64 protein-coding genes, 1 tRNA gene, 2 pseudogenes and 1 CRISPR repeat array (1 of these 68 running past the window's edge) are annotated in these 53,266 nt (G+C 53.4%); of the genes and pseudogenes, 37 read left to right on the top strand and 30 right to left on the bottom strand.

The genetic code is table 11. The annotated features are described in order from the left end of the window. Positions 1–1,251: direct repeats of the CRISPR family, unit length 33 nt; unit sequence ATTTCAATCCACACCCTCCACACGGAGGGTGAC. A 175-nt stretch (positions 1,252–1,426) separates the two neighbouring features. From cas2 to I2E77_RS06790, 8 genes are all read right to left on the bottom strand, one after another. After that, positions 1,427–1,717: a CRISPR-associated endonuclease Cas2 gene (gene cas2 / locus I2E77_RS06825; RefSeq protein WP_087229400.1), complete on the bottom strand. Its 291-nt coding sequence runs from the start codon at positions 1,715–1,717 to the stop codon at positions 1,427–1,429. A 9-nt stretch (positions 1,718–1,726) separates the two neighbouring features. Continuing rightward, on the bottom strand, positions 1,727–2,758 hold the full coding sequence (gene cas1c / locus I2E77_RS06820; protein ID WP_191448398.1) for a type I-C CRISPR-associated endonuclease Cas1c: 1,032 nt from the start codon (positions 2,756–2,758) through the stop codon (positions 1,727–1,729). Then, positions 2,755–3,423: a CRISPR-associated protein Cas4 gene (gene cas4 / locus I2E77_RS06815; RefSeq protein WP_191448399.1), complete on the bottom strand. Its 669-nt coding sequence runs from the start codon at positions 3,421–3,423 to the stop codon at positions 2,755–2,757. The genes cas1c and cas4 overlap by 4 nt, the downstream gene beginning before the upstream one ends. Then, positions 3,420–4,325: a type I-C CRISPR-associated protein Cas7/Csd2 gene (gene cas7c, locus I2E77_RS06810; RefSeq protein WP_191362585.1), complete on the bottom strand. Its 906-nt coding sequence runs from the start codon at positions 4,323–4,325 to the stop codon at positions 3,420–3,422. The genes cas4 and cas7c overlap by 4 nt, the downstream gene beginning before the upstream one ends. Positions 4,326–4,328: 3 nt before the next feature. Next, positions 4,329–6,131 carry a type I-C CRISPR-associated protein Cas8c/Csd1 gene (cas8c, locus tag I2E77_RS06805; RefSeq protein ID WP_195450905.1) on the bottom strand — a complete coding sequence of 601 codons (1,803 nt, stop codon included), beginning with the start codon at positions 6,129–6,131 and terminating at the stop codon, positions 4,329–4,331. Then, a complete protein-coding gene (gene cas5c / locus I2E77_RS06800) occupies positions 6,128–6,784 on the bottom strand; it encodes a type I-C CRISPR-associated protein Cas5c (protein ID WP_195450904.1) in 657 nt (218 codons plus the stop codon). Before cas5c ends, cas8c begins: the two co-directional genes overlap by 4 nt. Before the next feature lie 85 nt (positions 6,785–6,869). After that, positions 6,870–9,002 carry a CRISPR-associated helicase Cas3' gene (cas3, locus tag I2E77_RS06795; protein ID WP_195450903.1) on the bottom strand — a complete coding sequence of 711 codons (2,133 nt, stop codon included), beginning with the start codon at positions 9,000–9,002 and terminating at the stop codon, positions 6,870–6,872. 298 nt (positions 9,003–9,300) lie between these two features. Further along, a tRNA-Leu gene (locus tag I2E77_RS06790) sits at positions 9,301–9,388 on the bottom strand. A gap of 453 nt (positions 9,389–9,841) precedes the next feature. On the opposite strand from I2E77_RS06790, the gene I2E77_RS06785 reads away from it, so the two are divergent. The 4 genes from I2E77_RS06785 to rlmH all read left to right on the top strand — a co-directional run bounded on the left by I2E77_RS06785 (position 9,842) and on the right by rlmH (position 14,424). Further along, positions 9,842–11,338, top strand: coding sequence for a M23 family metallopeptidase (locus I2E77_RS06785; RefSeq protein ID WP_242969607.1), 1,497 nt, complete (start codon positions 9,842–9,844; stop codon positions 11,336–11,338). 451 nt (positions 11,339–11,789) lie between these two features. Further along, entirely contained in the window at positions 11,790–13,073 is a 1,284-nt protein-coding gene (locus I2E77_RS06780; protein WP_191405361.1) for a UDP-N-acetylglucosamine 1-carboxyvinyltransferase, read from the top strand. Positions 13,074–13,142: 69 nt separating this feature from the next. After that, the gene (locus I2E77_RS06775) at positions 13,143–13,937 is read left to right on the top strand and encodes an MBL fold metallo-hydrolase (RefSeq protein ID WP_087229433.1); all 795 of its coding nucleotides are present in this window, start codon (positions 13,143–13,145) and stop codon (positions 13,935–13,937) included. A gap of 7 nt (positions 13,938–13,944) precedes the next feature. Further along, on the top strand, positions 13,945–14,424 hold the full coding sequence (gene rlmH, locus I2E77_RS06770; protein WP_087229436.1) for a 23S rRNA (pseudouridine(1915)-N(3))-methyltransferase RlmH: 480 nt from the start codon (positions 13,945–13,947) through the stop codon (positions 14,422–14,424). Between the two features lie 171 nt (positions 14,425–14,595). On the opposite strand, the pseudogene I2E77_RS06765 reads toward rlmH, so the two are convergent. From I2E77_RS06765 to I2E77_RS06740, 6 genes and pseudogenes are all read right to left on the bottom strand, one after another. Further along, positions 14,596–15,333 (bottom strand): annotated as a pseudogene (locus I2E77_RS06765) (nucleoside recognition domain-containing protein); the annotation flags it as partial. A gap of 46 nt (positions 15,334–15,379) precedes the next feature. Then, entirely contained in the window at positions 15,380–17,026 is a 1,647-nt protein-coding gene (locus I2E77_RS06760; RefSeq protein WP_195450902.1) for a recombinase family protein, read from the bottom strand. Positions 17,027–17,300: 274 nt separating this feature from the next. Beyond that, the gene (locus tag I2E77_RS06755) at positions 17,301–18,473 is read right to left on the bottom strand and encodes an NAD(P)-dependent malic enzyme (protein ID WP_087229603.1); all 1,173 of its coding nucleotides are present in this window, start codon (positions 18,471–18,473) and stop codon (positions 17,301–17,303) included. 23 nt (positions 18,474–18,496) lie between these two features. Then, positions 18,497–19,450: an L-lactate dehydrogenase gene (locus I2E77_RS06750; RefSeq protein WP_087229444.1), complete on the bottom strand. Its 954-nt coding sequence runs from the start codon at positions 19,448–19,450 to the stop codon at positions 18,497–18,499. A 709-nt stretch (positions 19,451–20,159) separates the two neighbouring features. Further along, positions 20,160–21,578 (bottom strand): annotated as a pseudogene (gene feoB, locus I2E77_RS06745) (ferrous iron transport protein B); the annotation flags it as partial. Between the two features lie 81 nt (positions 21,579–21,659). Beyond that, positions 21,660–21,899 (bottom strand): FeoA family protein, encoded by a 240-nt coding sequence (locus I2E77_RS06740; protein ID WP_087229449.1) that lies wholly within the window; start codon positions 21,897–21,899, stop codon positions 21,660–21,662. 101 nt (positions 21,900–22,000) lie between these two features. On the opposite strand from I2E77_RS06740, the gene I2E77_RS06735 reads away from it, so the two are divergent. The 5 genes from I2E77_RS06735 (at position 22,001) to I2E77_RS06715 (ending at position 27,274) form a co-directional block, all read left to right on the top strand. Then, positions 22,001–22,420: a metal-dependent transcriptional regulator gene (locus I2E77_RS06735; RefSeq protein WP_191362579.1), complete on the top strand. Its 420-nt coding sequence runs from the start codon at positions 22,001–22,003 to the stop codon at positions 22,418–22,420. Positions 22,421–22,634: 214 nt separating this feature from the next. Beyond that, a complete protein-coding gene (locus tag I2E77_RS06730; protein ID WP_191362578.1) occupies positions 22,635–23,246 on the top strand; it encodes an HAD family hydrolase in 612 nt (203 codons plus the stop codon). Positions 23,247–23,547: 301 nt separating this feature from the next. Next, a complete protein-coding gene (locus I2E77_RS06725; protein WP_087229458.1) occupies positions 23,548–25,017 on the top strand; it encodes an MBOAT family O-acyltransferase in 1,470 nt (489 codons plus the stop codon). Positions 25,018–25,031: 14 nt separating this feature from the next. Further along, a complete protein-coding gene (locus tag I2E77_RS06720; RefSeq protein WP_195450901.1) occupies positions 25,032–26,390 on the top strand; it encodes a DHHW family protein in 1,359 nt (452 codons plus the stop codon). A gap of 152 nt (positions 26,391–26,542) precedes the next feature. Then, the gene (locus tag I2E77_RS06715) at positions 26,543–27,274 is read left to right on the top strand and encodes an SGNH/GDSL hydrolase family protein (RefSeq protein WP_172749495.1); all 732 of its coding nucleotides are present in this window, start codon (positions 26,543–26,545) and stop codon (positions 27,272–27,274) included. Positions 27,275–27,467: 193 nt separating this feature from the next. Here I2E77_RS06715 and purD read toward each other — a convergent pair whose 3' ends face one another. The 16 genes from purD to I2E77_RS06635 form a co-directional block, all read right to left on the bottom strand. Next, the gene (gene purD / locus I2E77_RS06710; protein ID WP_191362574.1) at positions 27,468–28,736 is read right to left on the bottom strand and encodes a phosphoribosylamine--glycine ligase; all 1,269 of its coding nucleotides are present in this window, start codon (positions 28,734–28,736) and stop codon (positions 27,468–27,470) included. Between the two features lie 18 nt (positions 28,737–28,754). Continuing rightward, positions 28,755–29,933, bottom strand: coding sequence for a phosphoribosylaminoimidazolecarboxamide formyltransferase (locus I2E77_RS06705; RefSeq protein WP_191362573.1), 1,179 nt, complete (start codon positions 29,931–29,933; stop codon positions 28,755–28,757). Between the two features lie 12 nt (positions 29,934–29,945). Then, the gene (locus tag I2E77_RS06700; RefSeq protein ID WP_191362572.1) at positions 29,946–30,656 is read right to left on the bottom strand and encodes an IMP cyclohydrolase; all 711 of its coding nucleotides are present in this window, start codon (positions 30,654–30,656) and stop codon (positions 29,946–29,948) included. A 19-nt stretch (positions 30,657–30,675) separates the two neighbouring features. Continuing rightward, complete coding sequence (purN, locus tag I2E77_RS06695) at positions 30,676–31,302, bottom strand: phosphoribosylglycinamide formyltransferase (protein ID WP_191395799.1); 627 nt, start codon at positions 31,300–31,302, stop codon at positions 30,676–30,678. Further along, positions 31,296–32,336: a phosphoribosylformylglycinamidine cyclo-ligase gene (gene purM / locus I2E77_RS06690; protein ID WP_195450900.1), complete on the bottom strand. Its 1,041-nt coding sequence runs from the start codon at positions 32,334–32,336 to the stop codon at positions 31,296–31,298. Before purM ends, purN begins: the two co-directional genes overlap by 7 nt. A gap of 36 nt (positions 32,337–32,372) precedes the next feature. Further along, positions 32,373–32,876, bottom strand: a complete 504-nt coding sequence (gene purE / locus I2E77_RS06685) for a 5-(carboxyamino)imidazole ribonucleotide mutase (RefSeq protein ID WP_087229483.1) — start codon at positions 32,874–32,876, stop codon at positions 32,373–32,375. A 366-nt stretch (positions 32,877–33,242) separates the two neighbouring features. Further along, entirely contained in the window at positions 33,243–34,145 is a 903-nt protein-coding gene (locus tag I2E77_RS06680) for an SPFH domain-containing protein (protein ID WP_087229486.1), read from the bottom strand. Between the two features lie 39 nt (positions 34,146–34,184). Further along, positions 34,185–34,637 (bottom strand): NfeD family protein, encoded by a 453-nt coding sequence (locus I2E77_RS06675; RefSeq protein ID WP_087229489.1) that lies wholly within the window; start codon positions 34,635–34,637, stop codon positions 34,185–34,187. A 799-nt stretch (positions 34,638–35,436) separates the two neighbouring features. Beyond that, a complete protein-coding gene (locus tag I2E77_RS06670; RefSeq protein ID WP_195450899.1) occupies positions 35,437–36,594 on the bottom strand; it encodes a tyrosine-type recombinase/integrase in 1,158 nt (385 codons plus the stop codon). Positions 36,595–36,667: 73 nt separating this feature from the next. Beyond that, the gene (locus tag I2E77_RS06665; RefSeq protein WP_087255132.1) at positions 36,668–36,871 is read right to left on the bottom strand and encodes an excisionase; all 204 of its coding nucleotides are present in this window, start codon (positions 36,869–36,871) and stop codon (positions 36,668–36,670) included. Positions 36,872–36,912: 41 nt separating this feature from the next. Next, positions 36,913–37,119 carry a helix-turn-helix domain-containing protein gene (locus I2E77_RS06660; protein ID WP_087255129.1) on the bottom strand — a complete coding sequence of 69 codons (207 nt, stop codon included), beginning with the start codon at positions 37,117–37,119 and terminating at the stop codon, positions 36,913–36,915. Beyond that, positions 37,116–37,556: a hypothetical protein gene (locus tag I2E77_RS06655; RefSeq protein WP_195450898.1), complete on the bottom strand. Its 441-nt coding sequence runs from the start codon at positions 37,554–37,556 to the stop codon at positions 37,116–37,118. The genes I2E77_RS06660 and I2E77_RS06655 overlap by 4 nt, the downstream gene beginning before the upstream one ends. Positions 37,557–37,653: 97 nt before the next feature. After that, on the bottom strand, positions 37,654–38,463 hold the full coding sequence (locus I2E77_RS06650; protein WP_195450897.1) for an ATP-binding protein: 810 nt from the start codon (positions 38,461–38,463) through the stop codon (positions 37,654–37,656). A 43-nt stretch (positions 38,464–38,506) separates the two neighbouring features. Continuing rightward, on the bottom strand, positions 38,507–39,577 hold the full coding sequence (locus tag I2E77_RS06645; RefSeq protein ID WP_195450896.1) for a phage replisome organizer N-terminal domain-containing protein: 1,071 nt from the start codon (positions 39,575–39,577) through the stop codon (positions 38,507–38,509). Then, a complete protein-coding gene (locus tag I2E77_RS06640; RefSeq protein ID WP_195450895.1) occupies positions 39,574–39,924 on the bottom strand; it encodes a phage replisome organizer N-terminal domain-containing protein in 351 nt (116 codons plus the stop codon). Before I2E77_RS06640 ends, I2E77_RS06645 begins: the two co-directional genes overlap by 4 nt. A 213-nt stretch (positions 39,925–40,137) precedes the next feature. After that, positions 40,138–40,686 carry a hypothetical protein gene (locus I2E77_RS06635; RefSeq protein ID WP_195450894.1) on the bottom strand — a complete coding sequence of 183 codons (549 nt, stop codon included), beginning with the start codon at positions 40,684–40,686 and terminating at the stop codon, positions 40,138–40,140. 146 nt (positions 40,687–40,832) lie between these two features. Between I2E77_RS06635 and I2E77_RS06630 the strand changes: the two genes are divergently transcribed. The 28 genes from I2E77_RS06630 to I2E77_RS06500 all read left to right on the top strand — a co-directional run. Then, the gene (locus I2E77_RS06630) at positions 40,833–41,963 is read left to right on the top strand and encodes a hypothetical protein (protein ID WP_195450893.1); all 1,131 of its coding nucleotides are present in this window, start codon (positions 40,833–40,835) and stop codon (positions 41,961–41,963) included. Positions 41,964–42,038: 75 nt separating this feature from the next. Then, a complete protein-coding gene (locus I2E77_RS06625; RefSeq protein ID WP_195450892.1) occupies positions 42,039–42,389 on the top strand; it encodes a helix-turn-helix domain-containing protein in 351 nt (116 codons plus the stop codon). Positions 42,390–42,668: 279 nt separating this feature from the next. Further along, entirely contained in the window at positions 42,669–42,878 is a 210-nt protein-coding gene (locus tag I2E77_RS06620; protein WP_195450891.1) for a hypothetical protein, read from the top strand. A gap of 66 nt (positions 42,879–42,944) precedes the next feature. After that, entirely contained in the window at positions 42,945–43,244 is a 300-nt protein-coding gene (locus I2E77_RS06615; RefSeq protein ID WP_195450890.1) for a hypothetical protein, read from the top strand. Between the two features lie 182 nt (positions 43,245–43,426). Further along, entirely contained in the window at positions 43,427–43,759 is a 333-nt protein-coding gene (locus I2E77_RS06610; RefSeq protein ID WP_195450889.1) for a hypothetical protein, read from the top strand. A gap of 56 nt (positions 43,760–43,815) precedes the next feature. Further along, positions 43,816–44,169 (top strand): hypothetical protein, encoded by a 354-nt coding sequence (locus I2E77_RS06605; RefSeq protein ID WP_087258713.1) that lies wholly within the window; start codon positions 43,816–43,818, stop codon positions 44,167–44,169. A 128-nt stretch (positions 44,170–44,297) separates the two neighbouring features. Then, positions 44,298–44,519: a type II toxin-antitoxin system Phd/YefM family antitoxin gene (locus tag I2E77_RS06600; RefSeq protein ID WP_195450888.1), complete on the top strand. Its 222-nt coding sequence runs from the start codon at positions 44,298–44,300 to the stop codon at positions 44,517–44,519. Continuing rightward, a complete protein-coding gene (locus I2E77_RS06595) occupies positions 44,516–44,923 on the top strand; it encodes a PIN domain-containing protein (RefSeq protein WP_195450887.1) in 408 nt (135 codons plus the stop codon). Before I2E77_RS06600 ends, I2E77_RS06595 begins: the two co-directional genes overlap by 4 nt. 194 nt (positions 44,924–45,117) lie before the next feature. Continuing rightward, on the top strand, positions 45,118–45,735 hold the full coding sequence (locus I2E77_RS06590) for a hypothetical protein (protein WP_195450886.1): 618 nt from the start codon (positions 45,118–45,120) through the stop codon (positions 45,733–45,735). A gap of 53 nt (positions 45,736–45,788) precedes the next feature. Next, positions 45,789–45,980 carry a hypothetical protein gene (locus I2E77_RS06585; protein WP_087258709.1) on the top strand — a complete coding sequence of 64 codons (192 nt, stop codon included), beginning with the start codon at positions 45,789–45,791 and terminating at the stop codon, positions 45,978–45,980. 92 nt (positions 45,981–46,072) lie between these two features. Then, on the top strand, positions 46,073–46,336 hold the full coding sequence (locus I2E77_RS06580; RefSeq protein WP_195450885.1) for a hypothetical protein: 264 nt from the start codon (positions 46,073–46,075) through the stop codon (positions 46,334–46,336). 123 nt (positions 46,337–46,459) lie between these two features. Beyond that, positions 46,460–46,843 (top strand): hypothetical protein, encoded by a 384-nt coding sequence (locus tag I2E77_RS06575; protein ID WP_195450884.1) that lies wholly within the window; start codon positions 46,460–46,462, stop codon positions 46,841–46,843. Beyond that, entirely contained in the window at positions 46,840–47,094 is a 255-nt protein-coding gene (locus I2E77_RS06570) for a hypothetical protein (RefSeq protein WP_195450883.1), read from the top strand. The genes I2E77_RS06575 and I2E77_RS06570 overlap by 4 nt, the downstream gene beginning before the upstream one ends. 92 nt (positions 47,095–47,186) lie before the next feature. Further along, positions 47,187–47,879, top strand: a complete 693-nt coding sequence (locus tag I2E77_RS06565) for a hypothetical protein (protein ID WP_195450882.1) — start codon at positions 47,187–47,189, stop codon at positions 47,877–47,879. 28 nt (positions 47,880–47,907) lie between these two features. Further along, positions 47,908–48,348 (top strand): single-stranded DNA-binding protein, encoded by a 441-nt coding sequence (locus tag I2E77_RS06560; protein ID WP_195450881.1) that lies wholly within the window; start codon positions 47,908–47,910, stop codon positions 48,346–48,348. Then, positions 48,342–48,542, top strand: coding sequence for a hypothetical protein (locus I2E77_RS06555; RefSeq protein ID WP_195450880.1), 201 nt, complete (start codon positions 48,342–48,344; stop codon positions 48,540–48,542). The genes I2E77_RS06560 and I2E77_RS06555 overlap by 7 nt, the downstream gene beginning before the upstream one ends. 5 nt (positions 48,543–48,547) lie before the next feature. Next, entirely contained in the window at positions 48,548–49,120 is a 573-nt protein-coding gene (locus I2E77_RS06550) for a nucleotide-binding protein (protein WP_195450879.1), read from the top strand. Beyond that, positions 49,113–49,319: a hypothetical protein gene (locus tag I2E77_RS06545; protein ID WP_087258974.1), complete on the top strand. Its 207-nt coding sequence runs from the start codon at positions 49,113–49,115 to the stop codon at positions 49,317–49,319. Before I2E77_RS06550 ends, I2E77_RS06545 begins: the two co-directional genes overlap by 8 nt. After that, positions 49,316–49,633, top strand: a complete 318-nt coding sequence (locus tag I2E77_RS06540; protein WP_143483006.1) for a hypothetical protein — start codon at positions 49,316–49,318, stop codon at positions 49,631–49,633. Before I2E77_RS06545 ends, I2E77_RS06540 begins: the two co-directional genes overlap by 4 nt. After that, positions 49,630–50,127, top strand: a complete 498-nt coding sequence (locus I2E77_RS06535) for a class I SAM-dependent methyltransferase (RefSeq protein WP_207738208.1) — start codon at positions 49,630–49,632, stop codon at positions 50,125–50,127. The genes I2E77_RS06540 and I2E77_RS06535 overlap by 4 nt, the downstream gene beginning before the upstream one ends. A gap of 25 nt (positions 50,128–50,152) precedes the next feature. Beyond that, positions 50,153–50,284 carry a hypothetical protein gene (locus tag I2E77_RS14085; RefSeq protein ID WP_279323483.1) on the top strand — a complete coding sequence of 44 codons (132 nt, stop codon included), beginning with the start codon at positions 50,153–50,155 and terminating at the stop codon, positions 50,282–50,284. 3 nt (positions 50,285–50,287) lie between these two features. Further along, a complete protein-coding gene (locus I2E77_RS06530) occupies positions 50,288–50,557 on the top strand; it encodes a hypothetical protein (RefSeq protein ID WP_195450878.1) in 270 nt (89 codons plus the stop codon). Next, complete coding sequence (locus tag I2E77_RS06525) at positions 50,557–51,078, top strand: hypothetical protein (protein WP_195450877.1); 522 nt, start codon at positions 50,557–50,559, stop codon at positions 51,076–51,078. Before I2E77_RS06530 ends, I2E77_RS06525 begins: the two co-directional genes overlap by 1 nt. Before the next feature lie 6 nt (positions 51,079–51,084). Then, positions 51,085–51,294 carry a hypothetical protein gene (locus I2E77_RS06520; protein ID WP_087258953.1) on the top strand — a complete coding sequence of 70 codons (210 nt, stop codon included), beginning with the start codon at positions 51,085–51,087 and terminating at the stop codon, positions 51,292–51,294. 19 nt (positions 51,295–51,313) lie between these two features. Then, positions 51,314–51,781, top strand: a complete 468-nt coding sequence (locus I2E77_RS06515; RefSeq protein WP_195450876.1) for a hypothetical protein — start codon at positions 51,314–51,316, stop codon at positions 51,779–51,781. A gap of 5 nt (positions 51,782–51,786) precedes the next feature. Further along, positions 51,787–51,930, top strand: coding sequence for a hypothetical protein (locus I2E77_RS06510; RefSeq protein WP_195450875.1), 144 nt, complete (start codon positions 51,787–51,789; stop codon positions 51,928–51,930). A gap of 514 nt (positions 51,931–52,444) precedes the next feature. Continuing rightward, positions 52,445–52,840: a plasmid mobilization protein gene (locus I2E77_RS06505; protein ID WP_195450874.1), complete on the top strand. Its 396-nt coding sequence runs from the start codon at positions 52,445–52,447 to the stop codon at positions 52,838–52,840. A 23-nt stretch (positions 52,841–52,863) separates the two neighbouring features. Continuing rightward, on the top strand, positions 52,864–53,266 hold the 5' portion of the coding sequence (locus I2E77_RS06500) for a relaxase/mobilization nuclease domain-containing protein (RefSeq protein ID WP_195450873.1). Its footprint extends 812 nt past the window's final position; 403 of the gene's 1,215 nt are visible here — the first part of the coding sequence; it begins with the start codon at positions 52,864–52,866; its stop codon lies off the right edge, out of view.

Below are 53,266 nucleotides of genomic sequence, written 5' to 3'. Positions count from 1 at the left end.
ATTTCAATCCACACCCTCCACACGGAGGGTGACGCTGCAAAGAGCGGCATCACAATTGGCCAGGATTATTTCAATCCACACCCTCCACACGGAGGGTGACGATCCCCTCGAGTACATATAAAGGAGGGGAAAATATTTCAATCCACACCCTCCACACGGAGGGTGACAAGTAATGCCCTAAAACAACTGGCCTTGGAGAAATTTCAATCCACACCCTCCACACGGAGGGTGACCGGACGAAACGCATTTTGTTTTTATCGCAGACCCATTTCAATCCACACCCTCCACACGGAGGGTGACGCTCGTTTTCTCCTCCATCAAACTCGCTGCAATCCTCATTTCAATCCACACCCTCCACACGGAGGGTGACTGGAAGTGTAAAAGTGAGAGACGACGCCGGGAATATTTCAATCCACACCCTCCACACGGAGGGTGACGATTAAATGCAAAACCGATGCTGTTCGAGCAATTATTTCAATCCACACCCTCCACACGGAGGGTGACATGGGATACCCTCCGCAAATTCGACCTCAGATACGTTATTTCAATCCACACCCTCCACACGGAGGGTGACGGATTTCGTGGGCGTTGCTTACAACGGATATTTCCATTTCAATCCACACCCTCCACACGGAGGGTGACGCTGCAAAGAGCGGCATCACAATTGGCCAGGATTATTTCAATCCACACCCTCCACACGGAGGGTGACTGATCCCCTCGAGTACATATAAAGGAGGGGAAAATATTTCAATCCACACCCTCCACACGGAGGGTGACGGCGGTTTCTAGGGATATATTTTTTATATCCCTAATTTCAATCCACACCCTCCACACGGAGGGTGACCAGGGAAGCTGACCTCTGGGGAGCCGACCTCAGGATTTCAATCCACACCCTCCACACGGAGGGTGACCTTGCGCCGCATACACCATGCAAACACAGGAAATTATTTCAATCCACACCCTCCACACGGAGGGTGACTTCTTTTCCCCTCCTAGAATCGCAATCTCCATTGATTTCAATCCACACCCTCCACACGGAGGGTGACCCGGGTTCGGAACGCCGCCTGTCACATAATCGACATTTCAATCCACACCCTCCACACGGAGGGTGACATAGAAGCGCTGCCTCAGTCCGTCAAAAGACATCCATTTCAATCCACACCCTCCACACGGAGGGTGACCATCGGGCCTTTGCGCCACGGTGTAACCCGAGCCTGGATTTCAATCCACACCCTCCACACGGAGGGTGACAGCAAATACAAACAATTATATCACATTTGTACATCTATCAATTGTACAATCTATCCTATAATCTAACACCGATCCATTCGATATAGAAATATCGCCTCCTCTGCTATAAGAAAATCATCTCAAATTCCGTGCGAACCCCCTTGGACTTGTCTGTGCGCTTCCGGTTCGCACTTTCCTAAACCATAAGAACACCTTCCGCTTCATACGTGGGTTTTGCTCCTATATGTTCCACTTTCGTTTTATAATTGTTTCCCAAGTAATAAAAGCGTAGACTGTCCTGTTTTGGATCGATGATCTGCTCTAAGATGTGCTTCACTTGGAAGCACTGTGCGGCATCCAAAATACATTCAAAAACCGAATTTTGAACCCGTTGGCCGTAGTTCACACACTGTTTTGCGACTTTTCGAAGCCGTTTCCTGCCTGCCGCTGTTTCTGTATTGACATCATAAGTGATTAAGACCAACATAGCATCTCCTCATTTCCACAAAAACGGTGGGTATTCATCCAAATCTCCACGCAAGCAACGATTGAGCAGCATTGCCTGCACATAGGGGACTAATCCCCATGGAATTTTTTCCTGCAAAAATGGATGCTGAATCTGTTCCTGCTTTTTTGTCTGCCATCCAGTGAGTACGGCTTTTCGCGTTTCATCATCCATTCGAACAGCTCCCGTCTCCTGTTGATAGAACCCTTTTTCTGTGACCACACGATTGTTAATCAGAGACAGCACAAAGCGATCTGCAAAAATGCTGCGCAGTTCTTCCATTAAGTCCAATGCCAAGGAGGTTCTGCCGGGCCTCTCCCGGTGCAAAAATCCAATGTATGGGTCCAATCCAACCGCTTCCAAGGCAGCGCAGCAATCATTGGCCAACAATGTGTATACAAACGAAAGCAGCGCATTGACATTGTCCAGCGGCGGGCGGCGGTTCCTTCCATGAAAATAGAAGGCCTTTTTGTTTTGTAAGATGCACTGATCGAATACACGGAAGTATTGTTCCGCCGCAGCCCCCTCGAATCCACGCAGTTGTTCATCGCTGGTGCATTCCCGTATGAAGGGCAATAAATCACTCATTTGTTTCGAAACTTGTTTTAGACCGGCAACATCCACGCGCATCGCGTGGTCACGCGTTGTACGTTCTAAAACCCAACGGCTATTAAACACTTTTCCAAAAACAAAGTTTCTCGCATAACGGGTCCGCGTGACCGGGTCGTCCGAAGCGCGCACCTGTTGGATGCGCAATAAAACATTTCCCTGAGCTTTTCCGCATGCCGCAGCTAAAAAGCGGCCATTGGGGGTTAGAAAGGCCAAACGGATTCCCCGATCAGTACATGCCCCCATCAACGCAGGGCTTGCTCCCTTATAGCCGAAATATAAGATCTGTTCTAGTGTATGCAAAGGAACGCGCAATACGGTTTCCTCTTCCCGGTAGACCACTACATTTTCTCCGTCGAGCGCCAAATAGGTGTCCGGTGAAGTCACAAACAGGGTGTTGAGCAGTTTTCTCATGGTTCTTCCCCCTGTAAATTGGATTCTATGTAGGTTTTTGCGGAACGCCTTCCACAAAGCTTGGGCAAGCAAAGTTCCTTCAGAGAGCATGCATTGCAGCTTTTCGACGTCTTAACTTTTGGAGTATAGCGGCGGCTATAATAGCTGTGCATTTCGAGAAGCATTTCCCGCACCTGATTTCGAAGGGCTTCCGTAAACAGTACCTCTTCCCTTCGGCGGGTTTCTCCATAAAAGAGGTATCCCTTGGGGACATCACAGGCCAGCATCTCTTCCAAACACATCCCTTGGCCGCACAGCTGCAAGCGGTCCGCATCTGTCTGTTTTGTGCTCCCCCGCTTATATTCTACCGGTGTAGGAAGCCACGTCCCTCTGTGATGGAACAACGGAACCCCTTCTGGGGACGCATGAAACTCGACGACATCGCAGACTCCGCTCACGCCGAGAGCGGCTGAATGGATTGCCAATCCACGCACCACTAAAAGATCTCCTCTCTTTTCAGAAAAGCGGTCATTATGGGCATGCTCGTGCAAAATCTCCCCTTCCACGGTCCGCAGGTTATCCGCCCATTGCTGTTCAATATGAATCAACGCCCATTGCCTGCGGCAAAAACAAAAATGTTGGATCCCAGAAAGCTGTAAATAATCGTCTTCCGCGTACGTGTTCATATCATTCTCATACAAGTCACGTGTTCCGGGATCGCCGCTTCATCTATATGGACCTCATAATCGGCGTAACAGCGGGCGGGGATATGCTCGTCTTGGGTTCCGTTTTGCTTGCGTGTCACGGTAACCGTATCGAACAATTTATAGGAGGGAGCATTTCCCAATTCGGAATCATGTTTAAAGACGATCAATTCCCGCACCGCCATCTTCCCGCGGCTGGCAGAGTGGTCGTGCTCAAACATATTGATGATCGCCTCCCAAAGCAGGGCGAGGTCCTCTTCGGAAAAGCCGGTCACTTTCCGGGCTAAATTGGCTGACACATATCCCTCTGCGCGATAGAGGCCATAGGGGATGATGTGCTTGCGTCCCATCTCGGTCCCTTTTTTCTCCGCATCCGCTTCCGTTGTAATCGCAACACGGGTGATGGTCACTTCCTGCGGGACGACCGGTTCCACGCTGCGCGCAAACCCCAGCTGCACAGGTCCGCGAACTTGGCCGCAATTTAAAGCGGCCTTCACGAAAGTCGTCATGACGGCGCCAAACGTCCGGATATCATAAAAATTCTGGCACATAAAATCCCGCACACGCTCGTCCAAGGTGCTGTCTTTTTTCTTGGCATCTTTGATGGTCTTTTCGTCCACGCCCAAATCCGCATACGCTTCCAAATCGCTTCGATTGAGCGGAACCCCATCCTTGATATAAATGCGGTAGCCCTTTTCGTTCTCCCGGACGGTTTCCACATAATTTCGGATCTTCCGTTTTAAACAGACGTCCGTAACCAACCCGTAACCCGTTTCCGGATCGACACGAGGCATATTCCCCGCATCCGGGTCGCCATTTGGATTCCCATTTTCCACATCAAACAAAATGACAAACTCATACCGGTTCTTGATAACTTCTGACATGCCTTATTCCTCCCCTATCGATTCTGCCTTTTTCTCGTACCGCTTTTGCGTCTGATGGTAATAGCCAAGCATAAACGCTCCTTGTTCATTCAAGTCCAAGTGCGCTGGAAATGTCTCTTGGATTTTTCCCATCAGATCGATCAGCTGCTTTTCTAAAGCAATGGCCAACCCGCGCCGGTCACGCAGGATGACTTTCATATGGCTTTGCTCCAAGCGAAGCAAGATGGGAAATGCAATGCCCGGCGTTGCGCAGGCAGACGTAAAATACCGGTCCTTGATAGTCGTATTCAAGTTTGGATTTGCCGTTTTCTGAATGTTTTCTAATACAGAGAATACCCGTCCAAGGACATAGGGTAGATAATCGGACTGTTCGTTCAGTTTCACCCAAGATTCCTCCTTATCCAGCGCTTCTCCCGGTTTCGGTTGAAACGCTTTGTCGTTGTTTTTAATGAGCACTGCTTTGATGATGGCCGCCTGTCCACGGCTGATATCGCTCTCTGCCCGAGTTCGCAGCACCACGTTTTGCAGCAGTGCCGCCGGATACGGGGTGTCGTTCAAAATGGCCCGCATCAACGCGCCGGATAGCAACGGCGAAATCGCTTTTGCTGTATCCTTTGCTTTTTTATTGATCGTCTCATACAGAAGGCCATAGGGGGATATCTGTTCCCTCTGATCTTTCAAGGGCCTCACGATTTCCAACCGGCGGTAATGGTTCTCTACATTCTGTAAAAAATCGCCAAAACGGTTGCGGTAGAAAAAGCGCACCGATAACCTCCCAGCGCTCGGGGATAATCCCAAGATATAAAAGGGCATGTCCGGGTCGAGCTCCACGTCTTCCAGGGAATAGGGCTGGCCCTTTGCCAGCAATGCCATCGCCCGTTTTAAGTCGTTATCGGAAAATTTTCGCTTTTGGGCATCGCTGGCGTCCATGAGTACAAAACTCTGGAAAAAGTCCTGATAGACCGGCTCCGCGTTTTGGGACCAATAGACGACCGTCGCATCACCGATCTGCTGTACATGTTCGCGGTCTGCCAACAGTGCATTCAGTGCGGTGGTATACGCAAAGGCTGCCGGTTCGCCCACCGGTGCGTTGTAGCTCTGGGTTTTTCCGTAGGATTCAAAGGCCGCTGCATTGAAGGAGACAAGCGAGGCCCCGCTGGACTGGGCGCCCTTCACCCCTTTGATGGCTGGATGCAGTCGTGCGATGGGAACCTCTTCGCCTGTGACGAGGCAGCGCCCTTTTTCTTGGCTGTCTTCTTCCTCTTGAGCAGCGTCCCAAACCCCGGCGATTTCCGGTTCTTCATGGACAAATTTTCCCTGATACCGAAAAATAAGGTTGCCACCTGCAAAGATTTCTTCCAGATAAGGCTGCAATGCGGGGTGTTCCCGCGCTGTTTCCGGCTTCCAGTTTTCAAAGTAGGCGCACACCGCACGGGCCGCCGGATGGTTGAGCGATTGCAACATTCTGCAATGCAGTTCCACGCTCGCCTGAAAACATTTTTGGGCGCGTTCGTCGTTTCCTTTTGCATCGATTCCTAAAAGGTAACTAGGTGAATCATAAAGAAAATTTGCCTTATACTGATTTCCCGGACGGATTACCGGCTTGGGCAGCTGCATAACCCTGGGAACCTCCACTTCCTTCTTTCCCCTCAGTTCCTTCTCCTTCAACCGGAGGACATCCAAAAGCGTCCCCTGCTCATCAATGAGCAGGGCAAAAGAGACCTTGGCGGGGCTCCATCCCCGCCGTGCCATCTTCCCCTGGGCAGCCATCGCGGTATAGTATTCATATAACGCCTGTAGGATCATCGAACCACCCCGCAATCCGTCAGATCCAGGACTCCGTAACGAAGCTCTGCCCGGAAAAACATGGGTTGGATGTCCTGCGGATCGCTGTAATCCATGTCGTACAGCATATACCCCAGATCATACTTTGGCTCGTTTTGATAATAGCTTACACAGCTTCCCTCTTCATATTGACGAAAGCGAACCGGGAACTCCCTACATCCAAAATAGGGTTGATGATAGCACTGCCCTGCGCTCAAGCGCCGTTTGACAATATCCTGGAATTTCCCGGGGTTATCCCCTGCGCTGGCGCGTTCGGTCATGGTAAAATGGGCCTCGATCACATAATGTACGTCCCGCAATACGGTTGCAGCCCGCTGTTGGATATCCTCCGCCGTATTGATATAGAGCGGTTTGTTCCCTCCCAGCATCACAGAACGGACATTCTGTGCAGAAATTTTCGATTTTACTTCGTTGCGCCGGATATTCGTAAACTGAATTGGATTGATCACATGGATGCGGTCAATATGCCAACGCAATCCCGGATGCCAATAAACAGCTTCCAAAATGCCGCGCGCCGCCGATGGAGTCATGACGTCATAGGACACCCGTTCCACCTTCATCTCCGGCCTGGAAAAGCAAGCGTACTTTCCCCAGACCTCCATTTGAATTGCCATGGACTTCACTCCTTTCCCCAAAATAGACAACCTTTTCTCTCTGAATAACGCCTCACCTCTCTCCCTGCGAAAATGGCTTTTAACGCTACACAAACAGGGCTTTTCCCGCATCCGCCTCTAAGGAGAGGCCGGTACCCTTTGTGTCATACAGTCGAAGATTTGTTAAAACCGCAAGGCCGTCCGCAACCACAACGAGATCGTTTGCCCGATAAAGCTCCTGAAAGTGCTGGTCATATACATTCACCATATAGCGGCCCGCTTTGCGCAGCAAACTCCGGGAGCACTCCCCTTGCTGCAAGCGCTGCGCCAGTCTTTTGGCCCTTTGCCCCAACGGGATAAAGACAGATTTTGTATTCTCTTCAATCAGGCGAAACTCCTTTGCAACCTGTGCAAATGGCAACATACATCCGTTTCTCCCCCGCTCAAAGGCGTCCACAATCTTTTTTCGGTCGAGCAGATCCCCTTTTAAGTTGTGAAGTGCGTCAAAATAAGCCTGTATCGCTTCTAAAGAAGCTACATCGGAAAAGCTTGGTTGAATCTCATTTTTAAATATACTGACATTTTGCTGCATCCGGGGCGGGATCCGTTCTTCGGTCCGAAAGATATAGACCGCGCTCTCATCCACCGGACGTTTCCCTTCCCGATTGCATCTTCCGGCCGCCTGGATGATGGAATCCAGGCCAGCCTCTGCCCGAAACACGGTTGGGAAATCCACATCGACTCCCGCCTCAATCAGCGAAGTGGCGACGACACGGCACACAAGCCCTTGCCGCAGTCTCCTGCGGATGTTGCGGAGCGTCCACCGGCGCATCAACGGCGTCATCAGGGTGGAAAGGTGAAACCGTCCCCCGGCGGGCAACGCTTGGTAGAGCTCCGCCGCCTGTTTACGCGTGTTCACAATGGCCAAAACCTGTGTTTGCATAGCCATCTGTCCGGCCAATTTTTCTATGGTTAGCGTTCCGATATGTTTCAATTGGGTGCGGCGGAAAAAGTGGAACATCTCCTGCGTATTGGGACAAAGTTCCTCTATTTTCGCCGTCTTCGGAAACAGTTTTCCCAAAGATGGCTGCGTTGCAGTGCACAACACCGCCGTTATGCCATACATCTCCACCAATTCCCAAATGGCCCGCACACAGGGCGTCAAATAGTCCACAGGCAACATCTGGGCTTCGTCAAAAATGACGACACTATTGGCAATATTGTGAAGCTTGCGGCATCGAGAGGTCCGGTTCGCGTAGAGCGATTCAAAAAATTGTACGCTGGTGGTAACAATGATCGGAGCATCCCAGTTTTCCGCGGAGAGACGCAGTTTCTCTGTCTTTCGGTCGTCGTCCCCCTGTTGGTCAAAGCTGACATTGGCATGATATTCCAACACATTTTCCGCTCCCACGATTGCGCGAAAGACCTTAGCGGTCTGTTCGATGATGCTGGTATAGGGGATAACATAGATCACACGGCTCAACCCATGCTGGACGGCATGCTGGAGCGCAAACGCCAAGGACGCGATCGTCTTTCCACCCCCTGTCGGAACCGTCAGGCTTTTCAGTCCACACTTCCCTTTGCCCGCCTCTAAGCAACATTTCAAAATCTCCGTGCGTTTCCGGTTGATGGGGTTGACGTCCCCCTGTGGATGCAGCCAAGGGTCTATGTATTGCTTTAGGGCATCAAACAGTGACAAAATCGATGCATATCCGCCTCGCTGCACAGCGCCAGACTGCATAAAGGCTTCCGTATCCAAAAAGTCGGCGTCCACCAGGGCAGAAAACAGCATGCGTGTGAAAAAAGCAATTCGGAACCCATTGGCCTCCGGTGGCCGGGATACCGCCTCCAAAGTGATTTCACGCCGATACGCTGCATAAGGATGCACTTGCTTTTTCAGACGCCCCTGCCAGGTGGGGAGCCCTGCCGGATCTCCTGGCCCGCCCCCGTCGGGAAGTCCCGCATGATGCCCGGCCGCACATAGCGACGCCGGTAACATCCGTAATCGAAACAATTCCTTCGCGCCCGCCGTGGAATGATCCCCGCCGGTTCCCTCGTTTAAAAGATAGTCCTGAAATTCCGCAGAATATTTTCCAATGTCGTGGGCCAAGCCGAGAACATAGGCATATTCTCCCGCTTCAAATACCTCTGAAAATCGTTTTGCGTATTCTGCTACATTGCGCAGATGCTCTTCCAGGGGTTGCAAACGTCCATCTGCGCTCTTGTGCGCAACAATCATAATACTCCCCTTTCCACACTTGAAGGATCTTATAGATTGTATTCTAACGCAAAATAATTCCCACAAATAGATTTTATAGAATATTTCTCTTTTTTGTTTTACTATTTGCACTATTTTTAGATAAAAACATCAATTATGTGCATACGATTCACTACACAAACAAAAAAGGTTTACAAATGGTACCACTCCATTCGTAAACCTCTTGATCATCTATACCAAGACCGCAACAAAACAATCTGTGTTGAACTCTTTTATAAAAGAAGAAGGTCTAAATGCTTATTGCATTCAGACCTTTTTGTGGTGCGAGGGGGGGGACTTGAACCCCCATGAGCTAAGCGCTCACTAGAACCTGAATCTAGCGCGTCTGCCAATTCCGCCACTCTCGCGTTTATCCTTGCGGTGTTTTTGACTGCTTGGCTAGTATAGCATATCAAAAAACAAGTTGTCAAGCATTCTTTGCAAAAATTTGAAAGTTTTTTGACACCTTTGGGATAATTCGAGAAAAGGGTTGCAAATTTGTAACTTTTCGTGTATGATAAACGCAATCACATTACAAACTTGTAACTAATTTATGAACACGAAAGGAAATGGCTATGCGATTCCCCTATCGATTTACTGGGAAAGGGTCCGCAGAGCAGCGCGTGGAGAAAAATCATGGGTTGACAAAACAACATATACAGTCTTTCGAGGCCTCGTGTTACGCTTTTCTTTATATTGTTGGCATACAATCCGTTCGTATTTTGAAGCGCTTGCGCCGCCGGACGCATCGTTTTTTCCTCCCAGCGACCAATTTGATAAAACGAGTCTATGCAAAAACCTTAGGGCGGCAGTTTGCCCGTTTGCGCAAGGAACTCCATTCGATTCGCGAAGGATTTACAATTGCGGGAAAACGCTTGCGCGACGCCAAACAGCAAAGCGTTGGGCAGGCTTTAAAGGAATCCGTCAAGGTTACCGGGAAAAGCTTTGTCCGGCATAAAAAATTCGTCTGCGGCATCTTAAACATCGCTGCCCCGCTTGGCGCCCTGGTACTGCTGATTTTCACCATTCAATATTGGAATAGTCTGAACTACGGGTTGGTTCTGACCTATGATGGCCAGGAAATCGCCACCATCCAAGATGAAAACATTTTTGAGCAGGCTACCGAAATGGTAAACCAGCGCATGATTCACGATGTGGAGGGTGAAGATACCCAAGTGGAGATCACTCCTTCGTTTAAGCTGTCTGTTGTAGACGAAAATCGCTATTCTGCAGCCAGCGCGGTCTGTGATCTGATTATTAAGCAATCTGATGGAATCATTGAAGAGGCAAGTGGCCTTTATGTTGACGGCGAGTTGATAGGGGCTGTAAAAAGCAGCGCGGACCTTCGGTATATTCTGCAAAACATTCTGAATGCCGCAAAAGAGGGCGATACGGACGCAGAGGCCGCCTTTGCGCAGAATGTGGAAACCGTCAGTGGCTTATTCCCCACCAACAGCATTATGACCACAGAAGAGATGGAGAGCCTTTTGACCGGTACGGAAAAGGACGCTGTCCTTTACACTGTAAAAGCGGGCGATACCGCCACCTCGATTGCGCAGGATCACAATTTGACCTTGACGGAACTGGCCAGCATCAATCAGTTCAGCGACATAGATGTTCTTCACGAAGGCGACCTTCTGAATATTGAAATGGCTGTCCCGAAGCTCAGCGTTAATATTATGAAAAATCAGGAATATGACGTCGACATTCCTTATAAAACCATCACACAGAAGGACGACAGCCAATATACGGATTATTCCAAGGTCATCACTGCAGGCGTCAACGGCCGGCAACACTGTGTGGACCAAGTCACTTATCTCAACGGCGTTGAAGTTAAACGTGAGAACCTGAGCACAACGGTGCTCGAAGAACCGGTGGATCAAGTGGTCGTCACTGGCACAAAGAAACGGCCCAAGACTGCGGAAGCGGGCGTCAGCACAGGCAGCATGATGTGGCCGGTACCCTCCCTGCATACGATTACCACAGGGTTTGAGTACCGCTGGGGCAGCTTCCACAGTGGGATCGATATTTCCGGCAGCAGCGCGTATGGAAAAACCATTGTTGCCGCGGATGGCGGAACGGTCACAGCGGCTGGATACTCCGGGAGCTATGGACTGCGGGTTCAAATTAACCATGGCAATGGTTTGCAAACCCTATATGGGCATTGCAGCAAGTTACTCGTTTCTCCGGGGCAGAAGGTCGCGAAAGGGCAGGCGATTGCTCTTGTGGGAAGTACGGGGAATTCCACAGGTCCACATTGCCACTTTGAAGTCTACAAAAATGGATCGCGTGTGAACCCATTCAATTATGTAAATTAAAAAAAGAGATGGCGTTCCTCCGAAAAAAGTCGGAGGGACGCCGTTTTTTTAGCTCTGGAAGGCTCTCAAAATGAATTCAGCCAAATAAATTATGTTAACCTCTGGATGCCTTCAATTTTTTGATACAACGAAAATCCGCTCTTTCTCCATTTTTTATTTACAATCACAAACTTTGCCAGAATCCCTGCCTTCCCTTGACTTTTATCGCTAGGTGTATTATGATCTTTAGAAGTAAAGGTGCTGTTCTTGCCCCTTTTGCTTTGTGATAATAGAAGAATTTTACTTTAAAAATTTATAAATATTAACAGCCTTCCTCAGCATTAATTCTGCTATTTCTGTAAAAGCTAGTGATGCTTTTCTTTTATATAGCGCTGGGAAAGGCGGCAAATGGGATCCATCTTCCTATGCCGTCAATAGACGTATGTCGACTATGAGATTGGAGCGTGCCGCATTGGATAAATTTGTTATTACTGGTGGCAATCGGCTTACCGGAGAGGTAACGATCAGCGGTGCAAAAAATGCCGCTATTGCAATTATTCCTGCTGCAATTCTTTCGGATGGAGTATGCCGAATTGAAAATATCCCGAACATCACGGATGTGAGTTCGATCACCCGCATTCTATATGATATGGGCGCACAAGTCCGTACAATTGATAAGTCTACCCTTGAAATCGACCCCCGTAAAATTCACACCTGCGTAGCGTCTTATGAGCTCGCCAAGCACATCCGTGGATCGTATTATCTGCTTGGTGCCCTTTTGGGACGCTTTTCTCACGCGGTCGTAACCATGCCTGGTGGGTGCGATTTCGGTGTCCGCCCGATTGACCAGCACCTCAAAGGTTTTGCTGCTTTGGGCGCTTCCTATAAACTCGACGGCGGTATGGTGGACGTCCGTGCAGAACAGCTGAAGGGCAGCCACGTTTATCTCGACGTGGTCTCCGTGGGCGCGACCGTCAATATCATTTTGGCGGCGGTGCGCGCGAAGGGCATGACAGTGATCGAAAACGCCGCCAAAGAGCCACACATTGTTGATTTAGCCAACTTTTTGAATTCGATGGGCGCGGACATCCGAGGCGCAGGTACGGATGTCATCAAAATCTATGGCGTAGAGCATTTGAATGGGACCACCTATTCCATCATTCCCGACCAAATCGAGGCGGGAACGTATATGGTTGCCGCAGCTGCAACGAGTGGGGATGTCTTAATTAAAAACGTCATCCCCAAGCATCTGGAATCCATCACGGCGAAGTTGGAAGAGATGGGCGTCGAGGTGACCGAATATGACGATTCTATCCGCGTGCGCCGGGAAGGCCCGCTCAATAAATGCAATATTAAGACCATGCCACACCCAGGCTTCCCTACCGATATGCAGCCACAAATCGCGGTTTTGCTCTCAATTGCCAATGGGACCAGCATCATCAACGAAAGCGTTTGGGATAACCGCTTCCGTTATATTGAAGAACTCAAGCGGATGGGCGCGCAAATTTCCGTTGATGGACGTTTGGCAGTGATCGAAGGGGTTGACCATCTTTCCGCCGCACCGGTAAAAGCGACCGATCTCCGCGCAGGCGCCGCCATGATCATTGCTGCATTGTGTGCCCAGGGGACTTCTGAAGTAGAGGATATCCAGCACATCGAGCGTGGTTATGAAAATATTGAGGAAAAATTCCGCAATCTCGGTGCGGATATCAATCGGGTGCATATAGCAGAACCGGTGATCGCACGGGCGATTTAAACAGAACCTGGAAGGCGGTCCGCAAACGCGGGCCGTCCATTTTGTGTTGAAAAAGGTGGGGTGCAACCCTTGGCGAGATTTTGTCCGCTTTTTAGCGGAAGCAGCGGAAATTCGTATTACATAGGGTCTTCTCACGCGGGGATTTTGATCGATGCAGGACGTTCTGCGAAGCAGATGGTACAAATGTTGGATACCTGCGGGCTGGAACCCAAGGCCGTCCAGGCCATCTTTATCACCCATGAGCATTCCGATCATATCAAAGGATTGCGTGTATTTGCATCCCGTTTTCATATTCCTGTATACGCTTCTGCTGGAACACTTTCGGCCCTGTTGCAGATGGGATGTCTGGAGGGGGATTTCCCTGTTGAGGAAATTTCTCCGGACGGCGTTATGTGCGCCGGTATGTTGATCCAGCCCTTCCGTACGCCGCACGACAGCGCAGAAAGCGTTGGATACCGGGTATTTACCGCAGATGGACGCAGCGCGGCCGTCTCGACGGATCTGGGCTATATGACGGATACCGTGCGGGCAGCGTTATGTGGAGCCGATTTGGTTGCCATTGAGTCGAACCACGATATTGGCATGCTGCAAAATGGACCTTATCCCTATCCTCTGAAACGGCGGATTTTGTCGCGAACCGGACATTTGAGCAACCTTGCCTGCGCTGATGAGTTGTATAGCCTTGCTGAACGCGGGACAACCCGTTTTGTTTTGGCACATTTAAGCGCAGAAAATAATACGCCGGAACTTGCTTATCAGACGTCCGTCTGTTCCCTCTCCCTCTGTGGGATGAAAGAAGGAACGGATTATACGCTCTATGTAGCGCCACGTGAAAATAGCACGGGGAAAACCATTCTTTTTTGAGGGATCTATGCTCAATATTCAACTGCTTTGTATCGGAAAATTGAAAGAATCCTATTGGCGGGAGGCTTGTGCAGAGTATGCAAAAAGGCTTTCCGCTTTTTGCCGTTTTTCCATTATCGAGTTGCCAGAAAGCCGCCTTCCAGAGACACCCTCCCCTGCGCAGGTCACAGCAGCCCTTCAAACCGAAGGGGAAAAAATTTTAGCCGCTGTGGGAAACGCCCCGCTTATCGCGCTTTGTATTGAAGGGAAGGCCCTTTCTTCGGAAGCGCTCTCCCTTAAAATCGATTCCATGGCTGTAAACGGAGCCAGTAAGCTCTGTTTTGTCATTGGAAGTTCGTTTGGGTTGAGCGATTCTGTAAAATGTGCGGCCAATTTGCGCTTATCTATGTCGCCCATGACCTTCCCGCATCAGTTGGCGCGTGTGATGCTCTGCGAACAGATTTATCGCGCTTTCCAGATTTTAAACCATGGGAAATACCATAAATAATTCCGGTTTGGCAGAAGTATGCTTTTGGGGAGGTTCTGGCCCGGCTCCATGTGATCTGCATCTTCACTTTCAGACGGTCTTTCCTGTGACGGCTATTTATAAAAGGAAGCCTTTGCCATTTCCTGCTTCTATTGGGGGAATGGGCAAAGGCTTTCTTTTTTAATTTTTCTATTATGCCAAGCCAAGCATGCGCGCAGTTGTCGCCACTAAGAAACAAATCAACATCCCAATACCTGCTGGGACGGCAAAGGAAATGGCCGTCCATTTTAGGCTTTTTGTCTCCTTTCCAATAGTCATACAGGTCGTAGAACAGGGCCAGTGCATCAGCGAGAACAAAATGGTGCACACTGCGGTTAACCACGTCCATCCATTGTCGACCAAAAGCGCGTGCAATTGCGTGAGGTCACTGATATCTATGAGGCTCCCTGTCGCCATGTATGTCATAATAATAATGGGTACAACAATTTCATTAGCTGGGAACCCAAGAATAAATGCGAACAGGATCACCCCATCCAGTCCCAGAAGCTGTGCAAAGGGATCTAGGAAGGCGGCACAATACGCCAACAAACTTGCATTGCCATATGGAATGTTTGCCAGTAACCAGATCAGCAACCCGGCGGGAGCTGCTACTACCGCCGCCCTGCCTAAGACAAACAAGGTCCGGTCGAAAATCGAGCGGACAATCACCTTCCCGATTTGCGGCCGGCGGTACGGCGGGAGTTCCAATGTAAACGAGGAAGGGATGCCTTTCAGAATAGTCGCAGATAGCAAGCGTGAAACCAAAAAGGTCATCCCGATTCCCAATACAATCACACCCATCAGGAGCAGGGTGGAAAGCACAGAACCACCTATTCCGGCTGTGCCAATAAAGAACATGGAGATGATTGCAATAATAGTAGGAAATGCACCGCCAGACAAACGGCAAACTTTCGCTAAACAACCTATGGAATGTGTTTTATAGGGATTCTGTCCCATTGGATGCAAGGTCTAAAAACACATGCAAGTTTTTGCCGTCCCACACAATCCTCTGCACTAGCAAATGAATCAAGCTGCGTTTTTCCTGCACAGACAGCGAACGCAACAGACCTTTCAGGTCGGACAGGCTGCCTGCCAATCGTTCGATCTCTAAATGTAAGCCCGTGATGGAGTTGCGCTTCATTTGTAGCTGCTCGCGTTCCTGCAATAAGCTGGACCGTTCTTGCTCCAAAGCCTCTATCCGGTTGTTGACATGCTGTATGAATGCGGCGCCAACACCATCTTGTGAAAGCGTATGTACCAGATGGCTAATTGCATCGTCACACCTGTGGAGCTTTGTTTCAATACAAGCTGGAGGGTCCTCCCGTGTTTGCTTTTGTAAGTCCCTTTTCAGAGCTTCCAGCAACTTATAAATTCCTGGGCTTTCCTCCGCGAGATTCACCAGATATGCAAATACCATAGCATCTGCCTGTGAGCCGCTGATGTTTTGACAATCGCACAAGCAGACGCCACCGCGCAACTTATTGCCGCATATATAATCGAATTCACCGCCGGCCGTCCCTGGGTGGGAGCGCCTTTTGGCAAACATCCGGCTGCCACACTTGCCGCAAATAATCCTCCCAGACAGCAGAGAAGATTCATTATGTATGTTTGCGGGCTTTTTCCCAGTTGGAATGCTGTCCTGTAGGATGCCCTGGACCGCGACCCACTTTTTCCCTGGAATTTCCCCTCTATGCCGCCCTATCGCGACGATCCATTGATCCATAGATTGGCGTGGCGCATGTTTCTTTTTGTAATCGCGCTTGTTATAGGCAAGCAACCCATATCTGCCCTTACAGTCTTTTTCTTCAAAACAGACATTTGCATGTTGTGCGGTAAAGTAGCTGAAAGCCTCTTTATCCGCAATGCAATAGACAGGATTGTGCAAGATTTCTTTGATTCCGGGGAGGGAATACCACGTCCCGTTGCGGGATTGGATTCCTTGCCGGATCAAGTATTTGCTCACGCCGGTTAGACTATGTAACTCCAAATACTTTTCAAAGATCGTTCCCACAACCTGCAACTCGTCAGGAGATTCTTTCAACCTACAAGAGATCTTGATCTTCCCATCTACAAGCATCTCCTGCTGTTTTTCAGAGCGGTAGCCTGTTGGAGGCGTCCCTCCCAACCAGCGCCCTGTGCGGGCCAACATGCACATATTATCCCGCACACGCTCTGCAATGGTCTCACGCTCCAACTGTGCAAACACAGAGGCAATATACATCATTGCTTTCCCCATTGGCTTTGATGTATCAAATTCCTCCTTGATGCAGATAAAGGAAATATTTCGATCGTTTAGTTCCTCTATAAGCGCAGAGAAATCGCTGACACTACGGCTAATCCGGTCGAGCCGGTAACAAACGATATAATCGGGTTTCCTTTCCCGAATATCCTGCAACATGCGTTGGAATTGCGGCCGAATGGTATCTTTCGCGGAAAAGCCCTCATCCTCATAGATTGTTATGGCATCTTCAACCACATCTGGAAATTTAGATCTAATATATTGTTTGCACATTTCAATTTGGTTTTCGACGCTTTCCCCTTTGCCTGTATAGACGGATTTGCGGCTATAGATGAAAAAACGCAAACACTCACCCCCACAAGCTTATCGGACAAAGGCACTTGCATATCGGTCCCTCTAAGCTCTCTTTCTCCCTCAATCCCCTCCCTATCCCTGTAATTTCTCCTTCCCTATTTATATCCGCCCCTTTCCAGCTTGATGCCTATTCATGGGGCCTTAACCCGTATAGAAACTGCACGTTCCAATGCAAACCGAAGGGCCTAATTAAGAAAAAACGCGCTTACAGGTTCAATACCTGTAAGCGCGTTTTTATGGATAAAACAATCTTTTTCTAATGCCATTAAATACGGGCTACGCCGGATGCACGAGCCGCTTCTGCGACTGCTTTTGCAACTGCTTTGCCAACATTCCGATCCAGCGCGCTGGGGATGATGTAATCCGGGGACAGCTTGTCGTCGGTTACAAAAGACGCGATTGCTTTCGCTGCAGCAATCTTCATCTCATCGTTAATGTCGCTCGCACGTACGTCCAAAGCGCCACGGAAAATGCCCGGGAAAGCCAAGACGTTGTTGATCTGGTTCGGGAAGTCGCTGCGTCCAGTACCCACCACAGCAGCGCCAGCCTCTTTTGCCAAATCGGGCATAATTTCGGGCACCGGGTTGGCCATCGGGAACAGGATGGGGTTGGGCGCCATAGACTTGACCATCTCCGGGGTCACGCAGCCAGGAGCGGATACACCGATAAACACATCGGCGCCTTTGAGGACTTCCGCCAAAGTCCCTTTGCGGCACTCTTTGTTGGTAATGGCAGCCATCTCTTCTTTTTCAGGATTCAGATTCTCGCGGCCCTGATAGATAGCGCCGTGGCGGTCACAGAGGACAACGTCCTTCAGGCCCATTGCAATGAGCAGGCGGATAATTGCGATACCCGCAGCACCCGCTCCACTGGTAACCACGCGGATTTCATCAATCTTTTTGCCAGTCAGCTTCAAAGCGTTGAGCATAGCGGCCAGTGTGACTACAGCTGTGCCATGCTGGTCATCGTGGAAAATCGGAATGTCGCAGCATTCCTTAAGTCTCCGCTCAATCTCAAAGCAGCGAGGTGCAGAAATATCCTCCAGGTTAATACCGCCAAAACTGCCAGCCAGCAGGCGGACTGTATTGACAATATCGTCAACTTCCTTGGAGCGGACGCACAGCGGAATGGCATCCACATCGCCAAAGGCCTTGAACAGCGCGCATTTACCTTCCATAACCGGCATGCCGGCTTCCGGGCCAATGTCGCCCAAGCCCAAAACAGCAGTACCATCGGTGACCACCGCTACCAGGTTCGAACGGCGGGTCAGCTCATAGCTCATGTTAACATCTTTCTGAATTTCCAGGCAAGGCTGGGCAACGCCCGGGGTATAAGCCAAGGAGAGATCGTCACGCGTTTCCAGGGGAGCACGGCAGATCACCTCAATCTTACCTTTCCATTCCTTATGCTTTTTGAGAGATTCAGCAGCGTAATCCATTGTTTTCCAATCCTTTCCAATCATTATATTTCCAACTGAGAAATAACTTGCTTCAATGCATCAGCACTCTTGTGCAGCAGATCTTCCTCATCTTTGGTCAGCGGAGGAACGACAGCACGGCGAATTCCCTGCGCCCCCACCACAAACGGAAGGCTCAGGCATACATCGTTAATGCCATACTGGTTGTGAATCATAGCGGAAACCGTCATCACCGAATCCGTATCCCGCAGGATGCACTCGCAAATGCGGCGAACCGAAAGGGCAATTGCATAGAATGTAGCGCCCTTCAAAGCAATGACCTGAGCGCCTGCTGTGCGGACATCCTCTTCAATTTCCTTCAGTTCGGTTTTCCCGCAGCGGTTGTTCTGATCACAAATATATGTACAATATTTGCTCATTTCCATGCCTGCGATTGTGGTCAGGGACCACGGGATCATAGAAGTATCACCGTGCTCGCCAAACACATAAGCATGAATATTCTTGGAATTAAGACCCACATGCTCTGCAAGGCGGGAACGGAGACGTGCCGAATCCAACATGGTTCCGGAACCAAACACCTGGTTTTCAGACAGGTTGGTGTTTTTCAGGATAGCATACGTGATAATGTCCACCGGGTTGCTAACCACTACATAAATCGCATCCGGAGCATAGCGGGTAATCTGCGGCATAACAGACTTGATGATGTTCACATTCGCTTGCGCCAGATCAATACGGGTTTGGCCGGGCTTCCGCGCCAAACCAACGGTGACAATAACCACATCGGAATCTACTGCTTCTTCATAGTCGCCCGCATGAATATTTACCGGTGCGCAGAAAGGCGTTCCCTGGAAGATATCCATAGCTTCGCCCTTGGCCTTTTTGTCGTTGATATCGATCAGCAAAATCTCAGAAGCCATGCCGTCAATAGCCAACGTATAGGCGATAGTAGCTCCCACGTTTCCTGTTCCCAATATGGTGATTTTCTTGCCTTTTTTCATACAGTTTTACTCCCTTGAATAGTGATGCATGGGACGGTTTTGATCTGCCATTTGCAAAAATTCGTCTTCTCCATAAAGAGCATCCTTTCGATTTTTCCATCCGGCAAAAAGCTTTAACCGTCATCTGGGAGAAAGCAAAATAGAAAGCCGCCTTCTCCCCCATGTTAATATATTAAAAATTATACACGACAATCTCGCCTTTGTAAAGAATTTTCCCGAATATTCCACCATATTCGAGAAAATTCTTTGGCCAGTGTACATTTCCGAACATAGGCTTCACCCCAAACCAAATGGGACTGCATAATGGCGCCAAGGGCCTGCACGCATACATACTAACCCACGCTACAGAAAGGAAGGAGTTTCATGCGAAAAAACCATGTACAGAGAATCATAGGAGCCCCTCTCAGTGGAGAGGCCATCCGCTGTCTAATCAACAAGGTTAATGGGTTCTACTTTGAGATAATCGAGCGGAAGTTGAACCAATCCCGCCTTTCTTCCCGTCAAAAGATTGCCATTATCGATCAAATTCTCGCTTCTCTAAAGGCACATGAAGGAAATAACGCAAGCAAGTGATGTTTCCCATACGCCTTTTCCTTTGTTCTCATTGCCTATTAATTTCCTAAACCTACGTCCCCAATGTGTTTGGCATGTCCTAGATGCGCTGCGTCCTACCTCTGAAAGGATTTGTTTCCCCTTTGTGTGGTGGCGCAAATCGACCGTTGCACGGTACAAAGGAATTGGTGATCATCGCGATCAACCGTTCTCTGGGAGAATCAATGATCCGGCAGCCGACAATGCCTGCTGCGTTACATCCGAATCCCATACACATCGTTAATGCCTGTTTTCCGCAGGCATGCGCCTTTTTGAAGTACTTATCCAAATTAAATGCCACACGGGGAAGGTAGCCCAGGTCCTCCAATAAAGTGAACAAAGGGAAAAAAATAGCCATCGGCGGAAGCATCACGGATACCACCCAAGCCAATACCCGGTAAACCCCTTCCACCAGCATGCTCCGCAACCAGGCCGGCACGCCTATGGCTATGAACCCATCCATCAGACGGTCTTGCAACCAAAACAAACCTTCAGAAAGGAGTTCCGATGGATAATTGGCACCTGTGATCGTCAGCCAGAAGATCACGCCCAACAGAAGGAGCATGACCGGGAACCCCGTCCATTTGCTTGTCAAAATGCGGTCGATTTTTTGGTCGCGCAGCTCGCGCTTTGTTTTTTCATGAACGACTACGCCGGTGCAGACTTTTTCCGCTGTGCGGACAATGCTGGATACAATCTGGTCACGGAGGTCCTCCTGGGAGATGCCCCGGCTGTGTAAACACTGTTTTGCCTCTTGTAATTTTCGCACAATCTCTTCTTTTTCCAACAAATCAAACCCTAGCGCATCATTGAGGGAACGAAGTAGGGAATCGTCATGATCCAATAGACGCAGAGAGAGCCAACGCGCGTTCAAGGACTCCCCGCAGATCGTTGCCACAGAGGGCTGCAACATGGCTATGGCATCTTCGATGGGGCGGATATACGAAACTTGGATGGAAGATGGTGCGTCTTTGCCATCCAGTTGACGGCATACGGCGTCCATCAAATCGTCCAGCCCTTTGTGGGACCGTGCGGCCGCTGGAACAACGGGAACCCCTAAGCGTTCCGACATCCGTTCCAGATCGAGGCGGATTCCCTTGCGTTCTGCTTCATCCATCAAATTCACGCAGACGACCACCCGGTTGGTAATCTCCAATGCCTGCAAGACTAAATTCATATTGCGCTCTAGGCAGGTGGCGTCGCACACAACCACTACGGCGTCCGGATGCCCAAAGCACAAGAAGTCCCTTGCCACCTCTTCCTCCGCAGAATGCGCCATTAGGGAATAGCACCCGGGAATGTCCACCAGGATAAAAGGACGCCCCCGGTATGTACATGTCCCTTGCGCGTTGGTCACCGTCTTGCCAGGCCAGTTTCCTGTATGTTGGTTCATTCCCGTCAATTCATTGAATACGGTACTTTTCCCTACATTCGGATTCCCAGCCAAGGCGATCACACGGTCCTCCCCGCTCTGCCTTTTTATCACCAATCCCATATCCACCGCTTTGATTCCTGTGGACCTGCTGGTCAGCCCCAATTTCATCACCCCATTTGTCATTTGGATATACAACGGGAGGCGGGAAGCCTCTCCCCGCCTCCCGGCAAGCAGGCAGCAAGCTCATCCATTGCTCGCTACCAAAATATTGGAAGAATCCTCCGACCGCAGCGCGATCAACGCGCCGCGAATCCGATAAGCCACAGGGTCTCCTGCAGGGCTTTTTTGAACGCACTCGACCTCAGTCCCTTCAATTAGGCCAATGTCCTGTAACCTTCTGCGCATACTTCCTCTGGACAGCAGCGATGCTACACGCGCACGCTCCCCCACCTGTAAATTGGCCAGGGAATCTATCTGAATCATAAGTGTATTCACCTCAAAATAAGTATTAGGATGTGGAAACTTTCTTTCCTGCTGCTAATATATGCGCTATGGAAGGATATGTTCCAGGGGGAGGTGTGGGCATGGATGTGCCGTCCAAATTCCATACGCAAAAGGGATACGAATTGGCCGAACAAAATAAGCTGACGGCCGCCATGGAAGATTATTTGGAGATGATTTGCCGGCTAAGCCGGGAAGAAGGATATACGCGCGTCCATCTTTTGGCCAAACATCTCAATGTCAAGCCGTCATCTGCATCCAAAATGGTGGATCATTTGAAAGAGTCCGGCCTTGTCCAGGCGGAGCGGTACGGATGTATCCGTCCAACGCCGGAGGGAATCGCTCTGGGAGACTATCTCCTATACCGGCACAACCTGCTAAACCAGTTCCTTTGCTATATCAATCATTCGGACAACGAACTGGAACAAGTAGAGCGTATCGAGCATTTTATCGATGAACGGACCATCCGTAACATTGCCATTTTTTTGGAAAGCGCCCTGTAAATCAGATCATTCTTCGTTTTTTAAGCGGTTCATTCTATAATAACTTCACCGGGAATGGTTTTGTCAATGGCTTGCTGTTCCCCTTCCTCGTCCGATGGGAGGGCATGGAACCATGGTCGATCGTTCAGGAGTCCTGTTTTGGATAAGGTTCTTTGGCCTTTGATATGTTATAATAGACTGGATGGGAAAATAAATTGCTAAGGAGGAAAGTGAAATGATTCGAAATATTGTTTTTGATATGGGAAATGTGTTGATTGACTACCAACCGATGGAATATACCCGGCGTTTTTTTCCGGACCCTTCTGAAGCTGCTCAAGTTTGTACGGAACTCTTTGGCGGCCCTGAATGGCCACTATTGGATCAAGGGACCATCGAACCGCAGGCTGCTCTCCGCCAGATCTGCGAACGGCTGCCAGCCTCCCTGCGTGCCCGTACAGAAGAGCTTTTTTGCCACTGGTTCGATCAACTGACCATCATCCCAGAGACCAACGCGCTCGGCAAACAAATGAAGGAAAACGGATACCGCCTATATATCCTCTCGAATGCCGCCTCCAGCTTTTATCAATACTGTTCCTGTATCCCAATCTTCCCGCTGTTGGACGGCTGTATCGTCTCCGCCGACGAAAAGTTGGTGAAACCTGACCCAGCCATTTTTCAACTTCTTTGTGAGCGCTATCATCTAATCCCAGAGGAATGTTTCTTCATTGACGACCGTCTCGAAAACATCGAAGCAGCAAGCAATTTGGGGATGGCGGTTCATCAATATCAAATGGATGCGGATGCTTTACAAAATGCGTTGCGCAAAGCTGGCGTATCTTTGAAATAGTCCATCGTTCCATGCGGCGGGGAAAATGAGCGGACCCGCCGCATTTTTGCTGCCTAAAAATCCCTCTTAAATGCACATACGAAAAAGTCCACAATTTCATAAATAGGATGCTGAAAAGATTTTATCGTCTGATTTTTGAAAATAGAGTTCTTGCTGCTGTTCTTCCGATGCAAACATGGTACAATAAGAAAAGGTTAAGAAGAGGCAGGGCTTATAAAAATTTTACGGGAAAAACTCGTCTTTTTCCCTTCCAAATCCATCTATACTATATCCCCCAATTTACATGAAAGAGTTGTGATTTATGGTCTTCTCCAATCTGTTTTTTTTATTTGTTTTTCTTCCCCTCAATTTGCTATTCTACTCCTTGGCAAAAACCATCCGCACGCGGAACATCATTATGCTCCTGTTTTCCCTATTCTTCTATGCATGGGGGGAACCCGTCTATGTATTCCTCTTAATTGGGATGGCCTTCGCCGATTGGTTCTTCGCCCGCTTAATCCAAATAGGTAGGGATCGAAGAAGTCCTGCTTTAGCCAGAGGCGCTTTGATCGGCTCCCTGGTGGTCAGCTTAGGGCTTCTCGGGGCCTTTAAATATACAGGCTTCCTTGCGGAAACACTCCATCAATTGACAGGGTTTCCCTCCGTCATCCCTCAAATTGCGTTGCCGATCGGCATATCATTCTACACATTCCAATTGATTTCCTATGTGGTCGACGTGTACCGCGGAGAAGTGAAAGCGCAAAAGAAATTTTGGCTGCTATTGATGTATGTCAGTTTGTTCCATCAATGTATTGCTGGGCCAATTGTCCGCTACCAGGATGTCAACCAGGAAATCCTCTCTCGAAGGGCGACAAAAGCGGAGATCAGCCGCGGAATCAGCCGGTTTTGCACCGGATTGGCAAAAAAAGCGCTCCTTGCCAATAGCTGCGGCGCCTTAGCCGATACCCTGATCCTCTCCGATGCAGTTGCCTCAAATGCTGCTTCTCTTGCGCAAAATCTGGCCACTATACAAGCGCGCCCTGTGCTCTCCCTCTGGCTGGGGGTCTTTGCCTTCATGCTTCAGATTTATCTCGATTTTTCCGCCTACTCCGACATGGCCATCGGCATGGGACTGATGATTGGATTCCATTATAAGGAAAACTTCGATTATCCATATCTCTCCCGTTCAGTCTCCGAATTCTGGCGCCGTTGGCATATCTCCCTTGGCTCCTTCTTCCGCGATTATGTCTACATCCCGCTGGGCGGCAACCGCCACGGTGTTCCCCGCACCATTGCCAACCTCTTTTTTGTCTGGTTCCTGACGGGATTGTGGCATGGCGCCAGCTGGAATTTTGTACTCTGGGGGCTTTATTTCTTCGTATTTATCGCAGCAGAACGTCTCTTCCTTGGGAGGATATTGGAACGTATCCCCGTCATATTTTCGCATCTTTACCTCTTGATTGTCGTGTTCTTTGGCTGGGCGATCTTCCGTTTCCGGCAACCGGTGTTACTGAACGCCGTATTGGGCGGCATGTTTGGCGCAAATGGGAACCCGCTGACCAATTTTGAATTCAACACCGTTTTCTTGAACTATGTATTCTTCCTGATTGCGGCGGTGATCGCCACCACCCCCTTGCTCAAGGCTTTGGGGGAGAGGTTCTCTTCCGGCGGCCTACGGACAGCTTATGCGTATAATGCACTGCAAATGTTTGTCCCTCCGCTTCTGCTTTTGCTCTCCACGGCCGCCTTAGTGGGCAACAGCTATAATCCATTCCTGTATTTCCAGTTTTAAGGGGAGGTATATTCATGAAAAAGAATCTTTCCTTCCACTCTAGGAAAATTTTGCTTTTTTTCCTATCCTTGGGCCTATTGACCGTGATCTCATGGATCATCCCCTTGCGCCCAACCTATTCGGAGTTCGAAAAGCGGGAACTGACCAAATTCCCCCCTTTTAGCCTCCAGGCGCTCTTCGACGGCAGCTACTTCGATCAAATCGACCTTTGGTTCTCCGATACTTTCCCTTTTCGCGATACATTCATCACCGGCAACAGCTATCTAAGACAGCTATACGGGCTTCATCCGGTACAGGTGAGCGGGGATGTGGAAGAGGGCGATGCCATTCCCTCCGCGCCTTCGCGGCCGTCTTCCTCCCCGGAATCCTCTTCCGCACCGGAAACGGCCGAGAGCACTTCTGCACCAGAGGAACCCTCTTCCGCACCGGATGTTTCTTCGGAAGCGCCGGCCCCAGAAAAAGATGTCACCGGGGAGGTCACGCAGAGCCTTGGAGCCGTGCTGATCGTTGGGGACAGCGGTTATGAATACTACAACTTTTCCAAAGATGTAGCCGATCAATATATCGGGATGCTCAACCATACCGCGCAAACCCTTGAGGGCACAGCACAAGTTTACGACATGGTCATCCCCACCAGCATGGACATCATGCTGCCGGATAGTTTCCGGCAGGGCCTCAATACCTCTTCACAAAAGGACGCCATTGCGTATATCAGCGGTTCCCTTACCCCTTCCATCCAGTCGGTACAGATCTACGATACGCTAAAGGCCCATTCGGATGAATATATCTATTTCCGCACAGACCATCACTGGACCGCGCTGGGGGCATATTACGCCTATCGGTCGTTTGCAGATGTAAAGGGAATCACACCGTTGGAGCTTTCTCAATGCGAGAAAAAGGAGTTTAGCGGGTTCCTGGGAGCGTTCTATTCCGATACCAATAAGAATCCCGCCTTGGCACAGAATCCGGATACCGTGGTGGCCTACGTCCCCCCGGGGAATATCAAGATGCAGTATACCGACCGAAACGGCAACACATACAATTGGCCGTTGATCTCGGATGTGACCGACTGGGCAACCTCCACCAAATACAGCACCTTCATCGGCGGGGACAATCCTTATACCATCATCCAGAATTCCGACCTGACAGACGGTTCCTCCTGCCTGGTGATTAAAGAATCGTTTGGAAATGCCTTTATCCCCTTCCTAGCAGCCAACTACCAAACGGTCCATGTGATTGATTACCGCTATTGGAACGGCAGCATCCAGGACTTTGTCAAAACAAACGGTGTGCAGGATGTCCTATTCTTGAACAACGTATCCGCTACCCGGAATTCTTCTCTGGTTGGAAAAATGGCCACCCTTACAAAATAATGGCCAGCATGTATATCCATTGATCGAGGAGTAAAAAATAAAAGCATCTCTAGAATTGCAAATAATATAAATAAGTTTATTTTCAATCACTTGACATTATCTAGATTATGATATATAGTATTAAAAACTAGATGATGTTTAGAGGTGCTTTTATGCCTAATAAGATCTGTGTATTTGGTGATTCGGTGGCAAAAGGTGTTGTCTTCGATCACGTCAAACAGAAATATAGCCTTCTTAAAAATGGTTTTGCCGATCAATTGGCTAATATCTTCTCGCTTTCTGTGACCAACTATGCAAAATTCGGATGTACGGTCACAAAGGGATTGGAACTTGTAAAGAAGCATCTGGACAAGATTCCGGACTATGACTATATCGTCTTAGAATTTGGCGGAAACGACTGTGATTTTGATTGGGCTGAGGTATCCAAAGCGCCAACTGCTCCCCAACGGAGCAAAACGCCATTGCACTCTTTCATTGGCACTTATCGCGAGATGATCCGGCTAATCCGTGAAAATGGCGGCGTACCTGTGTTGCTTTCCCTGCCCCCAATTGATGCGGAGCGGTATTTCCAGTGGATTACACAGGGGTTGGATTCTGACGCTATCCTGCGTTTTTTGGGCGATGAAGCGCATATTTACCGTTGGCACGAAATGTACAATATGGCGGTATATCGCGTTGCAAACGAAGAAAACGTCCCGCTGATCGACATCACCTCGGACTTTTTAGAGATGTGCCACTATCAATCCTGCTTCTGTGCGGATGGCATCCATCCTAACGAGAAAGGCCATGCCGCTATCACCAAGCAAATCGTCCAATTTGTGCAGGCATCCCCAGAAAAAGCGCTGGCACATTCCCCCTCCGCCCAGTCGTTGGCCTGTGGTTGACCCGATCTGGCCGAGGGGTAGGAATTTTCTATCTTGCTTTTTTCCTCCTACATTCTTAATAAATCGAAGCACTCCTAACAGGCGGTTACACAAACGGCCCGTTGGGAGTGCTTTATTTTCATAAGTTCTGTACTCTTATCCACAAAAGCGCCGCCTGTACAGATAAAAATCTGCACAGGCGGCGCTTGGTTCTTTATTTTACAATTTTTCCAATATCATGGCGATAATGTGCGCCATCAAAATGAATTTTCTCTACCGCAGCATAAGCTTTCTGGAGCGCTTCATCCAAGGTTGCTCCCCTTGCTGTGATGCCCAACACACGGCCGCCGTTTGTGTAAAATTTGCCATTTTCCAGCTTGGTGCCCGCATGATAGACCACCGCGCCATCGACCTGTCCATTCTCATCCAAACCGGTGATCTCCAACCCCTTCGGGTACGAGCCCGGGTATCCGCCCGAAGCCATCACCACGCAGGCTGCCGCCCCATCGTACCACTCGATGGGCTGCTCTTCCAAGCGCTCTTCGATGACCGCCTGCATCACATCCACCAGATCGGTCTTCATTCGCGGAAGCACCACCTGGGCCTCCGGGTCGCCAAAGCGGGAATTGTATTCGATCACCTTCGGGCCGTCTGGCGTCAGCATCAGGCCGAAATATAGGCACCCCTTGAAGGGACGGCCCTCCGCCTGCATCGCACGGATGGTCGGCAGGAAGATGGTCTCCATGCACGTCTGTGCCATCTCCTCCGTGTAGTGGGGGTTCGGGCTGATCGTTCCCATACCGCCTGTGTTCAGGCCCTGGTCGTTGTCTAAGGCACGCTTGTGGTCCTTGCTGGATACCATTGGCTTCACACATTTGCCGTCTGTAAACGCCAATACGGAGACCTCCGGGCCGGTGAGGAATTCTTCGACAACCACTTGGTTGCCGGATGCGCCGAACGCCTTGTCCTCCATGATCTTTTTGACAGCGTCCTTCGCCTCTTCCAGATTGGCTGCAATCAGTACCCCCTTGCCCAGTGCAAGGCCGTCCGCCTTGACGACGATCGGGAACTGGTTGTTCTTCTCAATGTAAGCGACCGCCTCCTTGGGATCGCTGAACACCTCATACCGTGCAGTGGGAATGTGGTATTTCTTCATCAAATTTTTCGAAAAGACCTTGCTGCTCTCGATCTGAGCTGCTGCGGCATTCGGGCCAAAGGCCGGGATGCCCGCCGCCTCAAAGCGGTCCACCATGCCCGCAGCAAGCGGATCATCCGGTGCGACAAAGACCAAATCGATCTGGTTGTCCTTTGCAAAGGCGACCGCTCCATCCAAATCCATTGCGGAGATGGCCACACATTCGGCGTCCTTGGAAATGCCGCCGTTGCCGGGCGCACAATAGAGCTTTTCCACCTTCGGGCTTTCCTTCAGCTTGCGGATAATCGCGTGCTCGCGCCCGCCTCCGCCAATGACCAAAATTTTCATCTTAACCCCTCCGATGCATCAATGGTGGAACAGACGCGCGCCGGTAAAGGCCATTGCAATGCCGTACTTATTGCAGGTCTCGATGACATTGTCGTCGCGGATCGAGCCACCCGGCTCTGCAATATACTGCACGCCCGTCTTATGGGCGCGTTCAATGTTATCTCCGAACGGGAAGAACGCATCGGACCCCAGGGAAACGCCGGTCAGCGTATCCAGCCAGGCGCGCTTCTCCTCGCGGGTCAGCGGCTCGGGCTTTTCTGCAAAGAGGTTCTCCCAAGTGCCGTCCGCCAGAACGTCCATGTATTCATCGGAGATATAGACGTCGATGGTGTTGTCGCGGTCCGGACGGCGGATGCCCTCTTTAAATTTCAGGCCGAGCACCTTCGGATGCTGGCGCAGGAACCAGATATCCGCCTTATTGCCCGCCAAACGGGTGCAATGGATGCGGGACTGCTGGCCAGCGCCCACGCCGATCACCTGGCCGCCCTTTGCGTAGCAGACGGAGTTGGACTGCGTGTATTTCAGCGCAATCAGGGAAATCAGCAGGTCGCGCTTTGCATCTTCAGGGATATTCTTGTTGTCCGTCACCACATTGGAGAGCATGGCTTCGTCGATTTTGACCTCATTGCGGCCCTGCTCAAACGTGACACCGTATACATCCTTGCACTCCACCGGAGCAGGCTTATAGTCCGGGTCGATCTTCACCACATTGTAGTTGCCCTTACGCTTCGTCTTGAGGATTTCCAGCGCTTCGTCGGTATAACCGGGGGCGATGATGCCGTCGGATACCTCGCGGGCCAACAGCGTCGCGGTTTCTTTGTCGCAGACGTCGGACAGCGCCGCCCAGTCGCCATAGGAGGACATGCGGTCCGCGCCGCGGGCGCGTGCATAAGCGCTCGCAATCGGGGACAGTTCCAGGTCGTCCACAAAATAGATCTTCTTTTCCACATCGCTCAGCGGCAGGCCAACCGCCGCCCCCGCCGGGCTGACATGCTTAAAGGAAGCCGCTGCCGGAAGGCCGGTGGCCTCTTTCAGTTCCTTGACCAACTGCCAGCTATTGAACGCATCCAGGAAATTGATATAGCCGGGTTTGCCGTTGAGGACCTCGATCGGCAATTCGCCGCCGTCCTTCATAAAAATGCGGGACGGCTTCTGATTCGGGTTGCACCCATATTTCAACAAGAGTTCGTTTGCCATTTTATACTCCTCCTATTCCTGATTCTTGTTCACGATCCGGGTTTCTGTCTCCCCTGTCGCTAAATCGATGTAACGGGTAAACAGGGATACTTTATTATCTGCATTCAAAGCATTCCATACCATCGCGGTAAAGGCGTCGATGTCGCCTTCCAGCTTGACCTGGGTCGGCTCGCCCTCAAAAGACGGCAGCGGGTTTCCATCCCCCTCATAGGTATGGATGAAATGGCCCTCGCCAGCGCGCGGCGCATCGTAGTCAAAGAAATAGCGGCGGGTCGAGGATTCATCCCCATCCGCGCTCTTCAAAATGGAGAGCTTGTAGCAATTCGTCTCCAGCTCCACCACGCCCGAAATGCGCGGGGTAAAGTTCGGGCCGTCCGGCTCAAACGTCCGCGTGCGCAGCGCGTCCTCAAAGCTCTTCCCCTGCTGCAAAAAGTCATAGATGGTGTCCGTCTGGTCGCCGTTCGTCACCACAGTCGTCTTTTCCAAAACGCGGACGGGCGAATAGATGATGAGGGACGGGTCCACCATTTTGCTTTCATCAAAGGCCTTTGTCTTAATCCCTGCTCCATCTTCCACAAAGACACGGTTGCGGCTGTTTTCGCTGCGGCCCATAATGAAATACGCGATCACTGCATGTTTGCCATCCGCGCTGCGGCCCAGCACAATGCCGCGCCCCGGATAGGAATTGGAGGACAGCTCCTCCGCCAAATTCTTCGTTACCATGTTCGTTCCGTCCTTTCCCTTAATCCAAGATCCTGGTCCTGCCGTTTTCCACAACAATCTTTCCTGCGCAGAACAGCTCGACCGCCCGCGGCAGGAGCTTCCACTCCGCCTGCTCCATGATCCGGCGTTGCAGCGTTTCCGGCGTATCGTCCGGAAGCACCTCCACCGCCTTCTGCAAGATGATCGGGCCGCCGTCGCACACTTCATTCACGAAATGCACCGTCGCGCCGCTCACCTTGACGCCCTTTTCCAGGGCCGCTTCATGGACATGCAGCCCGTAGAATCCCGGCCCGCAGAAAGATGGGATCAGGGCCGGATGTACATTGATGATTTGATTCTCATATTGCCGGATGACCGTCTCGCTGATAATGGTCATAAAGCCCGCCAACACAACCAGCTGAATTTGGAATTCCTTCAGCAGGGCAAGCAGAGCGGCGTCATAATCCGCCTGCTCTGCAAACCCTTTGCGCAGCAATACACGGGTGGGAATCCCCGCCTTCTTAGCGCGTTCCAGCGCAAAGGCGTCCGTTCGGCTGGAAATCACCAGCGAAATGGCACCATTTTGTATCTGCCCGGTCGCTTGGGCGTCAATCAGCGCCTGTAGGTTGGTGCCGCCCCCGGAAACCAGAACGGCGATGTTTAACATAGGACGACGCCCTCCTCACCGGGGACCACCTCGCCCATGACGAACGCATCGGTGCCAGCCTCTTTGAGGGCCGCCAACGCGGTATCCACCCGGTCCTTTGCCACGGCGATGCACATTCCCACTCCCATGTTGAAGGTGTTGTACATCTCGCGGGTGGGAATGGCGCCCGTCTTCTGCATCAGGTCAAAAATCGGGAGCTTCGGGATCGAAGCGGTATCGATCTTTGCCGTCAGGCCGTTTTTGAGCATGCGCGGGATGTTCTCAAAGAATCCGCCGCCGGTGATATGGGAAATCGCCTTGACCTCGCAGCGCTCCAGCAGCGCAAGCACCGGCTTCACATAGAGCTTCGTCGGGGTCAGCAGCGTCTCGCCGAGCGTCCCTCCCAGCTCCGGTACATAGAGCCGGACATTCTCTTCATCGATTGCAAAGAGCTTGCGCACAAGGGAAAAACCGTTGGAGTGCACGCCGGAGGAGGGAAGCCCGATCAAGGCATCGCCCGCCTCCAATTTCGATCCATCGACGATCTTTTCCCGGTCCACAATGCCCACGCAGAAGCCCGCCAGGTCGTATTCGTCCACCGGATAGAAGCCGGGCATTTCCGCGGTCTCGCCGCCGATCAACGCGCAGCCGGACTGCACGCAGCCCTCCGCCACGCCGGAGACGATCGCCGCCACCTTTTCCGGCACGTTCTTCCCCACAGCCACATAGTCCAGGAAAAACAGCGGCTTCGCGCCGCAGCAAACTACATCGTTCGCACACATGGCCACACAGTCGATGCCGACGGTGTCGTGCTTATCGAGCAGGAAGGCGATCTTGAGCTTCGTGCCCACGCCGTCCGTACCGCTCACGAGCACCGGCTCTTTCATTCCGCAGAGATTCGGCTGGAACAGCCCGCCAAAGCCGCCGATCCCGGAGACAACGCCGGGGATCTGCGTACGCGCCACATGGCTCTTCATCAATTCTACCGCTTTGTAGCCGGCGGTTACATCCACGCCCGCCTCTTTATACCGATCGCTATAGCTGTTTTTGTTCATACGTTACTCCTCTCCGGCAACGCCGGTCTCACAATATTAAAGTTCCGCCACTTTTTCCTGGATGGCGGCGTCTTTTTTCGCCACGCCGTCCGCCATCTGCTGCTTCATCTCCAGGAGCTTTGCCGCCAGCGTCTCATCCGAGAGGGCCAGCATCTGTGCAGCCAGAATCGCTGCATTGTCGGCGCCGTCGATTGCAACCGTCGCCACCGGGATTCCGCTGGGCATCTGTACGGTTGCCAAGAGTGCATCCAAACCGTCCAAGGTCGAGGACTTGATCGGGATGCCAATCACCGGAAGGGTGGTGTGGGCCGCCAGCACACCGCCCAGATGCGCCGCCTTGCCTGCTGCTGCGATAATCACACCAAAGCCGTTCTGCACCGCATTCTGTGCAAATTCCGCCGCCGCATGGGGCGTTCTGTGCGCGGACATCACGTGTACCTCCACCGGGATCTCCAGCGCTTTGAGGCGTTTGATTGCTGCGGAAACCGTGGGGAAGTCGCTGTCGCTGCCCATAATCACTGCCACTTTTTTGACTGCCATACTTTTACACGCTCCTGTTTCTTAAAAGTCTGAAGATTTCCATCCGCAGGAAGACATAAAAACAAGGCTGCGACGGCAAAACGACGCAGCCTATCTTTTTATGCAAAAATGGACATGGATACACCCATCCGGCGAATCACGAACGCCCCTTTGCGAACGGAAATCCTCTTCATTGCTATACCTCCGTCTCCTTTTCTGCCTCCGGCTTTTCCGGACGCCACGGCCGGCACGCAAAATTCTACATCTATTTTAGGATATTTTCCGTACAAAAGCAAGCTATTTCCAGGGAATTCGTGTTTTCGTCCAGTTCAGATGATGTTTCCAGCTTTTTCTCCTCCATTTTGTATATTCTGACGCAACGATGGGTTATTTTGCAAGGTTTGTATCATCCGACACAAACTCCTTGAGGGAGGTCGCCAAGCCCGCGAGCGATTGCAAATTGGATGGGATGATAATCTTGGTCGCCTTGCCGTCCGCCGCTTTCTCGAACGCCTCCAAGCTCTTGATCGCGATAACGCCCTCGCCCGGATTTGCCTCATTCAACATCTTAATGCTGTCAGCCAGGGCTTTCTGCACCGAGAGGATGGCCTCCGCCTCGCCCTGCGCCTCGCGGATCTTAGCCTCCTTCAACGCTTCCGCGTGCAGGATGGCAGACTCCTTTTCACCCTCTGCAATCAGGACTGCGCTGCGCTTTTGGCCTTCTGCTTCCAAGATCTTGGCGCGGCGCTCACGCTCGGCCTTCATCTGCTTTTCCATGGAATCCTGGATTTCCGCCGGCGGCAGGATATTCTTCAATTCCACGCGGTTGACTTTGATCCCCCAGGGATCGGTCGCCTCGTCCAATATCTGGCGAATCTGCGTATTGATGACATCGCGGGAGGTCAGCGTGTGGTCCAGCTCCAGATCGCCGATGATGTTGCGCAGGGTGGTCGCGCTCAGGTTTTCGATTGCGGAAATCGGGCTTTCCACACCGTATGCATAGAGCTTCGGGTCCGTGATCTGGAAATACACAACCGTATCAATCTGCATGGTCACGTTATCCTTGGTGATTACCGGCTGGGGCGGGAAATCGATCACCTGCTCCTTTAAAGAAACCTTTTTGGCAATCTTATCCAGGAACGGAATCTTGACATGCAGGCCGGTCTCCCAGGTCACATGGTACGCGCCCAGACGCTCCATGACATACGCATGGGCCTGCGGAACGATTTTGATATTGGCAATGATGATCACAATCAGCAGTAAAACAAGTATCGCAATTACATATGGCATAAACCATTCTCCTTTGTTCTTCTCTCGTTAAGTTCGTCGTTATTCGGTCTTCAGATAGTGATTCTCCGGTTCTACAATCAGTTTTACCCCTTCGATCGCTTTGATGACGACATTCTCTCCTTCCGGCAACACGGAGCCGTCGGCGGAACGCGCTGTCCAGACGCTGCCGAGCACGGTCACCTGGCCAATCCCTTCCGTGTTATCGATCCGCGCTGTGACAATGCCAGTTTTCCCTATGTAGCGTCCTGCATTTGTGTCCACCTTTTGAAAGTGCATCACCTTTTTGACCATGGGGCGGCTGATCAAGAGCGCCAAAGCCGTGACGCCGGCAAATACAGCCGTCTGTACCCAAAACGGCGCTCCGCACAGGCCAGCGATCAGCGCTCCTACACCGCCAATTGCCATCCAAACGGAAACCAACTGCACGGTACACGCCTCAACTACAACGGCGATGACGATGACCACAAGCCAAAAAATGGAACTTCCTCCCATTGTCGCACCTCCTTTCCGGTGATGTGCCTATCTTACCATACCCGGCCGGTTTCCTCAAACCGCGGAAAAAGACAGGGAAGGCGGATTTCGGCCTCTTTTGAAAAGCTACTCCTTTCTCCTAGCCGGGACGTTCTAAGGGCGATTCAGGCTTCTTCAATCGTGAAAAAGGTCCATTTTCGAGCAATGCTTACAAATCTGTAACAAGTCTATGGGAAAATTTGGACAAGGTCGTGACGATCACCAAATGGATGGTTGGTACAAGGCGTATAGAACCAAGTGATCTTCCATCACCTCAAGACGCTGCCTTTTCGTTTGTTCCACCCCATTTTTGCCACCAGAAAGCAAGAAGATTGGAAACAACAGTATGCACTTCGTCAATCCAATTCACATTTGTCCCCCTCTAAAATTTGATTTGTGTTTCATTGTCCCTATCTTATCACAGGTCCAAGAGCGTGGAAACATGCTCTTTCTAGCCGGACTTCCCACCGTTTGGATAAACGGCGCCGCGGTCATAAATTTACATCTAAAATAATAAAGAAGCCCTGGGTTCCGCAAAAGTGAAACCCAGGGTCCAAAACTTCTTATTGCAATTTGGATTAATACATGCCGCCCTTCAGGACCTCGTAATTTTCAGCATTTCAGAAAACGAACAGAAAAGTGAATTTTCGTAGAGTTTTCAAGGGTTTACGCCGCTTTTCCGCTGTCCAAAAATTGTTAGTACATTCTCCGAATGTTCACACAATTCTACGCAAATTCACGGCCTTTTGGCGTAAGTTGTGGCGTAAGTTTTACTCCCATATCAGAGGTTGGCCGCAACCTGTTCAAACGCCCTTTCGACAGACTCATAGTTGCTGTGGGTGTAGACATCCAAGGTGACGCTTGCGTTGGAGTGTCCCATGAGGTATTGCAGGCTTTTCACATCCAAACCGGCTTGCTGCGCGTTGGTGCAAAAGGTGTGCCGTAGAACATGGGGCGTTACTTTGGGGAGCGTGTTGCCAAACAGTTCGACATACTTTCTCTGCATTCCTCTCATGTAGTTCTGCAAGTGCATACCCACTTTGGGCTTTCCTTCTTTGTCCAGAAACACAAACCCGGTGTATCCATCAACCAGCATTTCCATCTTGGGGGACCCCCTGTCACGCAGTACCCGGCGAAAAGCCATATACACACTGTCCGTCATGGGAATACAGCGAATGCCACTCTTTGTCTTGGGTTCTGTGATGAAGTACGGTTTTTCGGCGGTTCGGCAAAGTTGGTGCCTGACATAGATACAGCGCCTATCAAAATCAATATCTGGACGAGTGAGGCCATACAATTCACTGACCCGTAGGCCAGTTCCCAGCAGAATCACAATATCGTCGTAGTAATTGTCGTTGCCGTACTCCCGGATGAACTGCAAATACTTTTTCTGCTGCTCTTTTGTCAGAGCGTCACGAACAAAAGCATCATTCGGAACAACTTCGGACAACTTAAATTTGAACGGGTTTTTGCGGATTATGTCATCATCCACAGCCATTTCAAAGGCTGGCCGGACAACGCTCTGCAACACACTGATGGTGTTCTGCTTGATCCCACTGTCATGCAGGTCCACGAACCAGCCTTTTGCGTCAGACAACTTCACTGTCCTGATCTTGAGCTGTCCAAATGGGGCGGCATGGACGCGGTTGACGGCGGAGCTATAAGCCCGCATGGAATTTTGTTTAAGTCCCCGTTTCAATTTGATGTAACGGTCCACTAATTCCGCAACTGTGATCTCTCCCGCTGCATAGTCCACACCGTCAGCCAAGTCCCGCTGAATGTCGCTCTCTTTCCGGCGCAACTCGGCCAATGTCTTTGCATAGATGCAACGCCGCTTTTTATGAATGTCTGTATATCTGTAATCATAGGTGCCGTTTTTCCGCTGGCTTTCGCCGTCTTTCAGAACACGGCCCTTATTGTCTCTGCGCTTTTCACTCAAGACCTATCTCTCCTTCCAAAAAAAGCGCAGATAGGGTATGGTTAATTATACCACACCGAACCTGCGCTTTCCACTATATTGAGTAGGCCGCCTCTAAAAATTTTTCAAAGGCTTTTCGCTTAATCATGCGCTTGCTGCCATTCCAAAGGACAAAGGGGCAGTTGTCCTCATTGGTCATTTCTCGCAGTTTGTTGATGCCAATTCCAAAATAGGCGGCGGCCTCCTCCATGCTTAAATTTGCCTTTTCCCAAATGGGAACAACATCAGAACGGGCCATGTAGTTACCCCCGCTATTGCTATCATACTGTTTTTCTGGGTTTATGGGGTGAAGTGGAGCATGGCGGCGAGGAGCCTGCCCTGCATCTCGGTCTTCATCTGCGTGTCCACGCCGTATTCGGTGTGCCCGCCCTCATCGACGAATGCGTGGGTGCACAGCCCGTCGATGGCGGAGTCGAAGTGTTCCAGCACCTCCTCGGCGGCAACGGGGTCCCCGTGGGTGGCGGCGACCACGGTTTCGTAGGTCATTGCCCGCACCTCCCTTCCAGCAGGCCGCGCAGGAGCCGCAGCGCGGCGTTCCGGCGGAACTGGACCGTGGACCGGGGGATGCCGAGATGGGTGCCGATCCTGCCGTCAGGCCATTCGGCGAAGTAATGGAGCAGGACGATGGCCTGTCCGTCCGCGTCCAAGGCCCGGATGGCGTCGGCCATGTCCGGATCGGCCACCGTCACGCCCACGCCGCCTACGTCGAACAGCGACTCGAAGCAGTGCCCGCAGGCGGGGCATGTGAGCCGGTTCAGCTCGCTCTCACGCATGTCGCAGAACAGGCGGACGCGCTTGGCCCGGCGCTCCTGCCTTCGGGCGATGTCCTTCCTCGCGTTGAGCAGGGACTTCCAGCAGTAGGTGCAGAACATCCGCACCGTGGCCTCCTGTTCCTCCTTGCTTTTTTCATAGTTTGCTATCATGGCAGTTTGCCTCCTTTCTATCTTTCATCGTAAGACACGAAAGGAAGGGTGCTGCCTGCCAAGAAACGAGGCGGTAAACGGCGGTTTAGCGCCGGATTCAGTCTTTTTCCCGGATGCCCAGCCGTTCCTCCATGGAGCGGCGCATGAGCGCGGCCTTGGAGCGACGGCGGGAGGCTCCGGTGAACTCGATGGGATAGCAGCGTTCGGTGATCCGGTCGAAGATGCGCTGCCATGGGCTTGAGGCGGATGGCTGGTAGATGTCCTTGAGGGGAATGTTGGTGGTGATGACCATGGGCTTGCCGGACCGGTAGCGCCCGTCGATGACGTTGTATACATAGCCCAGCATGTATTCGGTGCAGCGCTCCGCGCCAAGGTCCTCGATGAGCAGCAGGTCTCGATTCAGGATGCGGTCGAGGTTGGCGCGGCGGTCCGCGAAGGAGGATTCCATCAGCGTGGCGATGCCCGCGATGTCGGTCTGGTATGCGGAGAAGCCGAGGTCGATGACGGCGTTGGCGATGCAGGAGGCCATGAAGGTCTTGCCGGTGCCCACGCCGCCCCACAGGAGCAGACCGCCGGGGTCGGACGGGTCGAAGGTCTCCGCGTAGCGTTTGCACAGCTCCGACTGCCGTGGGGTGCGCCCGTCGTCCGTGGCGAAGGTGCAGTCCCGGAGGAAGGGGCTGCCGTGGAAGCAGGCGTCCCGGAGCCGCTTGGCGCGTTCCGCCGCCTTCCTGAGCCGTTCCTGCTCCTCCCGTTCCCGCTGCTCACGCATATCGCATTCGCACAGGACGCGCACGATGCGCTCCTTCCCGCCGAACAGGTCCATTGCGGGCAGTCTCCGCTCCTTGGGCTGGCCGCAGCGTCCACAGACCAGCAGGCCGGTTTCGTCCCGGTAGTCCTCCCTCGGCACCACACGCTGTTTCTCCTCCATGTGAATCCGCTCCTTTCCGTCGTCAGTAGAGGCCCGCGTCGAGCATGTCCTGCGCCACGCTGCGGTCCACCTTGTTGGCCTTCATGATCTGCTCCACCGTGGGCACCTTGCCTCCGGCATCCGCCGGGGAAGATGCGGGCGGCGCGGACATTTCGTGCTTTGCCCATGTTCGGGCCATGCGCCGCCAGTCGTCCAGCGGCTTGCCTGTCTTCGTGGCCCATCCGTGCCGCTCGAACCAGTCGAAGAACCGCTGCGGGTCGATGGGCAGGTGCTCCGCGTGGATGAAGGCCGTCACCTCCTCCAATGTGGGCCGTCCCGCCCGTTTCGATGGGTGCCCGTTTTTTTCGTCCCCAGCTGTAGATGTATTATCTATATCTATATCTAATTCTTCATCTTTACCGGAATTTTGGGCACCCTCCCGGAGGCCAGTGTTTTCAAGGGTTTCCGGGGTGCCCACAGGGGTGCCCGGTTGGGTGCCCATGGGCAGGGGTGGGCAGCCCATTTGGGCGCCCAAGTGGGCACCTTTTTGGGCAGGGGTGCCCACCCCTGCTTGGGCATCCCCTTGGGCGGGCAGCCCACGGTAGGTCTTGAGGTAGCGCTGGACCGAGCTGCGGGGCACGCCCGTCTCCTGTGCGATCTGCACCTGCGAGGCGTCCGGATGGGCGGCGAAGTATTCGTGGACCACCTGCTCCCGGCTTTTCTTCGGCTGGGCGGCTTCCAGCCGCTTGGCCTCCCTGCGGGCCTCAAGCCTGCGCAGACGCTCTTCGTCCACGATCCGATCCCAGTCCGATATGACGTAGACGCCATCCACCGCCTCGATCATGCCGAGCCGTTCGTAGGTGTGCAGGGCGAGGCGCACGGTGGTGAGGGATTCGTTCACGATGCCCGCGATGATCTCCTCGTTCAACGGCATCTCGGACTCCTTGCGTCCCGTGCGCAGCACGAACCTGCCGCCGGTGTTCTGCCCGCCCACAAGGGCGACCAGCTTGAACCAAATGGCGATCATGGTGTTGGACTCCGGCATGGTCTCGATGACCTTCACACGGGGGTCATCGAAGAAATCGAGATGGAATTTCACCCATGTGAGCTTCATCGTGCCGCCCCCTCCGTCTCCGAAGGGACCACGCCGAACCTGTCCAGCACCGACAGTGCGTAATGTGTGGCCTGCGGCGGGTTGTGGGTGATCCGGCACAGCTCCTCCTCGGTGAGCGTCCTGCCGTCCTCGCAGCGGAGGAGGTAGTCCCCATCCGCATTCATGTCCATCGCCCGGACGCGGAGAAAGAGGAAGCGTATCCACAGGCAAATGATCGTGTCCCCCGAGGGCATGGCCTCGATGACCTTCACGCGGGCGTCGTCGAAGAAGTCCAACGGGAACCGGACGCAGTACTCCTTGTCCTTCATGGTCCGCTCCTTTCCTGCCATCGCAACAGAATCCTGCATTGCTATTTTGCTATCATACTATATGGGGTGGATGGCAAGGCCCCGAAAACGACACGCCGGGTCCCCTGCCTCCTGCCAAAGGCAAGTGAAGCGCCGGGTAAGCCGTTGTATGATGGAGGCGTCCTTTCTTTTGGATTGGGTTACCAACTCAAAAAGGATCGAAGCCCACCGATGCCTTCGCGCCGGTGGGCTTCGTCCCCCTCGTATTCAAGCTCAGTTCCACCCCTGCTGGGGCTGCCATGACTCCCCCTTCGGGGACCACGGCGTGTCCTGAGTCTCATTGTCATTGCCGTCAGCCGTCACGGAATCCGTGGTGGGGATGTCCGAACCGCCATCATTCGTGGCGGAAACCTCCGCCTCCGTCGGCCCGGCGGCGGGCGCATCCTCCTGCGGGGCGTCAACCTCCGCCTGCTGCGTCTCCTGCTTCGCCTCCGCGGCCTGTCCGCGACGGAAGGCGATCAGCGCGTCATGCGCCTCCTCGGGGGTGCGGTCCGGGCCGACGAGCAGGGTCTGCATCTCCCCGGCGTGATCCAGCAGCCATTCCCGCAGCGCTTCGAGGTCGAGCCGGGTCCAGTCGCAGCCGGTCACCGTGAGCACGGTTTCGCCCAGCGTATGTGCGAGGTCGGTGCGCCATTCGCGGGCCTGCTTCTGCTCCCGCGCCAAAGCCTCCCTCTTGTCGAGCTTGGCCTGTTTGAGCTGTTCCTTCAGTTCGGCGATGTACTCTTCCAATTCGCCGCTGGACTTCATCTTCGTTGGCTTCATGGGCATGTCCTTTCGTGTAACGGTTATCGGTACCCATTTTGTCACAAGCCATGCACAGGCACCGCCAAACGGCGGTGTCCTTTGGATACCGGTGCCGGTAAAATGGAAACGGCGGAGTCACCGTTGCCACACGAAAGGAGACGGAAATGAGTGCATTCAACCCCGCAGGACTGGTAATAGAATACGGGCAACTGGATACTTTGCTGACGGACGGTCAGACGCCCGGCAGCCGTGCGGATGATCTGTTCCTCAACATGCTCGACCAGTACGATCCGGTGACCGGTCGTGACGGCTACTTCGACCATGATGGCATGGTCGGCGAGATGCTGGACGCCCTGAACCGGCGGCTGAACCCCATCGGACTGGAAGCAAGCCGCAGCGGCGTCGTGTACTGCAACGTGATGGGCGCTCCCGACCCGCACGAGGTGGTCGGCGCGGTGGAGGCGTTCATGGAGCAGGACTGGAACCACATCACCCAAAATCATGACGCCAGCAACCGCCCGGAACTTCAGGAACTGTGGTACGACTACGCACCGCTCGAAGGCATCGACCAAAACGGTGTTCGGCACATCATAAGCCACGATCAGGTCACGCTTGACGAAACCGGCGGTTTCACCGTGCATGAGGACGACGGCAACACCGTCACCTACGACAGGTACCGGTTCACCGTGGACGTATCCGATGATTTCAAGAATCCGGAGCATGTGCATTACGACTTCACACCCGAGGAGATGGCCGCGTTCGTCACTGGCGAGTTCGTGAATCCGGATCATGCAGCCCGTGAGGTCGCCGCCCGCAGCGTTCACCAGCATCCGGTTGATGTAGAGGTGTCCGCGTTTGTCACCGGAGAGTACGCATACCGCCTTTCCTATGACGAGGTGACGAACGGACTGTCCGAGGAGGAGAACCCCTACACGGGCCTGCCCGAGGCAGCTCCCACCGGTGAGGGGTTCCACACCATGGTCCGGCTTGAACGCTTCGATCCCGAATCATGGGAATGGGACGAGATCGACTCGGAAAGCGTGGACGGCCCGGATGCCGAGGCGTCCGCACCCTACGATGACGCCGAACGGCGCATCATCGCCCGCAACGGGCTTGAAGACCGGCGCATCGAGGTCGTAGCCCCATGGGGTTCCCACACCATCGAACCGGAGCCTTCTCCCGCCGTATCGGAGAAATCCGTGAGCCTCAACGCTGAGGCCAAGACCATGCGCGACGCCTCACAGGCCCTCGACGGCCATGACGCGGCAGCCAACGAACGACCGCTGGATCGATGAACGCTTCGGATTACGCCAACACCTCCGGCAGCTTCGGATGCCGGGGGTGCTTTGCAATCAAGGAAAGGAGTATGGATGACGCCTGCTGAGAACAAGGCCCTGCGGGAAAGCATGGGCCTGACCCTGAAATGGCTGGCGGAACGGTGGGGCGTGACGGTGCAGAGCGTGAAGCGCTGGGAGGGCAGCCGCACCCCGCCACCGCAGATCGCCAAGGACATGCTGGACCTCAAAAGGAAGTTCGACGCCGAGGTGCAGAGACTCGTGGAGAACGGTAGCGAGGTCGTGGAGGTGCCCCGGCGTGATCGGGACTGCACCGGCTCCGAGCAGTCCGCCGCATGGGCGCGGGCCGTGGCCCAGCGTGCCAAGGAACGGCGCGGCCTCACCATGGAGTTCCGGGATGCCAACGATACGGAAAAACAGCAATAAAGCAATCCACAAAAAAGGTAAAATGGTTTGATAGTATCGACCGGAACAGCCGGTTTACGTCGTGGCCGAGGTGTGGATCAAACCCGATGGGAAAGCCCTGCGCGCTTCGCGCTCCGGTCTGCTTTCCCTCGGGCCTAAACTGGGGCCGATCCTCCCGTGGTGTGAACGACAGGGGTGGTCAGGCAGGCGGACATACCGGAGGACACACTTAACTATCTACCCACATTCTTATCTTCCTATTATGATAGGATGATAGTAGACGGGAAAGGAGCGTGCACGGTGGTTTGGCTGCGGAAACTCGAATGCAGGATCAGGGATGCGCTTCAATCTCTCCGGGGGCGGATAGACCGGAGCCTGTTCGATGCCGCGCGGGGAATCTTCGCCAGCCAATACAGGATTCTGACCATGATCTCCTCGATACCGCCGGTGGCGATGTATCTGGCCCTCAGCGTATCCCTCGTGGCGTATCTGATTCTGGGATACGAATAAAGCAAAATGTCATTACATCTTGCTATCATGATAGCATTCCATAGATCGATAAGGAAAGTAACCAAGATGACGGACAAGAACGTGATCGGGGATACCGCCCCGGAGGGAGACATCCCCGAGGACAACGCCAAGGCTGCCGACGGTAGCGGCTGGAAGCAGTGGAGTCTGATAAAACGGTTCAGGTTCGTCTGGAACGGCAAATTCATCATGTCCGGCGCGGACGAGTGGAGGCACGCTGGCTGGCGGAGGCGGAGCTGGATTATCCTGAAGGCCACGGTGTATCTCGCGTTTCTCTATTTCACGATCGGGGCCATCGTGGATGCGGTGGCGGCGATGCTCCTGTCTCTCTGGATGCTGCTGGCCTGATCCCATGGGCCATGCGGATTGGCCCGCAGCGTGGTATCATGGAATTGCAGTGCTCCTGCATATGGTTGATGTGATGAAGGCCCCCGGTTCGTCCGGGGGCCTTTCCGTATCTGCGACACGCCACTTCCGCCGTCTCACTATTATGCTACAATGATAGTATCCAACAAGGAAAGGACGTGGCAATGGAAACCCTCTACTTCGACGGCAAGCCGGTCAGCATCACCCTCACCGGCCTTGAGAAAAAGCTGGCACGGACCATCCTCGATCTCTCGGCGGGCGAGGACGGCTTCGAGCTGTACAACAACGATGTGGCATTGTTCGAGCAGGACCCCGGTGAGCCGGTCTTCGGCTGCAACTTCGAGCGCGTCGAACACATCGAGTGGAAGGATCGCAGGCAGCTCGGCGCTCTGCTCACCTCCCTCGAAAAGAAGCACGTCCTCTACGTGGAGGAGGACCCCCACGACGGCAATGGCATCTGGTACTGCCACAAGGTCCTGAAGGCGCTGGCAGCCTGAATCATCAACCGCCCGGCCCGCAGGGCCGGGCCTCCGAACAGCGAAGGAGAACGGCAATGTCGGATTATCTGGTCAGGGTGGCAATCACCGGGATCGTGGAGCACATCGCCCCCGGCTGCTGGGCCACGTCCATCACCTTCACCAAGAGCATCATCGTGGAGCAGGAGCAGAGAAACAGCATCATCGGCCTGTGCGACATGCTCCGGCACATGAAGGAGAGCGCGTATCACACCGCAGTCAGTACGCTCACCAACGCGGACGGCTTTCTGTTCGAGTTCGCCTGCGCCGATCCCACCGTCATCGCCGACTGGTTCCGTCAGGCCGGGATCGACTGGCCCGGCGGCGAGTTCCCCTGCATCGCCGGGGACTCCGCCGTTCAAATCAGCATCGGACGCTACGGACGCTGCTGAAAAGTTCTTTCTATCCGCCTAAATATCGAACGGAGTATATCGCCCGATTTGTATTGACAATTTCGTTCGATTTGTGTATAATGAAGATAATAAAGAACATACTGTACATCATGAAGGAGGCGCATATTGTGATCGTAACCGCAACCGAGTTCAAGACCAACCTCGGCAAATATCTGGAAATGGCTATGAAGCAGGATATATTCATTACCAAGAATGGCAAGAACATTGCCCGGCTCACCAGCCCTACCGTCAATAAGCTGGCGGTTCTGGACAGCCTCGTGGGGATTGTCCCTGCGGACTTCGCCATGGATGAGAAAACCATACGAGAGGAGCGGCTTGCCAGACAATGAGAATCCTGATCGACACAAACGTAATCTTGGACATCCTGCAAAAGCGGGAGCCATTCTTCGCAGATTCCTACCGGGCGCTGCGAAAGGCCATTGAAGGCGATGCCGAGTGCCTGATCTCCGCATCCGCCGCCACCGACATTTTCTATATGCTGCGCAAGGCTCTCGGCTCTGCACAGCAGGCTAAGGAGCAGATCGAACAGCTCGCCCAGCTTGTGAGTTTCGCCGATGTGCAGGGTATGGACATACACACGGCCCTCATGCGGGCCATGCCGGATTTTGAAGATGCGGTGGTGGATGCTGTGGCCGAGCGGAACGGGGCCAGCTACATCCTTACCCGCAACATCAAGGACTTTGCCGGTTCGGTGGTGCCAGCCATCCTTCCCGCCGATTTCCTGAACAAGTAAACGTACCGCCACTCAGAACGGGTGGCGGTATTTTTTCGCAACAGTAATCTGCTTTCTGTGATGAAGGCCCTCGGCGTTCGCCGGGGGCCTTTCCGTATCCGCGACACGCCACCACATCTGTCTTACTATCATGCTACAATGATAGTATTCAACAAGGATAGGGCACCGCCCAACAACCCTGACAAGGAGCAGAAATGATTAAGGAACAGGCCATCGATGCCCTCACCCTCGGCAACGTCAGCGTCACCGAGACCGATTACTGCGGCGGCAAGGTCGCGGTCATGGCCTCGGACGGCATCGACCATTGGTGCGATCTTTGCGGAAAGGTCGAGTATGCCTGCACGCACGACCACCAGTACGCCTACGACACGGATGCACGGCTCTATGGCACCGACGCCGAGACCGGGAAACGCCGCCAGCTTACTCCGGAGGAAGCTTACTGGTACATCTACGACGGCCAGTCCGATAGGTTCGGGAATGTAGGCGAGAACGCCAGAGCGCCGGAGGTGCGAATTGAGGGTGTAGTCCGAGGCACCCGTCGAGGAAAGGAATTGGAATTGCCGAAGAGCATGAGCAAATACGCCGACCGCATCGAGCAGATTTGGTCGGAAGGAGAGGACGGGTATTGGGTGGACTACAAGCCCGGTTGGTGCAGCGGAGCGCTTGGCACGCCCGACCTAGGTCACAGTCCGGCTCGGTGCGTCCACACGGAGCATGAGTGGTCGAAACGGGAACTGTGGGAGGCGGTCAGCGCGTCCGAACCGTGTGATTGTGAGGAATGCAAGAACAGGAAACGTGAGGAGAAGCGCTAAGTGCCGACCGCCCGGCCCTGCGGGGTCGGGCACCCATTGAGGAAGGAGCAAAAATGAGTGGAATAGGAACCATGGTGGTCTCGGCGTTGGTGGAAAGCGCCGTTGCCGTCTCGCCCTTCGTCATCGGAGGGATGGTGGTGGTGGCCGCTGAGGCCGTCCGGCAAGCCCGCAGGTTCGGGACCCACGGCGCTTTGCACAGAGCGCTTTATGCCGTGTCGGACCCGGCGCAGGACCCACAATGGTAACGCATGGCGGAATGATCCATCTGTGTGGCGGGAATTGAGAACCGAATGCCCCGGTCTTCAGGCCGGGGCCATCCCTATGGAAGGAGGACATGATGGCGGTGATGGATGGCGAGGGCAGCGTGACGTGGATCACCGTGGCGTACGTAGGCGCGGAACGATGCTGGGAGGCCCACTGCGAGGGGCTGATGTTCCTGTACCCGGTGGACAGCTGCGCTTCCGCACCGACCGCCGCGCGGAAGGCGCTGCGGGAACGGTACCATTCCGAAGGGCTGCGCGTGAAGGTGGACCGGTTGGAATCCCATAAGCATCATGGGCGTGACCTGTGGGACTTCAAGGCGCGGTTCCATGTGCGCTGAGCTGTTGCTGGTGATTCTTTGACCCCGGCGGTTCGCCGGGGTCTTTCCGTATCCTCGACACGCGCCCGGCCCAGTCCTGCTACCTTGCTACAATGATAGTATTCCATAAAGAAAGGAACCAAGATGGACCGCTATCACGAATCGACCACCATAGTCTCCGAGGATGCCACCCAAAGGCTTGTGGACGAACACAAGGCCCGTGTGTGGAGGAATCCCCGCAACGGCGTCACCCGCTACTACCTCGGCCTCGACGCACTGAAGGACATCATCGGCCTCGACGTGAACTTCTACTACAGCGGCAACGTCCGCCGCTGCTCCTACATCGACGCCGAGGGCGAGATCGTGCGCGTCGCCAACTCCCGCGCCTACAACCGCTGGACCCAGACCTTCATCGAGAACGGCAGGGTCTACACAGAGTGGGCACCCTACGGCGGAGACATCGCAGAACTGATCGCCCGCAACATCGCCAAGACCGACACCGACGAACGGACGGAGGAAAACGAATGACTATCGCACTGATTAACCTTTTCTTAATCGGTTGCGCCATGATGTTCGCCGTACTGACGTATTTTACTATCCTCTGGTTGATGTGGAAAGGCGTCAGAGACGGCATGAAGAAGTGGAAAGAGATGACGGAGGAGGAACAGAACAACTTCGTCCGCTTGACCGGCTTCAAGGTGGTGGCGACGGTTCTTCTCTTGGAATTAAGCGGCATGGGCGTGTTCGCCCTTTTCAAGTTATGTCAAGAGGTCCTATAGCCCCAGCCTTGGCAGGATCGCCCCTCGTGGGCGTGCTGAGAATGGAGACACACATTCCTGTGTTGCTGTCTTGATAGCAAGATGTGAATGTGGTGTGCAGAACACGAAGAAGCCACTATTCTATCAAAATAGCTTGCTACACTGGTGGGTGTACGGCAAGGCGAAAGGAGTTCCCGATGGGTGTCGGTCATGAGCACGATGGCCTGTTCGGCATCATTGATATGTACGGCGAGGGCCTTGCCTTCTTCAAGGGCGGGGACGCCTACCCGTATGCGTCCGGCTTCTCCGATGCTGCGGAGGCGATGGGCTTTCGGATCGCGTGGAACCGCGAACAGGACAAGTCATTGCAAATCGAATCCGTCATCTGTGAGAAGCACGGGGTTGGTATGACAAAAGACGGCGATCTGATTCTCAGCGCCTTCCGTGCCCGGCTCGTCGATGTGGGAGGACGGTTTGGAAAAGGTCACTCCAATATATATGGTCTTGATGATTGCCGGATTCACGGCGGCCTTCTCCCCATCGTGGAGTTTTACGACATGGACGTGAACCGGGACCGTTATCCTGCCGGTGAGGTGGTGGCCGACTATTACGCGAATACACTCCTCCGGCCTGACGCAGGCGAAGGCGTCATTGACGTGGGCGGAGAACGCTCACGCGCTTGGACCGACGAGGAGTTCAGTCGTGTGGTCGAGTGGCTGACATACCGGCTGGACCGGCTAGGCTATGACTGGCGTCCGCACCCCATGTATAGGGGCAGGAATTTTCGGGAGCCGGAAGACCGGTGACCATATATATAAGGAACAGGAGCAGATCATGAGCATCAACAGGGTGAGCATCGCCGGATATTTGACGCGGGATGCGGAGCTGCGCACCGTGAACGGGAACCTTGCCGTCCTCGGTTTCACGGTGGCGATCAACGAGAAGCGCAAGGATCGGGGGAGCGGACAGTATGTGGACGCGCCCGTGTTCGTCCGCTGTGCAGTGTTCGGGCAGCGGGCCGAGCATCTTGCCCAGTACATGACCAAGGGCACGAAGGTGATGATCGACGGCAGGCTGCACTACTCCTCCTACATGAAGGACGATGAGCAGCGCTCCTCTCTGAGCGTCGTCGTGGATCAGTTGGAGTTCGGGAACGTGAAGCCACGGGAGGAGAACGCCATGTCGCAGGAGCAGACGGCGGCACCGGCCTCCCCTGCTACCACCGATTCGGACTTCTACGATGAGGACGTGTGGGAGCAGACCGGATTATGCTGAGCTTCATCCTTCTTATCGCGTTCACCGTCGTCTGGTATGCGCTGCTGGTCTTCATCGCTTGGGCGGCGGGCGGTATCGTGGCCGCGATCATCGTGGCGCTGCTCATCCCCATCGTCCTGATCTTCTGTGTGGCGATGGGCAGGGCCGCCGAACTGGGCGATCGTCTTCAAATGAAATTCAAGAAAGGACACTGATTATTATGTATACGATTCTGTTGCTGAATCAGAAAGGCGGGGTCGGCAAGACGACCATCGCCGACGAGCTGGCGTTCGCGTTCGAGCGGCGCGGCATGACCGTGGCGTTCGTGTCCACCGATCCGCAGGGCGGCAACGTGCATGAGGTGTGCGACGACCCGGACTATGCGGAATCCTGCGATTTCCAGATCGTGGACACGGCGGGCGTGCTGAAGAACGGCATGGATGACTGGTGCCGCGCGGCGGACATGATCCTCGTGCCCATGCTGCCCAGCACCCGTGATGTGGAGCCGACCATGCGCACGTTGGAGATCGCCGCCGCGTCGAAGACGCAGGCGAAGACCTTCATCATCCTGAACTGTTTCTATGCGTTTGGTCGTTTGGACCGTGACCTTGTGGAGTATCTTGGCAGCGAGAACATTCCGGTGATGGCGAAGATTCCCCGCGCGGTCGCGTTGGCGCAGGCCGCTGCGGAGGGCAAGTCGGTTGCGGAGTACGCGCCGCGCAGCCATGCGGTCCCCGCATTTGAACTGTTGGCAGATGACATTCTGGCTGAAAAGGAGAAGCACAATGACTAACGCATTCATGGCGTCCGCGAACAAGGCGAAGCGGGAGCAGCAGGACATCCAGACGCCTCGCGCGGACAGCGATGATCTGAAGGTCATCAACATCCGCATTCCGGCTGACCTTCATTACAAGGCGAACCTGCACAGGGTGCAGACCGGTGAGAGCGTCACCGCGCTCGTCCAGCGACTCCTGCGCGAGGAACTGGGATGATGGACGCCGGGTTCTGGCTCGGCGTCGCCACACCGTTCGCCGTGCTGATCCTGTTCGGCGTCACCCGCCTGCTGCTTCGCGCGATCTCGGCGCTGATGCGCCTGCTGAACCGGAAGGTCCACGACCGGTTCATGCGCAGGTACGTGTTCCATGAGGAGATCGATGCGGGCGGGAACGTGAACCATGAGCGGAACGCCCGTGAGCTGGCGGAGGTGTTCGCCGCCGCTCCGGGTTTCCGCAAGTTCGTGATTGGCCCATGGCAGATCGCCGTCTGCCGCGACTACCGGAGCGACAGGAAAAGGAGAACGCAATGAGCGTGAACGCTTACCAGCCGGTGCTGGACCCGGCGTCATCCGGGCGCATGTTCTGGTTCGACAAGCATGATACCCGCGTCCTGTTCGGGGACATCCGCGACGAGAGCTGGGAGCTGTGCGACGGACGCCGGTTCGACGTGAAGCCGGACATGGAGATGGACTACCGGGACCTGCCGTTCCCCGATGGCACGTTCCGCATGGTCGTCCTCGATCCTCCCCACCTTCGTCACGTCGGGGAGAACGCCTACATGGCGAAGAAATACGGTGCCTTGGACCCGGAGATGTGGCAGGAGGATTTGCGCCTCATGTTCCGTGAATGCTTCCGCGTGCTGAAACCATACGGGGTGCTGATCTTCAAATTGAACGAGGTGCAGATTCCGCTGTCCAAGATTCTGAAACTGTGCGATGAGAAACCGCTGTTTGGGAACAAGCAACCCATTCTCGAACTATGTGAACGAGGCATACGGATTCGAGTCCAGCAGCCTGCCCGATAGCAAACCTGAAGACGGAAGCCTGTCGATGGTGTGGGAGAAGGACGGAGAAATCCACTCCGGCACACTCAACCTGCTCGACAACAAGGTCAGCATTAAGGAAACCGGCGGCGACTACTTGAAAGTTACAGAACAAGCATCGCAAAAGAATGGAGAATGAATTATGGGCATCGCACAGCAGGAAGCGAATCAGCTCTATCCCGATGAGATTTTAAGCACGTCCTGCATGATCGTGGATGACAAGAGCGGCGACCGCGACATCTACATCGCGGGCCGCACCGCCGAACCGTGCAAGGAGGAGGTGCAGGCGGCTGCCGATACACTCAATACTTTCTTCTGTACTTGTGGGCCGTTGGATTCGATTCCGACCCATCATGAGCTGAAACATTTGGCGGCACTTGTTCTGGACGCCGCGCGAAATGCGGTGATGTGATGGAGAGCCGGAAGGAAGTGACCCGCCGTCTTTCCGAATTGGTGGAGAAGCGGATCACAGGACGGAACATGGTTTGGAGCCGGGAGGTCCCCTTCGACAAGGGTACGTCCTCCGAAAGGCGCGTGGACTATGTGGCGTTCCGGCCTTTCATACCGGAGCAGCGTGTGGAACCGTCGAGTCTGGAACTGGGGACGTTCGAGTTCTATGAGATAAAATCCTGCATTGCTGATTTCGAGAGCGGACATGGTTTGACCTTCGAGGGTGATGAAAACTATCTGGTCACTGTGCCCGATCTGGCCGAACGGCTCCGCGTCGAACATCGAATCCCCGATGACTGCACGGCGGTGCTCGTTCCCACGTCGGACTGGTCTCGTCTGCGCCGGGCCTTCGGGAAAGATTCGGACATGCATTACCGGAGCATCCATCGAAGGCGCACGGCTGGTGAATTGCTGCTCAGCATCGTCAAGGGACCGTACCCGCATGTTGGTTCCACACTGCTTCCCCATGATGATGTAAGGTGATCCGGCATGGGGATGACCGTGTTCCTGCTTGTCGCAATCATCGGAACCCTGTTCGGTGTCCCCATGGCCGTCGGCTGGATGATCGGCCCATGCGTAAGGCTGTGCATAAAAACCCACACGGTATGGGCTGGTTTCGCGGTGCTGGCTGTCTGGTGCCTGTTGGTGCTTGCGGCATGGTGCCTGTTTCTGGTCTGGTTCTGCAATACGATCTTCTGATACGAATGGAGTGTGTGGAATGGGCGTAACCATACATTCAAGCACGTCCCCGTGCGGCAATGATCCGGAAAAACTGCGGGAGCGGCTTGACGAGATTCAGTTTTGCAAAACATTCAATGCTGAATTTTCCTCCGGCATCGAAAGCCAGAGACGCACGCGGCTTTTGGAAAGACTGCGCACCGCGCTTCCCGCGATGCGGGATTGCCTGCTCGATCTGAAGGCAGTGGTGCAGGGCGAACGCTCCCGTTACGAGCAGGCCGTCGAACGGATGTTGGCGCAGCATCCCGAACTGACTCCCATCACCGACGACGTGTGGGATCAGATCGACCCGGCCACCGCCGGTGTGTGGGACTGCTGCGACGCGCTCACCTGTGAAGGCTCCCGCGAATGCGAATGCTGTGGGCACCGGAGCATCCGCACCTCCTCCCTTGAGGACGTGACGGGAATCATGGAAGAACTTATCCACCTTCTGGAATCGGAGGAGTGACGGATATGGACTGGGTTCTCCCCATCACCGGCATCATCGCCATGCTGTTTCTCATCGCCTCCATGTTCATGGACGACCATCATGACTTCATCCCTCTACTCATCACGGCTGTGATTCTGATTTCATGCGGCATCCTCACTGTGGGTTGACGCCGGAATCGGAGGCCGGATGCCGAAGCATCCGGCCCCATCGTTTTCGTATTCTGCTTTGCACGATGATGTGCGGTGCCGTTGAAGAAATCTGACCTATGTGGTCTTTGTTCAATGACTTTATTATGGCTCTGTGAAATGAGTCTGTCCGGGGCGGCGGCACCCCGGACAGACGGCCTCCCTGCGCTGGCGCTCCGGGAGGCCCCGCGCCAAAGGCACGAATGGAGGGTGGCGGCACCCTCTATTCGCACCTTCGGCGCTCTCGCAAAACCTACAGCTTTGCTCACTTGCAAGATGTACGAAGCGTACGTACAATTGCGGTATGACCGCAATTGATACTTCGCTTCGATCTTGCTTCCGTTCGGCCTTAGTGGCCTGCCGGAAGGGTTCGGAACCCGAGCCGGGGTTCCTCATTTTGGAAAAGCGGCGGCGCTTTTCCGGGTGGTTCGACGGTGGCGGCACCGTCATGCTCCCTTCTGGCTTTTGTCCATCGGAAAGGAGGGCGTGACAGAAAATGGACAGCAGGACCAAGCGTTTCGAGCTGCGTCTGAACGCGCATGAGAAGGAAGTGCTCAAGGAGAGGGCCGCGAAGGCCGGGGTGTCCGTCTCCGATCTGGTGCGGCTGGCCCTCGTCTATTCTGACCGACTGACGATCCAAACCATCGACATCTCACCGCTGCGCGACCTGTGCTATGAACTTACCAAGCAGGGCACGAACCTCAACCAGTTCATGAAATTCCTGAACACCTACGGCGGGGATGCGTACAACCGGCTCGCCGCGAAGCAGCTCATTGAGAAGATCGGCGGCATGATTTTGCGCATCGGGGACGCCATGGCCGCGTTCGAGCGAGAGGCGGAACGCGGCGGCATCCTCATCATCCACCCGCCGGAGGATGAAGACAATCTCTGATTTTTGAAAGGTGGTGCTGCGGAATGACGGTCATCAAACAGCAGAGTGTGACAGAGAGCAGTCACCAGAAGCATCTACGCGACTACATCAACAATGATAAAAAAGTTCTTCTCCGTGACGAGCAGAACATGACCGGATGCCATGATCTGAAACAGTGGGCGTCCTTCATGTCGCGTACCCGCGACCGGTACGGCCACAACAAGTCCGCGCGGAAAAGCCGTGACAAGGAGACCGGTGAGGTCATCGAGGCGAAGAACACGATCCTCTACCATCAGGTGCTGGCTTTCCTTCCCGACGAGTGCGATGTGAACGGTGGCAAGCTCAAGCCCGAGGACTGCATGAGGTTCGCTAAGGAGTACGCCAGCCGGTATTACCCGAACCAGCAGATCGTGTTCGCCCTGCACAAGGAGCACTGCAAGGAAGACC

The sequence above is a fragment of the Anaeromassilibacillus sp. 1001302B_160321_C8 genome (assembly GCF_015554745.1).
Classification (GTDB): Bacteria; Bacillota; Clostridia; order Oscillospirales; family Acutalibacteraceae; genus Anaeromassilibacillus; species Anaeromassilibacillus stercoravium.
The sequence above is the reverse complement of the archived record's forward strand: the minus strand, read 5'-3'. Positions and strand labels throughout refer to the sequence as shown.

Coding starts and splice junctions, on each gene's coding strand:
- cas2 (WP_087229400.1), bottom strand. CDS start 1,717: ATGTTGGTCTTAATCACTTATGATGTCAATACAGAAACAGCGGCAGGC.
- cas1c (WP_191448398.1), bottom strand. CDS start 2,758: ATGAGAAAACTGCTCAACACCCTGTTTGTGACTTCACCGGACACCTAT.
- cas4 (WP_191448399.1), bottom strand. CDS start 3,423: ATGAACACGTACGCGGAAGACGATTATTTACAGCTTTCTGGGATCCAA.
- cas7c (WP_191362585.1), bottom strand. CDS start 4,325: ATGTCAGAAGTTATCAAGAACCGGTATGAGTTTGTCATTTTGTTTGAT.
- cas8c (WP_195450905.1), bottom strand. CDS start 6,131: ATGATCCTACAGGCGTTATATGAATACTATACCGCGATGGCTGCCCAG.
- cas5c (WP_195450904.1), bottom strand. CDS start 6,784: ATGGCAATTCAAATGGAGGTCTGGGGAAAGTACGCTTGCTTTTCCAGG.
- cas3 (WP_195450903.1), bottom strand. CDS start 9,002: ATGATTGTTGCGCACAAGAGCGCAGATGGACGTTTGCAACCCCTGGAA.
- rlmH (WP_087229436.1), top strand. CDS start 13,945: ATGCTCAATATTCAACTGCTTTGTATCGGAAAATTGAAAGAATCCTAT.
- I2E77_RS06755 (WP_087229603.1), bottom strand. CDS start 18,473: ATGGATTACGCTGCTGAATCTCTCAAAAAGCATAAGGAATGGAAAGGT.
- I2E77_RS06750 (WP_087229444.1), bottom strand. CDS start 19,450: ATGAAAAAAGGCAAGAAAATCACCATATTGGGAACAGGAAACGTGGGA.
- I2E77_RS06740 (WP_087229449.1), bottom strand. CDS start 21,899: ATGATTCAGATAGATTCCCTGGCCAATTTACAGGTGGGGGAGCGTGCG.
- I2E77_RS06735 (WP_191362579.1), top strand. CDS start 22,001: ATGGATGTGCCGTCCAAATTCCATACGCAAAAGGGATACGAATTGGCC.
- I2E77_RS06730 (WP_191362578.1), top strand. CDS start 22,635: ATGATTCGAAATATTGTTTTTGATATGGGAAATGTGTTGATTGACTAC.
- I2E77_RS06725 (WP_087229458.1), top strand. CDS start 23,548: ATGGTCTTCTCCAATCTGTTTTTTTTATTTGTTTTTCTTCCCCTCAAT.
- I2E77_RS06720 (WP_195450901.1), top strand. CDS start 25,032: ATGAAAAAGAATCTTTCCTTCCACTCTAGGAAAATTTTGCTTTTTTTC.
- I2E77_RS06715 (WP_172749495.1), top strand. CDS start 26,543: ATGCCTAATAAGATCTGTGTATTTGGTGATTCGGTGGCAAAAGGTGTT.
- purD (WP_191362574.1), bottom strand. CDS start 28,736: ATGAAAATTTTGGTCATTGGCGGAGGCGGGCGCGAGCACGCGATTATC.
- I2E77_RS06705 (WP_191362573.1), bottom strand. CDS start 29,933: ATGGCAAACGAACTCTTGTTGAAATATGGGTGCAACCCGAATCAGAAG.
- I2E77_RS06700 (WP_191362572.1), bottom strand. CDS start 30,656: ATGGTAACGAAGAATTTGGCGGAGGAGCTGTCCTCCAATTCCTATCCG.
- purN (WP_191395799.1), bottom strand. CDS start 31,302: ATGTTAAACATCGCCGTTCTGGTTTCCGGGGGCGGCACCAACCTACAG.
- purM (WP_195450900.1), bottom strand. CDS start 32,336: ATGAACAAAAACAGCTATAGCGATCGGTATAAAGAGGCGGGCGTGGAT.
- purE (WP_087229483.1), bottom strand. CDS start 32,876: ATGGCAGTCAAAAAAGTGGCAGTGATTATGGGCAGCGACAGCGACTTC.
- I2E77_RS06680 (WP_087229486.1), bottom strand. CDS start 34,145: ATGCCATATGTAATTGCGATACTTGTTTTACTGCTGATTGTGATCATC.
- I2E77_RS06675 (WP_087229489.1), bottom strand. CDS start 34,637: ATGGGAGGAAGTTCCATTTTTTGGCTTGTGGTCATCGTCATCGCCGTT.
- I2E77_RS06665 (WP_087255132.1), bottom strand. CDS start 36,871: ATGGCCCGTTCTGATGTTGTTCCCATTTGGGAAAAGGCAAATTTAAGC.
- I2E77_RS06660 (WP_087255129.1), bottom strand. CDS start 37,119: ATGACCTACGAAACCGTGGTCGCCGCCACCCACGGGGACCCCGTTGCC.
- I2E77_RS06655 (WP_195450898.1), bottom strand. CDS start 37,556: ATGATAGCAAACTATGAAAAAAGCAAGGAGGAACAGGAGGCCACGGTG.
- I2E77_RS06645 (WP_195450896.1), bottom strand. CDS start 39,577: ATGAAGCTCACATGGGTGAAATTCCATCTCGATTTCTTCGATGACCCC.
- I2E77_RS06640 (WP_195450895.1), bottom strand. CDS start 39,924: ATGCAGGATTCTGTTGCGATGGCAGGAAAGGAGCGGACCATGAAGGAC.
- I2E77_RS06635 (WP_195450894.1), bottom strand. CDS start 40,686: ATGAAGCCAACGAAGATGAAGTCCAGCGGCGAATTGGAAGAGTACATC.
- I2E77_RS06630 (WP_195450893.1), top strand. CDS start 40,833: ATGAGTGCATTCAACCCCGCAGGACTGGTAATAGAATACGGGCAACTG.
- I2E77_RS06625 (WP_195450892.1), top strand. CDS start 42,039: ATGACGCCTGCTGAGAACAAGGCCCTGCGGGAAAGCATGGGCCTGACC.
- I2E77_RS06615 (WP_195450890.1), top strand. CDS start 42,945: ATGACGGACAAGAACGTGATCGGGGATACCGCCCCGGAGGGAGACATC.
- I2E77_RS06610 (WP_195450889.1), top strand. CDS start 43,427: ATGGAAACCCTCTACTTCGACGGCAAGCCGGTCAGCATCACCCTCACC.
- I2E77_RS06605 (WP_087258713.1), top strand. CDS start 43,816: ATGTCGGATTATCTGGTCAGGGTGGCAATCACCGGGATCGTGGAGCAC.
- I2E77_RS06595 (WP_195450887.1), top strand. CDS start 44,516: ATGAGAATCCTGATCGACACAAACGTAATCTTGGACATCCTGCAAAAG.
- I2E77_RS06590 (WP_195450886.1), top strand. CDS start 45,118: ATGATTAAGGAACAGGCCATCGATGCCCTCACCCTCGGCAACGTCAGC.
- I2E77_RS06585 (WP_087258709.1), top strand. CDS start 45,789: ATGAGTGGAATAGGAACCATGGTGGTCTCGGCGTTGGTGGAAAGCGCC.
- I2E77_RS06580 (WP_195450885.1), top strand. CDS start 46,073: ATGGCGGTGATGGATGGCGAGGGCAGCGTGACGTGGATCACCGTGGCG.
- I2E77_RS06575 (WP_195450884.1), top strand. CDS start 46,460: ATGGACCGCTATCACGAATCGACCACCATAGTCTCCGAGGATGCCACC.
- I2E77_RS06570 (WP_195450883.1), top strand. CDS start 46,840: ATGACTATCGCACTGATTAACCTTTTCTTAATCGGTTGCGCCATGATG.
- I2E77_RS06560 (WP_195450881.1), top strand. CDS start 47,908: ATGAGCATCAACAGGGTGAGCATCGCCGGATATTTGACGCGGGATGCG.
- I2E77_RS06555 (WP_195450880.1), top strand. CDS start 48,342: ATGCTGAGCTTCATCCTTCTTATCGCGTTCACCGTCGTCTGGTATGCG.
- I2E77_RS06550 (WP_195450879.1), top strand. CDS start 48,548: ATGTATACGATTCTGTTGCTGAATCAGAAAGGCGGGGTCGGCAAGACG.
- I2E77_RS06545 (WP_087258974.1), top strand. CDS start 49,113: ATGACTAACGCATTCATGGCGTCCGCGAACAAGGCGAAGCGGGAGCAG.
- I2E77_RS06540 (WP_143483006.1), top strand. CDS start 49,316: ATGATGGACGCCGGGTTCTGGCTCGGCGTCGCCACACCGTTCGCCGTG.
- I2E77_RS06535 (WP_207738208.1), top strand. CDS start 49,630: ATGAGCGTGAACGCTTACCAGCCGGTGCTGGACCCGGCGTCATCCGGG.
- I2E77_RS14085 (WP_279323483.1), top strand. CDS start 50,153: ATGGTGTGGGAGAAGGACGGAGAAATCCACTCCGGCACACTCAACCTG.
- I2E77_RS06530 (WP_195450878.1), top strand. CDS start 50,288: ATGGGCATCGCACAGCAGGAAGCGAATCAGCTCTATCCCGATGAGATT.
- I2E77_RS06525 (WP_195450877.1), top strand. CDS start 50,557: ATGGAGAGCCGGAAGGAAGTGACCCGCCGTCTTTCCGAATTGGTGGAG.
- I2E77_RS06520 (WP_087258953.1), top strand. CDS start 51,085: ATGGGGATGACCGTGTTCCTGCTTGTCGCAATCATCGGAACCCTGTTC.
- I2E77_RS06515 (WP_195450876.1), top strand. CDS start 51,314: ATGGGCGTAACCATACATTCAAGCACGTCCCCGTGCGGCAATGATCCG.
- I2E77_RS06510 (WP_195450875.1), top strand. CDS start 51,787: ATGGACTGGGTTCTCCCCATCACCGGCATCATCGCCATGCTGTTTCTC.
- I2E77_RS06505 (WP_195450874.1), top strand. CDS start 52,445: ATGGACAGCAGGACCAAGCGTTTCGAGCTGCGTCTGAACGCGCATGAG.